48 protein-coding genes (2 of these 48 only partly in view) are annotated in these 57,671 nt (G+C 57.1%); 20 read left to right on the forward strand and 28 right to left on the reverse strand.

What is annotated here, in order from left to right; translation table 11 throughout:
- On the reverse strand, nucleotides 1–176 hold the 5' portion of the coding sequence (locus PUP35_RS20185; protein ID WP_274241088.1) for a cytosine deaminase. It extends 1,126 nt beyond the left edge of the window; only the first 176 of its 1,302 coding nucleotides appear in the window; the start codon lies at nucleotides 174–176; its stop codon lies off the left edge, out of view.
- A 240-nt stretch (nucleotides 177–416) separates the two neighbouring features.
- Between PUP35_RS20185 and nirB the strand changes: the two genes are divergently transcribed.
- From nirB to PUP35_RS20205, 4 genes are all read left to right on the forward strand, one after another.
- Complete coding sequence (nirB, locus tag PUP35_RS20190; protein ID WP_274241089.1) at nucleotides 417–2,960, forward strand: nitrite reductase large subunit NirB; 2,544 nt, start codon at nucleotides 417–419, stop codon at nucleotides 2,958–2,960.
- Nucleotides 2,957–3,283: a nitrite reductase small subunit NirD gene (nirD, locus tag PUP35_RS20195; protein ID WP_274241090.1), complete on the forward strand. Its 327-nt coding sequence runs from the start codon at nucleotides 2,957–2,959 to the stop codon at nucleotides 3,281–3,283. Before nirB ends, nirD begins: the two co-directional genes overlap by 4 nt.
- Nucleotides 3,284–3,417: 134 nt before the next feature.
- Nucleotides 3,418–4,791: a siroheme synthase CysG gene (gene cysG / locus PUP35_RS20200; RefSeq protein ID WP_274241092.1), complete on the forward strand. Its 1,374-nt coding sequence runs from the start codon at nucleotides 3,418–3,420 to the stop codon at nucleotides 4,789–4,791.
- Between the two features lie 143 nt (nucleotides 4,792–4,934).
- A complete protein-coding gene (locus PUP35_RS20205) occupies nucleotides 4,935–5,105 on the forward strand; it encodes a YhfL family protein (protein ID WP_008503029.1) in 171 nt (56 codons plus the stop codon).
- A 144-nt stretch (nucleotides 5,106–5,249) separates the two neighbouring features.
- On the opposite strand, the gene trpS is transcribed toward PUP35_RS20205, so the two are convergent.
- The 12 genes from trpS to pilM all read right to left on the reverse strand — a co-directional run bounded on the left by trpS (nucleotide 5,250) and on the right by pilM (nucleotide 15,233).
- Complete coding sequence (trpS, locus tag PUP35_RS20210) at nucleotides 5,250–6,254, reverse strand: tryptophan--tRNA ligase (protein WP_115876864.1); 1,005 nt, start codon at nucleotides 6,252–6,254, stop codon at nucleotides 5,250–5,252.
- Nucleotides 6,247–7,008, reverse strand: coding sequence for a phosphoglycolate phosphatase (gph, locus tag PUP35_RS20215; RefSeq protein WP_111963775.1), 762 nt, complete (start codon nucleotides 7,006–7,008; stop codon nucleotides 6,247–6,249). Before gph ends, trpS begins: the two co-directional genes overlap by 8 nt.
- A complete protein-coding gene (rpe, locus tag PUP35_RS20220; RefSeq protein ID WP_008503032.1) occupies nucleotides 7,001–7,678 on the reverse strand; it encodes a ribulose-phosphate 3-epimerase in 678 nt (225 codons plus the stop codon). The genes gph and rpe overlap by 8 nt, the downstream gene beginning before the upstream one ends.
- Before the next feature lie 41 nt (nucleotides 7,679–7,719).
- The gene (gene dam, locus PUP35_RS20225) at nucleotides 7,720–8,532 is read right to left on the reverse strand and encodes an adenine-specific DNA-methyltransferase (RefSeq protein WP_111963774.1); all 813 of its coding nucleotides are present in this window, start codon (nucleotides 8,530–8,532) and stop codon (nucleotides 7,720–7,722) included.
- Nucleotides 8,533–8,599: 67 nt separating this feature from the next.
- Complete coding sequence (gene damX, locus PUP35_RS20230; RefSeq protein ID WP_115876861.1) at nucleotides 8,600–9,916, reverse strand: cell division protein DamX; 1,317 nt, start codon at nucleotides 9,914–9,916, stop codon at nucleotides 8,600–8,602.
- A 92-nt stretch (nucleotides 9,917–10,008) separates the two neighbouring features.
- The gene (aroB, locus tag PUP35_RS20235; RefSeq protein ID WP_111963772.1) at nucleotides 10,009–11,097 is read right to left on the reverse strand and encodes a 3-dehydroquinate synthase; all 1,089 of its coding nucleotides are present in this window, start codon (nucleotides 11,095–11,097) and stop codon (nucleotides 10,009–10,011) included.
- A gap of 57 nt (nucleotides 11,098–11,154) precedes the next feature.
- Nucleotides 11,155–11,676: a shikimate kinase AroK gene (gene aroK / locus PUP35_RS20240; RefSeq protein ID WP_003861630.1), complete on the reverse strand. Its 522-nt coding sequence runs from the start codon at nucleotides 11,674–11,676 to the stop codon at nucleotides 11,155–11,157.
- Nucleotides 11,677–11,962: 286 nt separating this feature from the next.
- Nucleotides 11,963–13,201, reverse strand: a complete 1,239-nt coding sequence (hofQ, locus tag PUP35_RS20245) for a DNA uptake porin HofQ (RefSeq protein ID WP_111963771.1) — start codon at nucleotides 13,199–13,201, stop codon at nucleotides 11,963–11,965.
- Complete coding sequence (locus PUP35_RS20250; RefSeq protein WP_274241099.1) at nucleotides 13,113–13,517, reverse strand: HofP DNA utilization family protein; 405 nt, start codon at nucleotides 13,515–13,517, stop codon at nucleotides 13,113–13,115. Before PUP35_RS20250 ends, hofQ begins: the two co-directional genes overlap by 89 nt.
- On the reverse strand, nucleotides 13,507–13,914 hold the full coding sequence (locus PUP35_RS20255; protein WP_274241102.1) for a HofO family protein: 408 nt from the start codon (nucleotides 13,912–13,914) through the stop codon (nucleotides 13,507–13,509). Before PUP35_RS20255 ends, PUP35_RS20250 begins: the two co-directional genes overlap by 11 nt.
- A 51-nt stretch (nucleotides 13,915–13,965) precedes the next feature.
- A complete protein-coding gene (locus tag PUP35_RS20260) occupies nucleotides 13,966–14,460 on the reverse strand; it encodes a PilN domain-containing protein (RefSeq protein ID WP_274241104.1) in 495 nt (164 codons plus the stop codon).
- Nucleotides 14,457–15,233: a pilus assembly protein PilM gene (gene pilM, locus PUP35_RS20265; RefSeq protein ID WP_127732488.1), complete on the reverse strand. Its 777-nt coding sequence runs from the start codon at nucleotides 15,231–15,233 to the stop codon at nucleotides 14,457–14,459. The genes PUP35_RS20260 and pilM overlap by 4 nt, the downstream gene beginning before the upstream one ends.
- Nucleotides 15,234–15,353: 120 nt before the next feature.
- Between pilM and mrcA the strand changes: the two genes are divergently transcribed.
- Nucleotides 15,354–17,906 (forward strand): peptidoglycan glycosyltransferase/peptidoglycan DD-transpeptidase MrcA, encoded by a 2,553-nt coding sequence (mrcA, locus tag PUP35_RS20270; protein ID WP_111963766.1) that lies wholly within the window; start codon nucleotides 15,354–15,356, stop codon nucleotides 17,904–17,906.
- An 80-nt stretch (nucleotides 17,907–17,986) separates the two neighbouring features.
- Here the strand turns inward: mrcA and nudE are convergent, their stop codons facing one another.
- Nucleotides 17,987–18,547: an ADP compounds hydrolase NudE gene (gene nudE, locus PUP35_RS20275; RefSeq protein WP_008503041.1), complete on the reverse strand. Its 561-nt coding sequence runs from the start codon at nucleotides 18,545–18,547 to the stop codon at nucleotides 17,987–17,989.
- A gap of 324 nt (nucleotides 18,548–18,871) precedes the next feature.
- Here nudE and PUP35_RS20280 point away from each other — a divergent pair, with 324 nt between their 5' ends.
- The 5 genes from PUP35_RS20280 (at nucleotide 18,872) to pckA (ending at nucleotide 25,023) form a co-directional block, all read left to right on the forward strand.
- A complete protein-coding gene (locus PUP35_RS20280; protein WP_274241106.1) occupies nucleotides 18,872–21,007 on the forward strand; it encodes an intracellular growth attenuator family protein in 2,136 nt (711 codons plus the stop codon).
- 66 nt (nucleotides 21,008–21,073) lie between these two features.
- A complete protein-coding gene (gene yrfG / locus PUP35_RS20285) occupies nucleotides 21,074–21,757 on the forward strand; it encodes a GMP/IMP nucleotidase (RefSeq protein ID WP_127732494.1) in 684 nt (227 codons plus the stop codon).
- Entirely contained in the window at nucleotides 21,754–22,155 is a 402-nt protein-coding gene (hslR, locus tag PUP35_RS20290; RefSeq protein ID WP_115876852.1) for a ribosome-associated heat shock protein Hsp15, read from the forward strand. Before yrfG ends, hslR begins: the two co-directional genes overlap by 4 nt.
- A 17-nt stretch (nucleotides 22,156–22,172) precedes the next feature.
- Nucleotides 22,173–23,057, forward strand: a complete 885-nt coding sequence (gene hslO, locus PUP35_RS20295; RefSeq protein WP_161495995.1) for an Hsp33 family molecular chaperone HslO — start codon at nucleotides 22,173–22,175, stop codon at nucleotides 23,055–23,057.
- A 346-nt stretch (nucleotides 23,058–23,403) separates the two neighbouring features.
- Complete coding sequence (pckA, locus tag PUP35_RS20300; RefSeq protein WP_274241111.1) at nucleotides 23,404–25,023, forward strand: phosphoenolpyruvate carboxykinase (ATP); 1,620 nt, start codon at nucleotides 23,404–23,406, stop codon at nucleotides 25,021–25,023.
- 66 nt (nucleotides 25,024–25,089) lie between these two features.
- Here the strand turns inward: pckA and envZ are convergent, their stop codons facing one another.
- Together envZ and ompR are read right to left on the reverse strand one after the other, a co-directional pair.
- Nucleotides 25,090–26,436 (reverse strand): two-component system sensor histidine kinase EnvZ, encoded by a 1,347-nt coding sequence (gene envZ / locus PUP35_RS20305; RefSeq protein ID WP_023309494.1) that lies wholly within the window; start codon nucleotides 26,434–26,436, stop codon nucleotides 25,090–25,092.
- The gene (ompR, locus tag PUP35_RS20310; RefSeq protein ID WP_001157751.1) at nucleotides 26,433–27,152 is read right to left on the reverse strand and encodes an osmolarity response regulator transcription factor OmpR; all 720 of its coding nucleotides are present in this window, start codon (nucleotides 27,150–27,152) and stop codon (nucleotides 26,433–26,435) included. The genes envZ and ompR overlap by 4 nt, the downstream gene beginning before the upstream one ends.
- Nucleotides 27,153–27,384: 232 nt before the next feature.
- Between ompR and greB the strand changes: the two genes are divergently transcribed.
- The 5 genes from greB to feoC all read left to right on the forward strand — a co-directional run bounded on the left by greB (nucleotide 27,385) and on the right by feoC (nucleotide 33,404).
- Nucleotides 27,385–27,858, forward strand: coding sequence for a transcription elongation factor GreB (gene greB / locus PUP35_RS20315; protein ID WP_111963763.1), 474 nt, complete (start codon nucleotides 27,385–27,387; stop codon nucleotides 27,856–27,858).
- 88 nt (nucleotides 27,859–27,946) lie between these two features.
- Complete coding sequence (locus PUP35_RS20320) at nucleotides 27,947–30,277, forward strand: Tex family protein (protein ID WP_115876851.1); 2,331 nt, start codon at nucleotides 27,947–27,949, stop codon at nucleotides 30,275–30,277.
- A gap of 303 nt (nucleotides 30,278–30,580) precedes the next feature.
- Nucleotides 30,581–30,808: a ferrous iron transporter A gene (feoA, locus tag PUP35_RS20325; protein WP_008503050.1), complete on the forward strand. Its 228-nt coding sequence runs from the start codon at nucleotides 30,581–30,583 to the stop codon at nucleotides 30,806–30,808.
- Between the two features lie 30 nt (nucleotides 30,809–30,838).
- The gene (feoB, locus tag PUP35_RS20330; protein WP_127732501.1) at nucleotides 30,839–33,157 is read left to right on the forward strand and encodes a Fe(2+) transporter permease subunit FeoB; all 2,319 of its coding nucleotides are present in this window, start codon (nucleotides 30,839–30,841) and stop codon (nucleotides 33,155–33,157) included.
- Between the two features lie 10 nt (nucleotides 33,158–33,167).
- Nucleotides 33,168–33,404, forward strand: a complete 237-nt coding sequence (feoC, locus tag PUP35_RS20335; RefSeq protein ID WP_274241118.1) for a [Fe-S]-dependent transcriptional repressor FeoC — start codon at nucleotides 33,168–33,170, stop codon at nucleotides 33,402–33,404.
- 33 nt (nucleotides 33,405–33,437) lie between these two features.
- Here the strand turns inward: feoC and PUP35_RS20340 are convergent, their stop codons facing one another.
- Complete coding sequence (locus PUP35_RS20340) at nucleotides 33,438–33,707, reverse strand: YdgH/BhsA/McbA-like domain containing protein (RefSeq protein WP_048976276.1); 270 nt, start codon at nucleotides 33,705–33,707, stop codon at nucleotides 33,438–33,440.
- A gap of 111 nt (nucleotides 33,708–33,818) precedes the next feature.
- Nucleotides 33,819–34,592: a pimeloyl-ACP methyl ester esterase BioH gene (bioH, locus tag PUP35_RS20345; RefSeq protein WP_274241123.1), complete on the reverse strand. Its 774-nt coding sequence runs from the start codon at nucleotides 34,590–34,592 to the stop codon at nucleotides 33,819–33,821.
- A 36-nt stretch (nucleotides 34,593–34,628) separates the two neighbouring features.
- Here bioH and gntX point away from each other — a divergent pair, with 36 nt between their 5' ends.
- The 3 genes from gntX (at nucleotide 34,629) to gntT (ending at nucleotide 37,648) form a co-directional block, all read left to right on the forward strand.
- Nucleotides 34,629–35,312 (forward strand): DNA utilization protein GntX, encoded by a 684-nt coding sequence (gene gntX / locus PUP35_RS20350; RefSeq protein WP_127732505.1) that lies wholly within the window; start codon nucleotides 34,629–34,631, stop codon nucleotides 35,310–35,312.
- Nucleotides 35,313–35,373: 61 nt separating this feature from the next.
- Nucleotides 35,374–35,949 (forward strand): Fe-S biogenesis protein NfuA, encoded by a 576-nt coding sequence (gene nfuA, locus PUP35_RS20355; RefSeq protein ID WP_008503055.1) that lies wholly within the window; start codon nucleotides 35,374–35,376, stop codon nucleotides 35,947–35,949.
- Nucleotides 35,950–36,331: 382 nt separating this feature from the next.
- A complete protein-coding gene (gene gntT, locus PUP35_RS20360) occupies nucleotides 36,332–37,648 on the forward strand; it encodes a gluconate transporter (RefSeq protein WP_024907902.1) in 1,317 nt (438 codons plus the stop codon).
- A gap of 87 nt (nucleotides 37,649–37,735) precedes the next feature.
- Here gntT and malQ read toward each other — a convergent pair whose 3' ends face one another.
- Both malQ and malP read right to left on the reverse strand, forming a co-directional pair.
- Nucleotides 37,736–39,814, reverse strand: coding sequence for a 4-alpha-glucanotransferase (gene malQ, locus PUP35_RS20365; RefSeq protein WP_274241128.1), 2,079 nt, complete (start codon nucleotides 39,812–39,814; stop codon nucleotides 37,736–37,738).
- A gap of 9 nt (nucleotides 39,815–39,823) precedes the next feature.
- Complete coding sequence (gene malP / locus PUP35_RS20370; protein ID WP_274241129.1) at nucleotides 39,824–42,217, reverse strand: maltodextrin phosphorylase; 2,394 nt, start codon at nucleotides 42,215–42,217, stop codon at nucleotides 39,824–39,826.
- 585 nt (nucleotides 42,218–42,802) lie between these two features.
- Between malP and malT the strand changes: the two genes are divergently transcribed.
- Nucleotides 42,803–45,508, forward strand: coding sequence for an HTH-type transcriptional regulator MalT (gene malT, locus PUP35_RS20375; protein ID WP_127732510.1), 2,706 nt, complete (start codon nucleotides 42,803–42,805; stop codon nucleotides 45,506–45,508).
- Nucleotides 45,509–45,569: 61 nt separating this feature from the next.
- Here malT and PUP35_RS20380 read toward each other — a convergent pair whose 3' ends face one another.
- The 3 genes from PUP35_RS20380 to glpE are packed head-to-tail and all read right to left on the reverse strand — an operon-like array spanning nucleotide 45,570 to nucleotide 47,555.
- Complete coding sequence (locus PUP35_RS20380; RefSeq protein WP_008503060.1) at nucleotides 45,570–46,328, reverse strand: DeoR/GlpR family transcriptional regulator; 759 nt, start codon at nucleotides 46,326–46,328, stop codon at nucleotides 45,570–45,572.
- Nucleotides 46,329–46,344: 16 nt separating this feature from the next.
- Nucleotides 46,345–47,175, reverse strand: a complete 831-nt coding sequence (gene glpG, locus PUP35_RS20385) for a rhomboid family intramembrane serine protease GlpG (protein ID WP_028015659.1) — start codon at nucleotides 47,173–47,175, stop codon at nucleotides 46,345–46,347.
- Between the two features lie 47 nt (nucleotides 47,176–47,222).
- Complete coding sequence (gene glpE, locus PUP35_RS20390; protein ID WP_008503062.1) at nucleotides 47,223–47,555, reverse strand: thiosulfate sulfurtransferase GlpE; 333 nt, start codon at nucleotides 47,553–47,555, stop codon at nucleotides 47,223–47,225.
- A gap of 188 nt (nucleotides 47,556–47,743) precedes the next feature.
- On the opposite strand from glpE, the gene glpD reads away from it, so the two are divergent.
- Nucleotides 47,744–49,252 (forward strand): glycerol-3-phosphate dehydrogenase, encoded by a 1,509-nt coding sequence (gene glpD / locus PUP35_RS20395; protein WP_115876842.1) that lies wholly within the window; start codon nucleotides 47,744–47,746, stop codon nucleotides 49,250–49,252.
- Nucleotides 49,253–49,347: 95 nt separating this feature from the next.
- On the opposite strand, the gene glgP is transcribed toward glpD, so the two are convergent.
- The 5 genes in view from glgP to glgB are tightly spaced (at most 18 nt apart) and all read right to left on the reverse strand, a layout consistent with a single transcriptional unit that may run on beyond the window.
- Entirely contained in the window at nucleotides 49,348–51,795 is a 2,448-nt protein-coding gene (gene glgP / locus PUP35_RS20400; protein ID WP_008503064.1) for a glycogen phosphorylase, read from the reverse strand.
- A gap of 18 nt (nucleotides 51,796–51,813) precedes the next feature.
- Nucleotides 51,814–53,247 (reverse strand): glycogen synthase GlgA, encoded by a 1,434-nt coding sequence (glgA, locus tag PUP35_RS20405; protein ID WP_008503065.1) that lies wholly within the window; start codon nucleotides 53,245–53,247, stop codon nucleotides 51,814–51,816.
- Nucleotides 53,247–54,542, reverse strand: a complete 1,296-nt coding sequence (glgC, locus tag PUP35_RS20410) for a glucose-1-phosphate adenylyltransferase (RefSeq protein ID WP_008503066.1) — start codon at nucleotides 54,540–54,542, stop codon at nucleotides 53,247–53,249. Before glgC ends, glgA begins: the two co-directional genes overlap by 1 nt.
- Nucleotides 54,543–54,559: 17 nt before the next feature.
- Complete coding sequence (glgX, locus tag PUP35_RS20415; protein ID WP_115876841.1) at nucleotides 54,560–56,533, reverse strand: glycogen debranching protein GlgX; 1,974 nt, start codon at nucleotides 56,531–56,533, stop codon at nucleotides 54,560–54,562.
- Nucleotides 56,530–57,671 carry the 3' portion of a 1,4-alpha-glucan branching enzyme gene (gene glgB / locus PUP35_RS20420; protein ID WP_111963793.1) on the reverse strand. It continues 1,045 nt past the right edge of the window, so only the last 1,142 of its 2,187 coding nucleotides appear in the window; its start codon lies beyond the right edge, outside the window; the stop codon is at nucleotides 56,530–56,532. The genes glgX and glgB overlap by 4 nt, the downstream gene beginning before the upstream one ends.

Raw genomic sequence — 57,671 nt, forward strand, 5'->3', positions numbered from 1 at the left:
ATGAACGGCGGGATAGCCAGCCCACCGCGCGCATTCAATACTTCATAACTTTCGGCGTGGGTGTCGTCCATCGGGGTGATGTCACCAAATCGCCCGTTCTCAATGGCGAGCTGCCACAGCCCTTCCCGACCCGGTAAACGAACATTCTGAACAAGCCATAACGGTGTTGTAGACATACCCTTCCCCTAAAAAACGCCGCTGATTTTCAGGCGTATCGATTTTGGCAAAACCATCTCCTGATTTGTACACAAATTCAACGAGCACGAAAAGCCTGCGATTTCCGCCACTTATAAAAATCCTGACAAATCAGTCGCATACCACCTAAGGAGTAGGCTAAGACGTATTTGATTTGCATCAATAAGCGCCCCTGCTGAATCGTTAAGGTAGGCAATAATAGAAAAGAAATCGAGGCAATAATGAGCAAACTCAGACTCGCTATCATCGGTAACGGCATGGTCGGCCACCGCTTTATTGAGGATCTTCTCGATAAGGCCGATGCTGAGCAGTTCGATATTACCGTGTTCTGTGAAGAACCCCGCAAGGCGTACGACCGTGTGCACCTGTCTTCCTACTTCTCCCATCATACCGCCGAAGAGCTCTCTCTGGTGCGTGAAGGTTTCTACGAGAAGCATGGCGTAAAAGTGCTGGTGGGCGAACGCGCTATCACCATCAACCGTCAGGAAAAAGTGATCCACTCCAGCGCCGGGCGTACGGTTTTTTACGACAAGCTGATCATGGCGACGGGCTCCTATCCGTGGATCCCGCCAATTAAAGGCTCGGAGACTCAGGATTGCTTCGTCTACCGTACCATTGAAGACCTTAACGCCATCGAATCCTGCGCGCGTCGAAGCAAACGCGGCGCGGTGGTGGGGGGCGGCCTGCTGGGTCTGGAAGCGGCAGGCGCGCTGAAAAACCTCGGCGTTGAAACCCATGTCATCGAATTTGCCCCGATGCTGATGGCAGAACAGCTCGACCACATGGGCGGTGACCAGCTGCGTCGTAAAATCGAAAGCATGGGCGTGAAGGTTCACACCAGCAAGAACACCAAAGAGATCGTTCAGGAAGGGACTGAAGCGCGAAAAACCATGCGCTTTGCCGACGGCAGCGAGCTGGAAGTGGACTTCATCGTCTTCTCCACCGGTATTCGTCCGCGCGACAAGCTGGCGACCCAGTGCGGTCTTGCCGTGGCGCAGCGCGGCGGGATCATGATTAACGACACCTGCCAGACCTCCGATCCGGATATCTACGCGATTGGCGAATGCGCCAGCTGGAACAACCGCGTATACGGTCTGGTGGCGCCCGGCTACAAAATGGCACAGGTCGCAGTGGACCATATCCTCGGCAGCGAAAACGCCTTTACCGGCGCAGACTTGAGCGCCAAGCTGAAGCTGCTGGGCGTAGATGTCGGCGGTATTGGCGATGCGCATGGCCGCACCCCGAATTCCCGCAGCTATGTCTATCTCGACGAAAGCAAAGAGGTCTACAAACGACTCATCGTCAGCCAGGACAACAAAACCCTGCTCGGCGCGGTGCTGGTGGGCGACACCAGTGACTTCGGCAATCTGCTCCAGCTGGTGCTCAACGCCATCGAACTGCCGGAAAACCCGGACGCGCTGATCCTTCCGGCTCATGCCTCCAGCGGCAAGCCGTCAATCGGCGTGGATAAACTGCCGGACAGCGCGCAGATTTGCTCCTGCTTCGACGTCACCAAAGGCATGCTGATCTCCGCCATCAACAAAGGCTGCCACACCGTTGCGGCCCTGAAAGCCGAAACCAAAGCCGGTACCGGCTGCGGCGGCTGTATTCCGCTGGTCACTCAGGTGCTGAACGCCGAACTGGCGAAACAGGGCATCGAGGTGAACAACAACCTGTGCGAGCACTTCGCGTATTCTCGCCAGGAGCTGTATCACCTGATCCGCGTGGAGGGCATCAAATCCTTCGACGAACTGCTGGCGAAGCACGGCCAGGGCTACGGCTGCGAAGTCTGTAAACCGACCGTCGGCTCCCTGCTGGCCTCCTGCTGGAACGAGTACGTGCTCAAGCCCGAGCATACGCCGCTGCAGGACACCAACGACAATTTCCTGGCCAACATCCAGAAAGACGGCACCTACTCCGTGATTCCACGTTCCGCCGGCGGCGAAATCACGCCGGAAGGGCTGGTCGCGGTGGGCCGTATCGCGCGTGAATTTAACCTCTACACCAAAATCACCGGTTCCCAGCGTATCGGCCTGTTTGGCGCGCAGAAGGACGATCTGCCGGAAATCTGGCGTCAGCTGATTGAAGCCGGCTTCGAAACCGGCCACGCGTACGCCAAAGCGCTGCGTATGGCGAAAACCTGCGTGGGCAGCACCTGGTGCCGCTACGGCGTCGGCGACAGCGTGGGCTTCGGCGTTGAGCTGGAAAACCGCTACAAAGGCATCCGTACCCCGCACAAAATGAAGTTCGGCGTCTCCGGCTGCACCCGCGAATGTGCGGAAGCGCAGGGTAAAGACGTGGGGATCATCGCCACCGAAAAAGGCTGGAACCTGTATGTGTGCGGCAACGGCGGCATGAAACCGCGTCATGCGGACCTGCTGGCTGCGGATCTCGATCGCGACACGCTGATTCAGTATCTCGACCGCTTCATGATGTTCTATATCCGCACCGCCGATAAGCTGACCCGTACCGCTTCCTGGCTCGATAACCTGGAAGGCGGCATCGCCTACCTTAAATCAGTCATTATCGACGACAAGCTGGGCCTGAACGAGCATCTGGAAGCCGAGATGGCCCGCCTGCGCGAGGCGGTGATCTGCGAATGGACGGAAACCGTCAACACCCCGGCGGCGCAGACGCGCTTCAAACACTTCATAAATAGCACCCAGCGCGACCCGAACGTGCAGGTAGTGCCGGAGCGCGAACAGCATCGTCCGGCCACGCCGTATGAACGTATTCCGGTCACGCTGGTGGAGGAAAACGCATGAGCCAGTGGGTAAACATCTGCAATATTAACGACATTCTCCCCGCCACCGGCGTCTGTGCGCTGCTGGGCAACGAGCAGGTGGCGATTTTTCGCCCTCGCCACGATGAACAGGTTTTTGCCATCAGCAATATCGACCCGTTCTTCGAGGCCAGCGTGCTCTCCCGCGGACTGATTGCCGAGCATCAGGGTGAACTGTGGGTCGCCAGCCCGTTGAAAAAGCAGCGTTTCCGCTTAACCGACGGATTCTGCATGGAAGATGAAAGCTTCTCGGTCAAACACTACGACGTCCGCGTGAAGGACGGCGAGGTGCAGCTGAAAGCGTAACCCCTCGCCTTTTCAATAGGAAAGGCTTATGACCCCTTATGGGTAACGGCAGGAAAAACCGTATGTTCTGTAAGATTCCTGCTGTTATCCTGACGTCAATTCTTCCCCCGCCATGAATGCTGTGAGGTAACGTCGTGGATCACCTGCCGATTTTTTGTCAATTACGCAACCGCGACTGCCTGCTCGTGGGCGGCGGCGACGTAGCTGAACGTAAAGCGCGCCTGCTGTTAGAGGCTGGCGCCCGACTGACCGTTAACGCCATTGCCTTCGCCCCACAGTTTGAGGTCTGGGCTCAGGAAGGGATGCTCACGCTGGAACAGGGAGAGTTTGATGAGTCCCTGCTGGATACCTGCTGGCTGACTATTGCAGCGACGGATGACGATGAAGTGAACCAGCGCGTGAGCGATGCCTGCGAAGCGCGCAGAATTTTCTGCAACGTGGTGGATGCGCCGAAAGAGGCCAGCTTCATCATGCCGTCGATTATCGACCGCTCGCCGCTGATGATAGCCGTATCGTCCGGCGGACGCTCCCCGGTTCTCGCCCGCCTGCTGCGGGAAAAGCTGGAAGCCCTGTTGCCCCAGCATCTTGGTCAGATTGCGCATTACGCCGGGCAGCTCCGCTCCCGCGTGAAGCAAACCTTTTCGACCGTGGGCGAGCGTCGTCGCTTCTGGGAAAAATTCTTTGTGAACGACAGGCTGGCGCAGTCGCTGGCGAATCAGGACACCAAAGCCGTTGAAGAGACCACCGAACAACTGCTGAGTGAGCCGTTGGATCACCGCGGTGAAGTGGTGCTGGTGGGCGCAGGCCCCGGCGATGCAGGCTTGCTGACGCTGAAAGGGCTACAGCAGATCCAGCAGGCGGATATCGTGGTGTACGACCGTCTGGTCTCCGATGACATCATGAACCTGGTGCGCCGCGATGCCGACCGCGTCTTCGTGGGCAAACGGGCGGGCTACCACTGCGTGCCGCAGGAGGAGATTAACCAGATCCTGCTGCGCGAAGCGCAAAAGGGAAAACGCGTGGTGCGCCTTAAGGGTGGCGATCCGTTTATCTTTGGACGCGGCGGTGAAGAGCTGGAAACCCTGTGCGACGCGGGTATTCCGTTCTCCGTGGTGCCCGGCATTACGGCGGCGTCCGGCTGTTCAGCGTACTCTGGCATTCCGCTGACCCACCGCGACTACGCCCAAAGCGTGCGTCTGGTGACGGGGCATCTTAAAACCGGCAGCGAGCTGGACTGGCATAACCTGGCCGCCGAAAAGCAGACGCTGGTGTTCTACATGGGGCTCAATCAGGCCGCCACGATTCAGGCGAAGCTGCTGGAGCACGGTATGAATGCGGATATGCCCGTCGCGCTGGTCGAAAACGGCACCGCCATTACGCAGCGCGTAGTGGATGGCGTTCTGACGCAGCTGGGCGAGCTGGCGCAGCAGGTCGAAAGCCCGGCGCTGATCGTGGTGGGCCGCGTGGTTGAGCTGCGCGATAAGCTGAACTGGTTTTCGAATCACTAACGCATATTCTTCCTTTCCGGAGTAGTCCCTATACGGACTACTCCCCTCTTACCGCTGTCGATAACATACTGCCCCGAAGTGGAACTTTCCCCTTTATTCCCTTGATAAACATCTAACTTTCGTTTTTAAGACAAGGAATGCGTATGTTCAAACTGGCAAAGGCCGCCGTTTTGGTTGGCCTGTTATCGACTCTGACTGCCTGTACCGGTCATGTACAGAACACCAAAAATAACTGCAGCTACGATTACCTGCTGCACCCGGCGATCTCCATTTCGAAGATCATCGGTGGTTGCGGTCCGGCGGCACAGCAGTAAGCGTTTTACAGGCGTAAAAAAACCGGGATGTCCCGGTTTTTTTAGTTTTGGAGAGTGTGTTTTTTTTCGGGTGGCGGCTTTGCCTTACCCGACCTACACGATCCTGTAGGCCGGGTAAGCGTTAGCGACACCCGGCAAGCAGACTCAAGGCTTCGCAACAAACCCAATCGCGTTGTACACCGCTTTCAGGGTTTCGGACGCGCGCGCGCTGGCTTTTTCCGCGCCCTCTTTCATCACTTTCTGCAGGAAAGCTTCGTCGTTACGGTAGCGGTGATAACGCTCCTGCAGCTCAGTAAGCATGCCGGAAACGGCATCTGCCACTTCGCCTTTCAGGTGGCCGTACATCTTGCCTTCGAAGTGTTTTTCCAGCTCAGGGATGCTCTGACCGGTGACGCCGGAGAGGATATCCAGCAGGTTGGAGACGCCCGCTTTGTTCTGCACGTCGTAGCGCACAACAGGCGGCTCGTCGGAGTCCGTGACCGCGCGCTTGAGTTTTTTCACCACCGATTTTGGATCTTCCAGCAGGCCGATAACGTTATTGCGGTTATCGTCAGACTTGGACATCTTCTTGGTCGGCTCAAGCAGCGACATGACGCGCGCGCCGGACTTCGGAATGAATGGCTCAGGTACTTTAAACACATCGCCATAGATCGCGTTAAAGCGCTGGGCGATGTCACGGCTCAGCTCCAGGTGCTGCTTCTGGTCTTCACCCACCGGCACCTGGTTGGTTTGATACAGCAGGATGTCTGCCGCCATCAGCACCGGATAGTCGAACAGTCCGGCGTTGATGTTTTCAGAGTAGCGGGCAGATTTATCCTTGAACTGGGTCATGCGGCTCAGCTCGCCGAAATAGGTGTAGCAGTTCAGCGCCCAGCCCAGCTGCGCGTGCTCCGGCACGTGGGACTGAACGAAAATGGTGCTCTTCTCAGGATCGATGCCGCAGGCCAGGTACAGCGCCAGGGTGTCCAGCGTGGCTTTGCGCAGCTTCTCAGGATCCTGACGCGCGGTAATCGCATGGAGATCGACGATGCAGTAAATGCAATGGTACTCATCCTGCATGCTGACCCACTGACGTAGCGCACCCATGTAGTTACCAATGGTCAATTCACCTGAAGGCTGTGCGCCACTAAAAACGATGGGCTTAGTCATTGTTCAATTCCTGATTTTCACTGTGCGAAAGCCCGAGAGCGGGCAACAAATCTTTGAAGTGGTCGAAAACAACGTCCGGCTCACTCAGCGTGATGGCTTCACCGTAGTTGTAGCCATAGGTTAACCCCACGGAAGGACATCCAGCCGCGCGGGCAGCCAGAATATCATTGCGTGAATCGCCGACAAAGAGCAGCTCCGCAGGCGTTAAGGATAATTTTCCTGCCACCAGCAGCAGCGGTTCCGGATGGGGCTTTTTGTTTTGCACGTCGTCGCCGCCCACAATCACGGAGAAATACTTCGCGATATCGAGCGCTTCCAGCAGCGGTGCAACAAACGGCGTCGGTTTGTTGGTCACCAGTCCCAGCGGGATGCCCTTCGCGGACAGCGCGCTCAGCGTTTCCTGAACGTCCGGGAACAGGAAGCTGCCCTCTTCGACCGTCTCTTCATAGAAACGATCGAACAGTTTGCGCAGAATACGCAGCTGCTCTTCCTGCGGGATATCCGCGTGATCGACGCTCGGTTTACCCTGGGCGGAACGCTGTGACGCACGCTCCTGACGCGCCCACGTCAACGCGCGCTCCATCAGAACATCGGCCCCGTTGCCAATCCACGTGACGACACGCTCTTCACCCGCAACGGGGAGTTCAAGCGCGTACAGCGCCTGGTCTACGGCGCTCGTTAAGCCCGGCGCGCTGTCGACCAGCGTGCCGTCGAGGTCAAATGCGATACCCCGAATTGCCTGCAATTTATCCATGACTTACCTTCGCCAGCTCGCGGCGCATTTCATCAATGACTTTTTTGTAATCCGGTTGGTCGAAAATGGCTGAACCGGCAACGAACATATCCGCACCTGCCGCCGCAATTTCACCAATGTTATTCACTTTCACACCGCCGTCCACTTCCAGACGAATATCGTAACCTGATTCATCAATGCGACGGCGTACTTCACGCAGCTTATCCAGCGTGTGGGGGATAAACGACTGACCGCCAAAGCCCGGGTTAACGGACATCAGCAAAATCACGTCCAGTTTATCCATGACATAATCGAGATAGCTCAGCGGCGTGGCCGGGTTAAACACCAGGCCCGCTTTACAACCGTTCTCTTTGATCAGCTGCAGCGTGCGATCCACATGTTCAGAGGCTTCCGGATGGAAGGTGATGATGCTGGCACCCGCCGCGGCGAAGTCAGGCACGATGCGGTCAACCGGTTTCACCATCAGGTGAACGTCGATCGGGGCGGTAATGCCATAGTTGCGCAGCGCCTTGAGCACCATCGGACCGATGGTCAGGTTTGGAACGTAGTGGTTATCCATCACGTCGAAATGGACGACATCCGCGCCAGCCGCCAGTGCGTTGGCAGTGTCTTCACCCAGGCGGGCAAAATCGGCCGACAGAATTGAGGGAGCAATCAAAAACTGTTTCATCCGCTTCTCCTTGAAATGTGTTTACCGGCGGGCAAAACGGCTCAGGGGCGATAAAGAGCCAGAAGTTCGTCCACCTTTTTACGCGTGCCGCCGTTGCTGCTAATGCTACGCCGCACCTTAACCTGAAAATGCTTCGCGGCTTTGTACCATTCGCGCGTATCAGGCGTGTCGTGATTTGAAATTAACACCGGAATTCTTTTGCTGACCAGCTTTTCCGCCATCTCAGCCAGACGAGCCTGTTCGGCCGGGCTGAAGCTGTTGGTGTGATAAGCGGTGAAATTCGCCGTTGCAGACAATGGTGCGTAAGGCGGATCACAGTAAACCACCGAGTTTACGCCTGCCAGCTCCATACACTCTTCATAGGAGAGGCAATGAAACTCAGCGTTCTGCGCTTTTTCGGCAAAGTGATACAGCTCGTCCTGCGGGAAATACGGGCGCTTATAGCGACCAAACGGCACGTTAAATTCCCCACGAAGATTATACCGGCACAGGCCGTTGTAACCATGACGGTTGAGATAGAGGAATAGCAGCGCTCTGCGGAATGGATCCTGGCTCTGATTAAACTCCGCGCGGAACTGATAGTAGACGTCAGGGGTGTTGTTCTCTGGCGTAAACAGCTTGCGCGCCTCTGCGACATACTCTTCGGTACGCAGCTTAACGATGTTATAGAGGCTGATAAGATCGTTGTTGATATCCGCCAGGATATAACGAGAAAAATCGGTGTTGAGGAACACCGATCCTGCACCCACGAAAGGCTCGATTAGACACTCGCCTTCAGGCAGGTGTTTTTTAATATCATCGAGCAGGGGGTATTTCCCCCCTGCCCATTTCAGAAAAGCGCGATTTTTTTTCATGCTGACTAACTGATTACACCTTCTCCGGCTGTGGAGAAAGCTCCGACAGCATCCTGCGCTTTAAACATTACTTCAGATCGGCCTGAACCTGATGAATCGGCTTCGCCCAGGGGTTTTTCGCCTGAACATCCGCTGGCAGTGCCGCAACGGCACGTTTTGCTTCATCTTTGGACGAATAAACACCGCTCACCAGCACATACCAGGGCTGACCGTTACGGGTCGTCTGATAAACAACATAGTTTTTCAGATTTGATTTCTTCGCCCAGCTGTTGAGGTTGTCATAGTTAGACGAACTGCTCAGTTGCAGCGTGTAGTTGCTGGATGGCGCAGACTTCAGCGAACCAACGTTACCTGCCGTTTTGCCTGCGGCGCTGCTGGAGGCTGTTGCCGTGGCTGCTGGAGCCGTTGCTGCAGGCGCAGCTGTGGCAGCCGGTGCTGTTGTGGTCGCCGTTGCTTTCGGCGCCGTCTGCGTGACTGGCGCTTTCGCAGGCTCGCTCACCGCCGCCGTTTCAGTATGTTTCGGCTGTGCCGGTACGGCTTTCACTTCAGGCGCTTTGACTACTGACTGAGGTTTGGTTTCACGCTTAGGCTCAATCACCGCCTGCTTACGTTCAGGACGCGTCGCAGTTTGCGTCTGGCGCGGTTTAGTTTCCGTCGCGGCCGTTTGCGGCTGTGCGTTACCACCGCGAATCGGGGCAACGGTTGCCGGCTCGGTTGGCAGCGTGGAGTTAACCACGACGTTATCAACCTGCTGCTGGTTCTGCGACTGCGTCAGCGCATTGTTCAGGTCTCCCTGAACTTCTACGCGCTGCTGGCCTTCAGGCGTAGCAGGTGCCTGACCCTGAGCAGGGGTTGAAGAAACGGGCGGCAGAGAAACATCCTGCGGCGCTGTGGTGTTGCCTGCGGTCTGCTCTGCGGAAGTCGCTCCCGGTGCAGGCTGTGCACCATTCGCCTGATTGGACGCATCGTTACCGGACAGGTTGATGCTCTTCTCAGCGGAAGCAGTTTGCTCGGTTGAGTTCGTTGACGGTGCTTTAAGCGCGGAGCCAATGCCGACAATCAACAGCACAAGCACCAGAACGCCAAGGCCCATCATAATGTACTGGCGGGAAGCCGGTTTCGGCGCAGCGGCTTTTTTACGTTTACGCGGGCGACGCTCTACAGGCTGTTCGTCCATTGAATCTTCTTCGGACTCATAATCCTCTTCTGCTCGCTCTTCGTGCGCGTTGCGGCTGCGCGAAGGGCGACGATCGTCTGCATCCAGATCAACATCGTCAAAGTTGATCTGCGGCTCGTTATCACGTTCTGAAGATTGACGAGAACGACCAGTACGACGATCGCTGGGATCGGGTTTCAGCTCGTCTTCTGGTTTGAATTCATCCATTTAACACCCCACTCAAAGGCTTATGCCAACGACTTTGCATTTCACCTGAAGCTAAACGACCACCTGCGACAGTGGCCTGACCTTTCTAGTTGTTACGCCTGCTGACAATCAGCGATAGCGCCAAGAACGACATCGTGCGGCACTCCGCCGCGCACTTCACTCTTCCCTATTGCAAGCGGGAGTACAAGACGCATCTCACCTGCCAATACTTTTTTATCGCGCATCATGTGGGGTAAATACGCTTGCGCCGACATCTCCTGAGGCCCGGTCACCGGCAAACCTGCACGTTCAAGCAGCGCAATGATACGTGCCGTCTCTTCCGGTTTGAACTGTCCGAGGCGTTCAGAGGTGCGGGCTGCCATGACCATTCCGGCCGCGACGGCTTCACCGTGCAGCCAGTTGCCGTAACCCATTTCGGCTTCAATCGCGTGACCAAACGTATGCCCAAGATTCAGTAAAGCACGTAAGCCCGTTTCACGCTCGTCTGCAGCGACAACTTCTGCTTTCAGCTCACAGCAACGACGAATGCAGTATGCCAGTTTAGCCTCATCCAGGCCCAGCAACGCATCCATATTCTCTTCAAGCCAGACAAAGAACTCGCCATCCAGAATAATGCCGTATTTGATCACTTCCGCCAGACCCGAAGCCAGTTCGCGCTTCGGCAGGGTTTTCAGACAGTCGAGATCCACCACCACCGATGCAGGCTGGTAGAACGCGCCAATCATGTTTTTGCCGAGCGGATGGTTGACTGCCGTTTTGCCACCCACAGAGGAGTCGACCTGGGACAGCAACGTGGTTGGGATTTGAATAAAACGGACGCCGCGCTGATAGCTTGCGGCCGCAAAGCCGGTCAGATCGCCCACAACACCGCCGCCCAGGGCAAGCAGTGTTGTATCGCGACCGTGCGGTTTTTGCAGCAATGCGGTAAAGACGGTATCCAGTACCGTCAGGCTTTTATACTGCTCGCCATCGGGGAGAATCACACTGTCGACTTTTACGCCCGCCTGCTCAAGCAGATGGCGTACGCGGTCGAGATAAAGCGGAGCCAGCGTCTCATTGGTGACCAGCATCGCCTGATCACCCGCTTTCAGTGGTAAAAAGGAAGCTGGGTCGTTAAACAAACCAGCCGCGATGGTGATAGGGTAACTACGTTCCCCGAGAGTAACTGTAATCCTCTCCATGACGCGACATCCACCTTTAATGCTTTTACCCGCAGGCGAGTGTATATAAAGCCAGAATCAGTTGCTTTCCAGCATATGAATAATCTGGTTTGCAACCACTTTAGCGCTCTGGTCGTCAGTACGAATGGTCACATCGGCAATCTCTTCATACAGCGGATTGCGTTCATCGGCCAATGCTTCCAGAACTTCGCGTGGTGGCGTTTCAACCTGCAGCAGCGGGCGCTTTTTATCGCGCTGCGTACGTGCCAGCTGTTTCTCGATAGTCGTCTCAAGATAGACCACTACGCCACGGGCGGAGAGACGGTTACGGGTTTCGCGAGATTTCACAGAACCGCCGCCTGTTGCCAGAACGATGCCCTGTTTTTCCGTGAGTTCGTTGATCACTTTTTCTTCTCGGTCACGGAAACCTTCTTCGCCTTCTACATCGAAAACCCAGCCCACATCAGCTCCGGTTCGTTTCTCAATCTCTTGATCAGAATCGTAAAATTCCATATTGAGTTGTTGAGCTAACTGACGCCCAATAGTGCTTTTGCCGGCACCCATAGGCCCAACCAGAAAGATATTGCGTTTCTCTGCCATTTTATCGGTACTACTAAGACTATTCGTTAATGGTAATCCCCGCTTCGCAGACACCCAGCGTAGCAGGACATGAACTGAAACCTCATATGCAATAGAGCGAGAGTCAGACTAAAAATTATCTCAATACTCCGGCTTGTTTGGCAACTGATTAAATCACCGCGTCGGGCGCATAAGGTAATAAGACGTAAGTCCAACTCAAATCGGTACTCCTTGTATGCTAATTCATGCCCCACGTCAAACATCTGCAACAAACTGAATGCAAAATCATTGCGGGGATCGTTACCCGTCAGCGAATACCGACCAGACGTGGCGTAATAAACACCACTAACTCGCGCCGTTCATTATCCTTACCATCGTGACGAAAAAGCTGCCCAAGCCAGGGGATTTTCCCGAGCCCGGGCACACTGTCACTGCCGGTTTTGTTCTTCTGGGAAAATATTCCGCCCAACGCCAGCGTTTCTCCACTTTTTACCTCCACCTGGGTTTCTATCTCCTGCTTGTCGATAGCCAGCGTTTCGCCATCGGCCTGCTGCAGAACCTGTCCCGGCATATTTTCGCTGATGTGTAATTTCAGGCGCACGCGTCCCCCCGGCAACACCACCGGCGTGACCTCCATGCCTAATACCGCCTCCTTAAACTCAACTGAGGTCGCCCCGCTTTCACCGCTTGAGACCTGATACGGGATCTCACTCCCCTGCTTGATGCTGGCTGGTTGCATATGCGAGGCCAGAAGCCTCGGGCTGGCGATAATATCGACCTGCTGTTTTTGCTCCAGCGCAGAGAGTTCCAGATCAAGCAGCCGACCATTGATCCGTCCGATGTTAAAACCCACGTGGCTGGTGGCGCTGGCAACGGAAAGATCGCTGCCAAGCGTGGTGAGCTGTCCAACTTTGCCCGCGTCGGTGGCGTCGGCGAGATTCCACTTCACCCCTAGCTCGCGCAGGCTTTTTTCATTAATGGTCACAATGTGCGCCGCCAGCTCGACCTGTTCGACGGGAATATCCATCTGGGCGGCCCAGCGCTGTAGAGTCTCCACCACCGTCTGGTTATCCCGAATCAGCAGCCGGTTGGTACGCGTGTCGACGGATAAACTCCCCTTTGGACTCAGGAGTTTTTCCGCGGCTTTCTGCAGCTCTCCGGCATCGGCATAGGAAAAAGCGATGCTGTGAGACACCAGCGGCGCATCAAGCTGTCTTCGGGCCCGCTCCTGTTCCGAGCGTTCCTGCTGTTCACGCTGCCAGGCCGCGGTATACACATAAAAAATGCCGCCCTCCTCTCGCAAAACGAGGCCAGCGCTGGCGACAACCGTCTGTAATGCCTGTCGCCAGGGGACGCGCTTCAGATTGAGCGAAAGCGTGCCGCCGACATCAGGCGATATCACCAGATTTCTATTCTCCTGGGCAACCAGACTCTGTAGTACCTGGGCTACAGGAACGTCATCCACCACCAGCGTGACCGGTTTTGGCGCGGCGGCCCACAGCGGATGGCTGAACGCCAGCAGCCACAGCATTATCCGTAAATTCATTCTTATCCGTTCCTTCTCGTTGCCACGTCCATTTTCCTGGTTCACATGTGTCACCCACATCAACAACCAGTTCCGTTTCATTGATGGTTGTTATCGTCCAGCCTTCCGGAAAGCGCTCATGCGTTTTCAGCCGATACCAGCGCTTTTGCCCATCCTGTAAAATGCCGATAGCCTGCTGTCCTCCCACCATGCCGCGATAGTGCCACTGCGCCAGCTCGGCAATGGCGCAGGGATCGTCCGACGGGTGAAAGGGATCGCGCATACCGGTCAGTAGCAGCGCAGAGCAAACCAGCAAACATCGCGTGCTATTTCGCATGTTCTAGCTCCAGCCGCAGGCGCAATGCTGTGCCATGTGGTGTAATCGCGAAAGCGGCGATCTGCACATCCCGCTGCGCCAGCCGGGAAAAAAGCGCCGGGATAGCCTGCCACTCTACCTCCAGCATCAGTTCTCCTCCGTTCTGTAGCGGCTTCCAGTGAACGAGCGTCGCGTCATCGCCCTGAAAATCGAGCGGGGAGAACGGCGTCTTCTCCAGTACTTCCGTTATTTTCGGACGAAACGGCGTCTTTCTGACGGCAGACCATAACGCTGCGTTCGTCCTCACGTCCTGAATCAGCTGGCGTTGTCGTTCGGCACTCTGCCCGTCTACCGGTCTGAGCATGGTGCCCCACGCTGCCAGTCCAGCCAGGAGGCTCGCCAGAAACCAGAAGAGCACCCGATTCCAGGGACGGCTTTCGCACCAGCGTTCTAACAGGGTATCCACGCGTTACCCCTCGCTTTTAAGATGAAGGGTGAACATCCAGCGCCCCTGGCTGTCCTGCCGAAGCTCACCCGTCGTCCCGGGCGTAAAATCCGCTATGAGGCCAAGCGCATCGCGCAGAGCAGACAGGGCCGGCAGGTTTATGGCATACCCGCTCAGCATCAGAGCAGGGGGCTGATAGCGCAACTCCGTCAGCCAGACCTGTGCCGGAACGGCGCGGGAAAGGGATTCCAGCACCGGTTGCCATGCCCGTTGTTGCAGGGTCTGCACGGGCATCTGCGCCTGTGCGGTCAGTCTTTGCCGGGCGACAAGCGCGTGCTGCACGGCCTGCATTCCCGTCAGATCCGTTTGCAGTGCGCGCAGCTTCACGAGATGGTTGATCCGCAGACAGAAAATGGTCACGAACAGCAACAGCACTGTGCCGACACACATTGCGCCCCAGAAGCGCAGGCATCGCGAGCGCCGCTGCTGTCGCCACGGCAGAAAGTTCATGATGCTCATGCGGGTACCTCGCTCATGGCCAAAGCCAGCGCAACGGTATAATCAGCGCCGCAGTCCGGTAATGGAGCATGGTAACGTTCCAGGATTTCCCACGGGTCACGTCGGCTATCAAACAGCGCGATGTCATCCGGCCCAAGAGCCAGCAGCGCCGCCAGCTCAGCCATGCTTTCTGCTTCGGTAGTTAAGCGGCGTCCCCACTGGTGGCGCATAGCCCAGAGCCACTGACGATCGTCCCGCCAGGCGATGCATTTCGCTGGTGCCACCGCAGGAAGAAGATTCGCCAGCGCGCTGGCATCCGGAGTAATGGTTACCAGCCGCAAACGCAGCGTTTTCGCCAGCGCCAGTAAGGTGTCGACCTCGTTATTTTGCGCGGCAGTCACGTGAAAGGTATTGCTGAAGGTATCCTGCGCGTAATCGAAACAGAGCGTTTCGGCAGACATCTCCAGTTCTCGCGCAAGCGCCGCACCGAGCCATGTGAGCTGCTCGCTGTCGCGCAGCGCAGCGGCCGGAAGGGGAAGCGACCGCTGCAGGGTGCGTGCTGCCGGGAAAGAGAGGAACACGCGGTGGTAGTGGGGCAGCGTTTTTCGCCAGTCGCGTAACGCATCAACCATCTGTTCTGGCTGACAAATTTTGCCGTCACGAATGATACCTTCGGCCAGAGGTATCGCCCACCAGCGGCGTAAGCACCAGCCAGACCTCTCCCGGGCCAACGAGACGATTCGCACCCTATCCTGTTGAATATGAACGCCCGTTTGCCATATTTTGAAAGCCATGCTTCACGATCTCCTTATCGCCCGTCGTCTTGACGGCTATATCAATGAATCAGGCTTGCCTTTATACTACCGCGCGATTGTTTAGAAACTGCCCAAGTGAAACCAAATGGGAAATCTCCGGTGAAGTTCGTAAAGTATTTATTCATCCTTGCAGTCTGTTGCATTCTGCTGGGAGCAGGCTCGATTTACGGTTTGTACAAATATATTGAGCCACAGCTGCCTGATGTCGCCACGCTTCGCGATGTGCGCCTCCAGATCCCGATGCAAGTCTATAGCGCCGATGGCGAGCTGATGGCGCAGTATGGCGAGAAGCGCCGTATTCCGCTGACCTTAAACCAAATTCCACCCGTGATGGTGAAAGCCTTTATCGCCACGGAGGACAGCCGTTTTTACGAGCACCACGGTGTCGATCCGGTGGGAATTTTCCGTGCCGCGAGCATTGCGTTGTTCTCTGGTCACGCCTCTCAGGGGGCGAGCACCATTACGCAGCAGCTGGCGCGTAACTTCTTCCTCAGCCCTGAAAAAACGCTAATACGTAAGATCAAAGAGGTGTTTCTTGCGATCCGTATTGAGCAGCTGCTGAGCAAAGACGAAATCCTTGAGCTGTACCTCAACAAAATCTACCTGGGCTACCGCGCCTATGGCGTGGGGGCTGCCGCACAGGTGTACTTCGGCAAGCCTGTTGAGCAACTCACCTTAAGCGAAATGGCCACCATAGCCGGGCTGCCAAAAGCACCATCCACGTTTAACCCGCTTTACTCGCTCGATCGCGCCACCGCGCGTCGCAACGTCGTCCTGTCACGTATGCTGAGCGAAGGCTACATCAGCCAGAGCGAATACGACCAGGCGCGTAACGATGTCATTGACGCTAACTACCACGCCCCTGAGATCGCCTTTGCATCTCCTTACCTGACCGAAATGGTTCGCCAGGAGATGGTGAATCGCTATGGTGACAAGGCCTATGAAGATGGCTATCGCGTGTACACCACCGTCACCCGCAAAGTCCAGCAGGCGGCTCAGGAAGCGGTACGGAACAACGTGATGGATTACGATATGCGTCACGGCTATCGCGGCCCGTCAAACGTGCTCTGGAAAGTGGGCGAAAGCGCGTGGGACAGCAAAAAAATCACCAGTACGCTGAAGGCGCTGCCAACCTATGGTCCGCTCCTGCCTGCCGTGGTGACGCAGGCCGATCCTCAGGAAGCCGTTGCGACGCTCGCGGACGGCACCTCCGTCTCTCTGCGCATGGACGGTGTCCGCTGGGCGCGTCCGTACCGCTCGGATACCCTACAGGGCGCAACGCCGCGTAAAGTGACCGATGCAGTTCAGACCGGGCAGCAAATCTGGGTGCGCAAAGTAGGCGAAGCCTGGTGGCTGGCACAGGTGCCGGACGTCAACTCGGCCCTGGTCTCTATCAATCCACAGAACGGTGCGATCCTGGCCCTGGTCGGCGGATTTGATTTCAACCAGAGCAAATTTAACCGCGCCACGCAGGCGCTACGTCAGGTCGGTTCCAATATCAAACCGTTCCTCTACACGGCCGCGATGGATAAGGGACTGACCCTCGCCAGCATCCTCAACGACGTGCCAATCTCCCGCTGGGATGCCGGTGCGGGTTCCGACTGGCAGCCGAAGAACTCCCCTGCGGAGTATGCCGGTCCTATTCGTCTCCGTCAGGGTCTGGGGCAGTCGAAAAACGTGGTGATGGTGCGCGCCATGCGCGCGATGGGCGTCGACTATGCCGCAGAATATCTGCAGCGCTTTGGTTTCCCGGCACAGAACATCGTTCGCACCGAGTCGCTGGCGTTAGGCTCAGCCTCCTTTACGCCGCTTCAGGTCGCCCGCGGGTACTCGGTGATGGCTAACGGCGGCTTCCTGGTTGACCCGTACTTCATCAGTAAAATCGAGAACGATCAGGGCGGCGTACTGTTCGAAGCGAAGCCGAAAATTGCCTGCCCTGACTGCGATATTCCGGTCATTTACGGCAATACGCCGAAATCCGAGGTGCTTGAGAATAAGGACATGGAAGACCCTGCCGTGTCGCAGGAGCAGCAGAACGGCGTTGTGCCACAGCCGCAGCTCGAGCAGGCGAACCAGGCGCTGGTGGCGCAGACCGGCGCGCAGGAGTACGCACCGCATGTGATCAACACGCCGCTGTCGTTCCTGATTAAGAGCGCGCTGAACACCAACATCTTCGGTGAACCGGGCTGGCAGGGTACCGGCTGGCGCGCAGGTCGTGATTTGCAGCGCCATGATATCGGCGGTAAAACGGGGACAACCAACAGCTCGAAAGATGCGTGGTTCTCCGGCTACGGCCCGGGCGTGGTGACATCAGTCTGGATCGGCTTCGACGATCACCGCCGTGATTTAGGTCGTACCACGGCATCCGGCGCGATTAAGGATCAGATTTCCGGCTACGAAGGCGGAGCGAAGAGCGCGCAGCCGGCCTGGGATGCCTACATGAAGTCCGTTCTTGAAGGTGTGCCGGAGCAGCCGTTAACGCCGCCGCCAGGCGTGGTGACGGTCAATATCGACCGCAGCACCGGTCAGCTTGCCAACGGCGGTAATAGTCGCGAAGAGTATTTCATTGAGGGCACCCAGCCAACCACACAGGCGGTGCACGAGGTGGGTACAGAGATTATCGATAACGGCGAAACGCACGAGCTGTTCTAAAAATAAGAATGCCCGGTAAAAACCGGGCAAAGCATCGTAGGCCGGATAAGGCGAAGTCGCCACCCGGCTTTTTTTATGGCCTACAGTCGCCCCTGCCCCTTCAACCACTCCCGTACCAGGAACAGCGCGCTCACGTTGCGGGCCTCATTAAAGTCAGGGTCTTCCAGCAGATCCATCAGGTGGGCTAACGGCCAGCGAACCTGCGGCAACGGCTCCGGCTCATCCCCTTCCAGCGATTCAGGATAGAGATCTTCAGCCACCACAATATTCATTTTGCTGGAAAAATAGGACGGTGCCATGCTCAGCTTTTTCAGGAATGAAAGCTCATTAGCCCCGAACCCCACCTCTTCTTTCAGCTCGCGGTTTGCCGCTTCAAAGACGGTTTCACCCGGGTCGATAAGCCCTTTCGAGAACCCGAGCTCGTAAGATTCCGTTCCCACAGCGTATTCGCGGATCAAAATCAGATGATCGTCGACAATGGGAACAATCATCACCGCTTCGCGCGAAGAAGGGCGCATACGTTCATAAACGCGACGCACACCGTTGCTGAACTCCAGATCCACACTTTCGACATTAAACAGGCGCGATTTGGCGACAGTTTCAACATTCAGAATGGTGGGTTTTTGTAGTGGTTTGCTCATCTTGATGGGTCTTAGCAGTGAGAACTGGCGTTATTGTGCGATACGCTGCACGGTTTCGGCAATGTCAATTGTTCTTTATTTACATTTATGCAACGTATTTGGGATCAATCCTCAATTCAAAACAAATGTCAAGAGGTTGAAATGTTTCCAGGAATTTGCTGATATCGCGCCATAACAGGCTTTGCTATCATCACCGGTCACTGGGATGCGCTTCAGAATGCTCAAGTTCGACTCCATACTTGCCGATAGCCAACCACAGACTCTCATTCAATGTAAAGGTGCTACTGACTACACCTGTAAGAAGATAAGTAAGATGGGGAAAGCATGAGCACCATTTTGATTGTTCTCGCTGCTATGCTGGCCGGTGCGTTGGTTGCAGGGTGGTTGTACAGGCGCCGCGTACAGCGCCGTTATCGCCTGCCCTTTTTAAATGCATTTGCGGGTGCGAGCACGCGTAAACTTACGCAAGACGAGCGCGATGCGGTTGAAAACTATCTCGAAATCCTGAACCGTACTCAGTTAACGCCTGGGCCAACGGGAGCCACCGCTGCGCCCGTCGCGCTAAATCTTAATGCACAAAGTGATACCGTGCTCTGCGTGACGCGCTCCATCACGCGCTATGGCATCACTACTGATGACCCTAACAAATGGCGCTATTACCTTGATTCCGTCGAAGTGCATCTGCCCCCGTCCTGGGAGCAATACATTAACGACGAAAACAGCGTTGAGCTGATTCACACCGACTCGTTGCCCCTGGTTATCTCGCTTAACGGCCATACGCTGAATGAATACCTTCAGGAAGCCCCTCGTTTTGCGCTGGAACGCGCCAGTTCAACGCAGGCCTCCATTCGTGGCGAAGAGACTGAGCAGATTGAACTGCTGAATATTCGCCAGGAAACCCATGAAGAGTACGCTCTGAGCCGCCCGGACGGCATCCGCGAAGCCATTCTGATCGTTGCTGCCTTCCTGCTCTTTTTTATCTGCCTCCTCACGCCGGATGTGTTTGTCCCCTGGCTGGCTGGCGGTGCGGTTCTGCTGCTGGCGGGCGGGCTTTGGGGGCTCTTTGCCCCACCGGCCAAAACGTCGTTGCGCGAAATCCACTGCCTGCGCGGAACGCCAAAGCGCTGGGGCCTCTTCGGTGAAAACGATCAGGAACATCTCAACAATATCTCGCTCGGTATTATCGACCTGATCTACCCGCGCCACTGGCAACCGTGGATCGCGCAGGACCTGGGGCAGAAAACCGATATTGATATCTACCTTGACCGCCACGTTGTGCGTCAGGGGCGCTTCTTATCCCTGCATGATGAAGTGAAAAATTTTCCGCTTCAGCACTGGCTTCGCAGCACGGTCATTGCCGGCGGCGCCGCGCTGGTCTTAGTCATGCTGCTGCTTTTCGTGCCGCTGGATATGCCCATTAAATTCACCCTGTCGTGGATCAAAGGGGCGCAAACCATTGAAGCGACCAGCGTCAACAAACTGGATGAAGCCGGTGTGCGCGTGGGGGACACGCTGCGCCTGAAGGGAACCGGGATGTGTAATATTCACACCCCGGGGGCGTGGAACATGCGCCAGAACTCACCGTTTATGCCGTTCGATTGCTCACAAATTATCTGGAACGACGCACCGCCGCTGCCGCTGCCGGAATCCGAAGTCGTGAATAAAGCCACGGCTCTTACCCAGACGGTTAACCGCCAGCTGCACCCGAAACCGGACGATGATTCACGCGTTAGTCCCGCACTGCGTTCGGCCATTCAAAAATCAGGCATGGTTCTGCTGGATGATTTTGGTGACATCGTCCTGAAAACGCAGGATCTTTGTTCCTCTCAGGATGAGTGCATACGTCTTAAAAATGCCCTGGTAAACCTCGGGAACAGTAAAGACTGGGACTCGCTGGTGAAACGCGCCGAAGCGGGACGGCTGGATGGCGTCAACGTGCTGCTGCGGCCGGTTAGCGCTGAATCTCTTGATAACCTGGTCGCCACCTCGACGTCACCGTTCATGATGCGCGAGACCACCCGTGCGGCTCAGGCGCTGAACAGCCCGGCACCGGGCGGCTTTGTAATTGCAAGCGATGAGGGCAGCGACCTGGTCGATCAGCCTTATCCGCAGGTGGCGCTTTATGATTATCCGGCGCAGGAGCAGTGGAGCCAATTCCTGCGCCTGGCGCAGATGCTGATGCAAACGCCGTTCAGCGCAGAAGGGATTGTCACGAGTATTTATACCGACGCCAACGGCACTCGCCATATCGGCCTGCACCGGATGCCGGATAGCGCTGGGCTGTGGCGCTACATCGGCACCTCGCTGCTGATGACCGCGATGCTGATCGCCATTTTCTGGAACGGTTTTATGGCCCTGCGCCGCTACCAGCGCTCGCGCACGCGGCTTGCCGACATCCAGCAATATTACGAAAACTGCCTCAATCCTAAGCTGATCCCCTCGTCTGAGAGCCTGATCTGATAACGTCGTTGCGCGACAAGATGTGCTACCCTGTCGCGCACGTTTCTTCTGGCTGGAGTTCCCCTAATGCATCTTGATATCGCCTGGCAGGAGGTTGATACCGTTCTGCTGGATATGGACGGCACGCTGCTCGATCTCGCCTTTGATAACTATTTCTGGCAAACGCTGGTTCCAGAAACCTATGGCGAACAGCAGGGGATCTCCCCGGCAGAAGCGCAGGCATTCATTCGTTCACAATATAGCGCCGTGCAACATACGCTAAACTGGTACTGTCTTGACTACTGGAGCGAGCGCCTCGGTCTGGATATTTGTGCCATGACTACCGCCCAGGGCCCGCGCGCCGTTCTGCGCGAAGATACATTGCCCTTTCTGGATGCGCTGAAAGCAAGCGGCAAGCGTCGTATCTTGCTGACCAACGCGCATCCACATAATCTGGCGGTGAAGCTGGAACATACGGGTCTGGCGTCGCACCTTGATTTATTACTTTCCACCCACACATTTGGTTATCCGAAAGAGGATCAGCGGTTGTGGCATGCGGTGAAGGAAGAGACGGGTTTGCAGCCGGAACGTACGTTGTTCATTGATGACAGCGAGCCCATTCTGGATTCTGCCGCAAGGTTTGGCATTCGCTACTGTCTGGGCGTCACCAATCCTGACTCTGGCCTGGCTGAAAAAAGCTATCTGCGCCACCCGGGACTGAACGACTATCGCCAGATGATCCCCTCACTGACCGTGAAGGAGACGCCATGAAAGAAAAACCCTCAGACGGGGTAAGACTGGATAAATGGCTGTGGGCAGCGCGTTTTTATAAAACGCGCGCCCTTGCCCGCGAGATGGTAGACGGCGGAAAAGTGCATTACAACGGCCAGCGCAGCAAGCCGAGCAAGATGGTTGAGCTGAATGCCACCTTAACGCTGCGTCAGGGCAACGATGAACGTACGGTGGTGGTTAAAGCCATTACCGAACAACGTCGACCCGCAGCGGAAGCCGTAATGCTTTATGAAGAGACGGCGGAGAGCATTGAAAAGCGCGAGAAGACCGCGCTGGCGCGCAAAATGAACGCGCTGACGATGCCACACCCGGACCGGCGGCCGGACAAAAAAGAGCGCCGCGATCTGATGAAATTTAAACACGGTGAGACTGATTAACCTCACCCGCACGAGAGATGAAAATGGCCCAACACGACCAATTACACCGCTATCTGTTTGAACAATTCGCCGTGCGCGGCGAGCTGGTCACCGTATCCGAAACCTGGAAACAGATTCTGGAAAACCACAATTACCCGCTGCCGGTGAAGACCCTGTTGGGCGAACTGCTGGTTGCCACCAGCCTGCTTACCGCAACGCTGAAGTTTGCCGGGGATATCACCGTGCAGCTGCAGGGCGACGGCCCGATGACGCTGGCGGTCATCAACGGCAATAACCAGCAGCAGATGCGCGGCGTGGCGCGCGTTCAGGGCGACGTGCCAGAAAATGCTGACCTCAAAACGCTGGTAGGTAACGGCTACCTGGTGATCACCATCTCCCCAGAGGAAGGTGAGCGCTATCAGGGCGTGGTCGGTCTGGAAGGCGATACCCTGGCAGCCTGCCTGGAAGATTACTTCATGCGCTCCGAGCAGCTGCCGACGCGTCTGTTCATCCGCACCGGTGAAGTGGACGGCCAGCCTGCTGCGGGCGGTATGCTGCTGCAGGTTCTGCCTGCCCAGGACGCTCAGACCAATGATTTTGAGCACCTGGCGACGCTGACCGAAACCATCAAGGCGGAAGAGCTGTTCAACCTGTCGGCGACCGACGTGCTGTGGCGTCTGTACCACGAAGAAGAAGTGACCGTCTACGACCCGCAGTCCGTGGAGTTCAAGTGCACGTGCTCACGCGAGCGTTGCGCTGGCGCACTGAAAACCCTGCCGGATGAAGAGATCGACAGCATCATGGCGGAAGACGGCGAAATTGATATGCACTGTGACTACTGCGGTACGCACTATGTATTCAATTCGATGGATATCGCTGAGATCCGCAACAACGCCTCCCCGGCGGATCCGCAGGTTCACTAAACCTCTTCCCCCTCACCCTCTCCCCAAAGGGGAGAGGGTGAGGGGGAAAAACGCCACCCAAGCTGAATCGTTTTCCCAATGTAACTCTTACGTAATTTTCTTACGTGTATGCGATTACATTCACATTCTTTCCGATAAAATCACCAGCCTTTAACCTTTTCGGAACATTTTCCCCACCCAAAAAGCGATTCCTGCGATAATCCGCCTGCGCCGTGACTGGAGTCGCAGCGTTTTCCGTTAGTAAGGGTTTTGTCCAGATGCGTGAATCTATGAGCCCCGTCGCGGTAAACAACCTCAGAAAAACCCTACAATTTCAGGCAGTACATATTGGCTAAGGAGCAGTGATATGCGTGTTACTGGTTTAACCCCGCAAGATCTCAAGGCTTATGGTATTCACGACGTCCAGGAAATCGTCTACAACCCCGACTACGATACGCTGTATCAGGAAGAGCTCAATCCAGCACTGGAAGGATACGAGCGTGGTGTGTTGACAAATCTTGGTGCTATCGCCGTCGATACCGGTATTTTTACCGGTCGTTCGCCGAAAGATAAGTATATCGTCCGAGACGAAACCACCCGCGATACGCTGTGGTGGGCTGACAAGGGCAAAGGGAAGAACGACAACAAACCGCTCTCCCCGGAAACCTGGCAGCACCTGAAAGGGCTCGTCACCCATCAACTTTCCGGCAAGCGTTTGTTTATTGTCGACGCTTTCTGCGGCGCTAACGCCGATACCCGTCTCTCCGTGCGTTTTATCACCGAAGTGGCCTGGCAGGCGCATTTCGTGAAAAATATGTTTATTCGTCCAACCGACGAAGAGCTGCAGGACTTCGCCCCTGATTTCATCGTGATGAACGGTGCGAAATGCACCAACCCACAGTGGAAAGAGCAGGGTCTGAACTCCGAAAACTTTGTGGCCTTCAACCTGACCGAGCGTATCCAGCTGATCGGCGGTACCTGGTACGGCGGCGAAATGAAGAAAGGGATGTTCTCGGTCATGAACTACCTGCTGCCGCTGCGCGGTATCGCCTCCATGCACTGCTCGGCTAACGTCGGTGAAAAAGGCGACGTGGCGGTATTCTTCGGCCTGTCCGGCACCGGGAAAACCACCCTGTCCACCGATCCAAAACGTCGCCTGATTGGCGATGACGAACACGGCTGGGATGACGACGGCGTATTCAACTTTGAAGGCGGCTGCTACGCGAAGACCATTCGCCTGTCTGAAGAGGCCGAGCCGGATATCTTCCACGCGATCCGTCGCGATGCGCTGCTGGAAAACGTCACCGTGCGTGCCGACGGCTCCATCGACTTCGACGATGCGTCGAAAACGGAAAACACCCGCGTCTCATACCCGATCTATCACATCGACAATATCGTGAAGCCGGTGTCAAAAGCGGGTCATGCCACGAAGGTTATTTTCCTGACGGCGGATGCGTTCGGCGTTCTGCCTCCGGTGTCTCGCCTGACGGCCAGCCAAACGCAGTACCACTTCCTTTCCGGTTTCACCGCCAAGCTGGCGGGTACCGAGCGCGGCGTGACGGAGCCAACCCCAACCTTCTCCGCCTGCTTCGGCGCGGCCTTCCTGTCGCTGCACCCGACGCAGTATGCTGAAGTGCTGGTGAAACGCATGCAGGCATCCGGCGCGCAGGCATACCTGGTGAACACCGGCTGGAACGGCACCGGCAAACGTATCTCTATCAAAGATACCCGCGCCATTATCGACGCCATTCTGGATGGTTCTCTGGACGACGCCGAAACCTTCACGCTGCCAATGTTTGACCTGGCGATCCCAACGTCGCTGCCGGGTGTGGATACGCATATCCTCGACCCGCGCAACACGTACGGTTCTCCGGAGCAGTGGCGCGAGAAGGCGGAATCGCTGGCGAAGCTGTTTATTGAGAACTTCGAGAAGTATACCGATACCCCGGCGGGTGCTGCGCTGGTGAGCGCGGGTCCAAAACTGTAGTCCATGTCGGGTGGCGGCTTCGCCTTACCCGACCTACAAAAAAGGGTGGCTCGTGCCACCCTTTTTTCAACTCTCTTTCACCTGCCCCCGCGTCACCGGTACCGGCAGCCAGGCGCGAATGCTCAACCCACCCCGCTCGCTGGTGCCAATCTCCAGCAGCCCGTTATGGTTATCAATAATACGCTGCACTATCGCCAGGCCTAAGCCCGTACCGCTGGTGCTGCGCGCGCTGTCGCCGCGCACAAACGGCTGGAACAGATGCTTACGCTGCTCGGGCTTGATGCCTGGACCGTCGTCTTCCACCTGGAACCAGGCGCGGTTGAGCTCAGACCCGCTGCTGACCTTAATCCAGCCGTTGCCGTAGCGCGCCGCGTTGACCACCATGTTGGCGACCGCACGTTTAATGGAGAGCGGGTGCATACGAACCTGAATTTCACCGGCCTGAAGGTCGGTATCAATCTCGCGCTCGTAGCCGCTTTCCGCCGCCACGACTTCGCCCAGCACCGCGTTCAGATCCGCCATCTCCATTGGCATCTCCTGCCCGGTGCGCAGGTAGTCGATGAACTGCTCAATGATGGCGTTACACTCTTCAATGTCCTTATTGATGGACTCGGCAAGGTAACCGTCCTCTTCTCCCATCATCTCCGTCGCCAGACGAATACGCGTTAGCGGCGTGCGCAGGTCATGGCTGACGCCCGCCATCAGCAGCGTACGGTCATCCGCCAGCTGCTTCACGCCTGCCGCCATATGGTTAAAGGCACGCGTCACTGAACGGACTTCCGAGGCGCCATACTCGCGCAGCGGAGGAGGAATAATCCCTTTACCGACCTGCAGCGCAGCGTGCTCCAGGTCGACCAGAGGTCGGTTCTGTATACGGATAAATAGCCACGCGCCGCCTATCGCCAGCAGCATAATCGCCAGGGTATAGCGGAACAGCGGTGAGAAATCGCCCTGATGGATTTCGGTCAGCGGAACGCGAACCCAAATATTGGGTGACAGCCAGGTTTTCAGCCAGACGACGGGCGAGCTTTTGTTGACCTCAACGCGCACTTCCGTTGGACCGCCCAGCTGCTGCGCCATCTGCTGGCTGAGGAATTCGTAGTGCTGCGCCCAGCGCAGGCCAGCGTCTTCCGCCGCTTCGTTGGAATAGAGCGAAATGCCCAGTTCACGATAGATTTCACGGCGAAACGCCGGGGGAACGACGAGCTGCGTGCCGTCCTCCAGCTGCAGTTTATCGGTCATCAGCATACGGACCTCGTAGGCCAGGACCTTATTGAACTGCTGGAGGCTCGGCAGGATCGCAAAGTTCAACACCACCAGGTAGGTCGTCACCAGGCTGACGAACAGCAGGGTGACGATCAGTAACAGGGTGCGGGCAAACGAGCTTCGCGGCGAGAAGCGCATTCGCCTCATGCTTTAGAGCCGTCCGGGACGAACACGTAGCCCAGACCCCATACGGTCTGAATATAACGAGGATGCGCCGGATCTTCTTCCACCATGCGGCGCAGACGGGAGATCTGCACGTCGATAGAGCGTTCCATTGCGGAGTATTCGCGACCGCGCGCCAGGTTCATCAGCTTGTCACGGGAAAGCGGTTCACGCGGGTGGCTGACCAGCGCTTTCAGGACCGCAAACTCGCCGCTGGTGAGCGGCATCGGCTCGTCTTCACGGAACATTTCGCGCGTGCCGAGGTTCAGCTTGAACTTGCCGAAGGCAATAACGGCTTCTTCCTGCGACGGCGCGCCCGGCAGCTCGTTCGCCTGACGGCGCAGCACGGCGCGAATACGTGCCAGCAGTTCACGCGGGTTAAACGGTTTTGGAATGTAGTCGTCCGCGCCGATTTCGAGGCCCACGATACGGTCAACTTCTTCGCCCTTCGCCGTCACCATGATAATCGGCATCGGGTTGCTCTGGCTGCGCAGACGGCGGCAAATAGAAAGCCCGTCTTCGCCAGGCAGCATCAGGTCGAGAACCATCAGGTGGAAAGATTCACGGGTCAGCAGACGGTCCATCTGCTCAGCGTTCGCGACGCTACGAACCTGGAAGCCCTGCTCGGTCAGATAACGCTCCAGCAGCGCACGCAGGCGCATGTCGTCATCCACGACCAGAATTTTGTAGTTCTCTTGCATTGTGTGTACTCCCAAAGGTTCGGATAGTCTTTGTAACAGCGTATTCTAAAAAAGTGCACGTATTCGACCAGTTAATTCTGGTATAAATTCTAGTCGAAATTGTTACAAAGCATATTTAACAGCAGCTTATCTGCTCATTTCATCACATAAATCATTATTAATCCTGTCTGTTACACTGTGTGGTACGTATTGTGCGAAAGACAGTTAACCGGCAGGCAGCAAAGGCTTTACCATGAAAACGCCCCTGATCACCCGCGAAGGGTACGAAAAGCTCAAAAAAGAGATGGATTACCTCTGGCGCGAAGAGCGTCCTGAAGTAACCAAAAAGGTGACCTGGGCGGCAAGCCTGGGCGATCGCAGCGAAAACGCTGACTACCAGTACAACAAAAAGCGGCTACGCGAAATTGACCGCCGGGTTCGCTATCTGACGAAGTGCCTCGAGAATCTTAAAATTGTCGATTACTCTCCGCAGCAGGAGGGCAAAGTGTTCTTCGGCGCGTGGGTGGAGATTGAAAACGACGATGGTGACACCCTGCGTTTTCGCATTGTCGGCTACGACGAAATTTTTGGTCGTAAGGATTACATCTCCATCGACTCCCCGATGGCCCGCGCGCTGCTGAAAAAGGAAGTGGGCGATCTGGCCATCGTTCAGACTCCAGCTGGTGAAGCCAGCTGGTACGTCAATGAGATCGTCTACGTAAAATAGTCCGAGAGCGCCCTCCCCGGCTGGCATTTTGCCGTGTCAGCCCGTATAACTATCCCCTGATTTTTTCGACTCAACAGATGATAAAGCCATGATGAATGATTCGCTCTGCCGCATTATTGCGGGTGATATTCAGGCCAGAGCCGAACAGGTAGAAGCTGCCGTTCGCCTGCTTGATGAAGGGAACACCGTGCCGTTTATTGCACGCTATCGTAAGGAAGTCACCGGCGGTCTGGATGACACGCAGCTGCGTAACCTGGAGACCCGTCTCGGTTATCTGCGCGAACTGGAAGAACGTCGTCAGGCGATCCTCAAATCCATCGGCGAACAGGGCAAACTGACCAGCGATCTGGAAAGCGCCATTAACGGCACCCTGAGCAAAACCGAATTAGAAGATCTCTATCTGCCGTACAAACCGAAGCGCCGCACGCGCGGGCAGATTGCGATTGAAGCGGGCCTTGAGCCGCTGGCCGACCTGCTGTGGAACGAGCCGTCGCACGATCCGGAAACCGAAGCGGCGAAATTTATCGACGCTGACAAAGGCGTGGCGGACACCAAGGCCGCCCTCGACGGCGCACGCTACATTCTGATGGAGCGCTTCGCCGAAGACGCCGCGCTGCTCGCTAAAGTGCGTGATTACCTGTGGAAGAATGCCCACATCGTCTCTACCGTCGTCGCGGGTAAAGAGGAAGAAGGCGCGAAATTCCGCGACTATTTCGATCACCACGAACCGATTTCCACCACCCCTTCCCACCGCGCGCTGGCAATGTTCCGCGGCCGCAACGAAGGCGTGCTCCAGCTCTCCCTGAACGCCGACCCGCAGTTTGACGAGCCGCCGAAAGAGAGCCACTGCGAGCAGATCATTATCGACCATCTCGGCCTGCGTCTGAACAACGCGCCGGCGGACAGCTGGCGTAAAGGCGTAGTAAGCTGGACCTGGCGCATCAAGGTGCTGATGCACCTCGAAACCGAGCTGATGGGCACCGTGCGCGAACGCGCCGAAGATGAAGCGATTAACGTCTTCGCCCGTAACCTGCACGACCTGCTGATGGCCGCCCCTGCCGGCCTGCGCGCGACAATGGGTCTCGACCCGGGTCTGCGTACCGGCGTGAAGGTCGCTGTGGTTGACGGCACCGGCAAGCTGGTGGCGACCGATACCATTTATCCGCACACCGGCCAGGCAGCGAAAGCGGCCGTCGTGGTGGCGGCGCTGTGCGAAAAATACAACGTCGAGCTGGTTGCCATCGGCAACGGTACGGCCTCTCGTGAAACCGAGCGTTTCTACCTCGACGTGCAGAAGCAGTTCCCGAAAGTGACGGCACAGAAAGTGATCGTCAGCGAGGCCGGGGCGTCCGTCTATTCCGCGTCCGAGCTGGCGGCCCAGGAATTCCCGGACCTGGACGTTTCCCTGCGCGGGGCGGTTTCTATCGCTCGCCGCCTGCAGGATCCGCTGGCGGAGCTGGTGAAGATCGATCCGAAATCCATCGGCGTGGGCCAGTATCAGCATGACGTGAGCCAGACTCAGCTGGCGCGCAAGCTGGATGCGGTGGTGGAAGACTGCGTAAACGCCGTTGGCGTTGACCTGAATACCGCCTCCGTTCCCCTGCTGACCCGCGTGGCGGGCTTAACCCGCATGATGGCGCAGAACATCGTCGCCTGGCGTGATGAGAACGGCCAGTTCCAGAACCGTCAGCAGCTGCTGAAGGTGAGCCGTCTGGGGCCAAAAGCCTTTGAGCAGTGTGCGGGCTTCCTGCGCATCAACCACGGCGATAACCCGCTGGATGCCTCCACCGTGCACCCGGAGGCGTACCCTGTGGTGGAACGCATCCTGGCCGCCACCCAGCAGGCGCTGAAAGATCTCATGGGTGACAGTAGCGCCCTGCGCAACCTGCAAGCCGTTGATTTCACCGACGACAAATTTGGTGTGCCAACCGTCACCGACATTATTAAAGAGCTGGAAAAGCCGGGCCGCGATCCGCGTCCTGAGTTCAAAACGGCGACCTTTGCCGACGGCGTGGAAACCATGAACGACCTGCTGCCCGGCATGGTGCTGGAAGGCGCGGTGACCAACGTCACCAACTTTGGCGCGTTCGTGGATATCGGCGTGCATCAGGATGGTCTGGTGCATATCTCATCCCTTGCCGACAAGTTCGTTGAAGACCCGCACACCGTGGTCAAAGCGGGCGACATCGTGAAGGTCAAAGTGCTGGAAGTGGATCTGCAGCGCAAGCGTATCGCGCTGACCATGCGTCTGGACGAGCAGCCGGGCGACACCAACGCGCGCCGCGGCGGCAATGGCGGAGGCCGCGAACAGCAGCGTCCCGCCGCGAAAGCGGCAAAACCGCGCGGACGTGATACTCAGCCTGCAGGCAACAGCGCGATGATGGATGCGCTGGCGGCTGCGATGGGTAAAAAACGCTAAGGTTGTAAATGCCCCTCACCCTAACCCTCTCCCCAGAAGGGAGAGGGCCGGGATGAGGGGAATAATCATATCGAAATATATGAAACCGATTGCATAGCCATATTTAAACCACTAATTATCACCCCGTTAACAAATACTCCCCTTTTCGTTTTCCAGGCAATTCAGCAAATATTGAGCAAGGTCAAACAGGCCGTAAATTAATACCGCAAACAACATTCCGTCACAGTTTTAATATTGCTGATAAAAACTATTCTCATTATCATCCCATAGTAGATAATTTAACCTTTCGTGGAATCAGGCGTTATGCAATTCACTCCAGACAGTGCATGGAAGATTACCGGTTTTACCCGCGAAATTAGCCCAGCCTATCGGCAAAAGCTGCTGTCGCTGGGCATGCTGCCCGGCTCGTCATTTCAGGTCGTGCGCGTGGCGCCGCTGGGCGACCCGGTTCATATCGAAACCCGCCGCGTGAATCTGGTCCTGCGTAAGAAAGACCTCGCATTAATAGAAGTCGAAGCCTTATCCCGATAACAAGCCAGCGGTTTCAGTGAGTCTAAAAAAATGAAAAAGTTAACTATTGGCTTAATTGGCAATCCTAATTCCGGCAAGACCACGCTTTTTAACCAGCTGACCGGGGCACGCCAGCGCGTAGGCAACTGGGCGGGCGTGACGGTTGAGCGTAAAGAGGGCCAGTTCACGACGACAGACAACCAGGTGACGCTGGTTGACCTTCCCGGCACCTACTCCTTAACCACCATTTCGTCACAAACCTCGCTCGATGAGCAAATCGCCTGTCACTATATTCTTGGCGGCGACGCGGATCTGCTGATCAACGTGGTCGATGCCTCAAACCTCGAGCGTAACCTCTATCTGACGCTGCAGCTGCTGGAGCTGGGTATCCCCTGCATCGTGGCGCTCAACATGCTCGACATCGCAGAGAAACAAAAGCTGCGCATCGACGTCGATGCCCTCTCCGCGCGCCTGGGATGCCCGGTCGTTCCGCTGGTTTCGACGCGGGCTCGCGGTATTGATGCGCTGAAGCTGGCCATTGACCGTCACGCGGGAAATCGCGACGTTGAGCTGGTGCATTACGCCCAGCCTCTCCTGCGCGAAGCCAACGTGCTGGCGCAGGAGATGGACACCGGTATGCCAGCAAAACAGCGCCTGTGGCTTGGCCTGCAGATGCTGGAAGGGGATATCTACAGCCGCGCTTACGCCGGGCATGCGGCCGATAAGCTGGACGCGACGGTAGCCCGTCTTAGCGACGAGCTGGACGACCCGGCGCTGCATATCGCCGATGCGCGTTACCAGGCCATAGCCTCGATTTGCGACGTTGTCAGTAACGCCCTGACGGCAGAGCCCAGCCGCTTTACGGCGGCGGTGGATAAGGTCGTGCTTAACCGCTTCCTCGGTTTGCCCATCTTCCTGCTGGTGATGTACGTGATGTTCCTGCTCGCCATTAACATCGGCGGCGCACTCCAGCCTATTTTCGACGCCGGTTCCGTCGCGGTCTTCGTGCACGGCATTCAGTGGGTGGGATACACCCTTCACTTCCCGGAATGGTTAACCATCTTCCTCGCGCAGGGGATCGGCGGCGGTATCAACACCGTTCTGCCTCTGGTGCCGCAGATCGGCATGATGTATCTGTTCCTCTCGTTCCTGGAAGATTCCGGCTACATGGCGCGCGCCGCGTTCGTGATGGATCGTCTGATGCAGGCGCTGGGTCTGCCGGGTAAATCCTTCGTCCCGCTGATTGTCGGCTTCGGCTGTAACGTACCGTCGGTGATGGGCGCACGCACCCTGGATGCGCCGCGTGAACGTCTGATGACCATCATGATGGCGCCGTTTATGTCCTGCGGTGCCCGTCTGGCCATCTTTGCGGTCTTTGCCGCAGCCTTCTTTGGTCAGCAGGGCGCGCTGGCGGTCTTCTCGCTGTATGTGCTGGGCATCGTGATGGCGATCCTCACCGGTCTGATGCTGAAGCACACCATCATGCGCGGTGAAGCGTCACCGTTTGTAATGGAGCTGCCGGTGTATCACGTGCCGCATCTGAAAAGCCTGGCGATCCAGACCTGGCAGCGCCTGAAGGGCTTTGTGCTGCGCGCCGGTAAGGTGATTGTCATCGTCAGCATTTTCCTGAGCGCGCTGAACAGCTTCACCCTCAGCGGACAGGCGGCAGATAACATTAACGACTCTGCCCTCGCCTCCGTCAGCCGCGTCATCACGCCGGTCTTTAAACCGATTGGCGTGCATGAGGATAACTGGCAGGCAACCGTCGGGCTGTTCACCGGCGCGATGGCGAAAGAGGTGGTTGTCGGCACCCTGAACACGCTTTACACCGCAGAGAACATTCAGGAACAGGAATTTAATCCGGCAGAGTTTCATCTCGGTCATGAACTGCTGGGTGCCGTAGAGGAGACCTGGCAGAGCCTGAAAGACACCTTCAGCCTGAGCGTGCTGGCGAACCCTATTGAGGCCAGCAAAGGCGACGGCGAAATGGCGACGGGAGCCATGGGCGTGATGGGCGAGAAATTTGGCAGCGCGTCCGCGGCCTACAGCTACCTCATCTTTGTCCTGCTCTACATTCCGTGCATCTCCGTGATGGGGGCGATTGCCCGCGAGTCCAGCCGCGGCTGGATGGGCTTCTCCATCCTGTGGGGGTTAAACATTGCGTACTCGCTTTCGACGCTCTTTTATCAAACCGTTAATTTCAGCCAGCATCCGCGCTACAGCCTGGTCTGCATTCTCGCGGTTGTGCTGTTTAACGTGATAGTGCTCGGTTTGCTGCGGCGTGCGCGCAGCCGCGTCGACATCGACCTGCTGGCAAACCGTAAAACCGCCGCGACCTGCTGCAGCAGCCCGGCGGGCGACTGTCACTAAGGAGTAAACCATGGCATCGTTGATTCAGGTTCGTGACCTGCTGGCACTGCAGGGGCGAATGGAGGCGAAACAGCTGAGCCTCAGCCTGCATACGCCGCAGCCGATGATCGATGCCATGCTGGAAAGACTGGAAGCCATGGGGAAAGCCGTGCGGATTCAGGAAGACGCGGAAGGCTGTCTCTCCGGCAGTTGTAAAAGCTGTCCGGAAGGAAAGGCCTGCCTCAGGGAGTGGTGGACGCTGCGTTAACAAAGCCGGGCATCGCTGCCCGGCTTTATCGTATTACTTGTAGACGTCCGCCGTTGCGCGTACGTTTTTGGTCTGTTTTTCTGCACTGGTGACGACGTAGTACGTTCCGCCCAGCTCATCCGCTTTCTTCGACAGCTCTCTGCGAGCATCCATCGGCGCGGTGGTGTCAGACGTAGAAATCTCACCAATTTTCGTCAGATTCATGCTGGCAACTTTATCTTTTTCCAGCTCTTTTGCCGCAAAGACGCCAAATGACAGTGACCCAATAACCAGAGAAGTGACAATACCTGTAACAAGTTTCATAGCCTGACTCTCCATAGGATTGTTGTTTTGATTATCGTAGGCAGAACAACCGCAACGACATCTGGAGTATGGTTGCGGTGTGTTACTTTTTCCAGGCAGGATAGAAAATAATCAGTCGAAACGTTGACTTAACGCAATCAGCGCTGAACAAAATTCCGTCGGATGAGAGATAAACGGGGCATGTGCAGCTTTGGCAACGATCTGCGATTCGCTGTCCGGCCAGAGCGAATCCAGCAGCGGAGCCACTTTGCGCGGCACAATTCCGTCGAGGTAGCCATAGATACGCAGGTGCGGCATCGTCAGGGCGGCCAGCGGCTCGCGCAGATCAACCGTTTTCAGGAGTTCCAGCCCGCCGTTTAGAACCTCAACCTCCGGCATCGGCAGCGACAGCACGGTCTGCTTCAGCGTACGGGCATCCTGACGCGCGGTTTCAGTACCCATCGTCTGCAGCGCGAGGAACCGCTCTACGGTCCGCTGGAAATCTTCGCACAGCTGCTGCTGAAAGCCCGCCAGTACCTCGGGTTTTATCCCTGGCCACGCGTCCTGCGCGCTAAAACAGGGCGACGACGCCACCGTCACCAGCGCTTTTACGCGGTCAGGTCTCGACAGCGCAATCTGGCTCGCCACCAGCCCGCCCAGGCTCCAGCCCAGCCAGATGGCATTTTGCGGAGCAGCGTTCAGAACCTGCTCCGCCATCTCATCAAGCGACATGGCCCCAAAACCGCGGCTGCGGCCATAACCTGGCAAATCCACCAGATGCAGCGTGAAATGCGAGGCGAGTTCCTCGCTTACGCAACGCCATACTTCAGCATTCAGTCCCCATCCGTGCAGCAGCACAAGATGGCAATTTCCTGTCCCGACGGTCTGCCACCACAGCGTCTTCATCAGTTACTGTTCTCTTTTTTCACATGGAGGTTGCACATGCTAACAGTACCTGGGTTGTGCTGGCTATGCCGAATGCCGCTGGCACTAGGCGGGTGGGGCATCTGCTCCGTCTGTACGCGATCGCTGCAATGGCGTATCGGGATCTGCCCACAATGTGGTTTACCGGCCACGAATCCCGCTTTGCCCTGTGGCCGTTGCCTGAAAAAGTCCCCGCCGTGGAGCGCGATGGTGGCGGTGGATGATTATGTTCCGCCGCTGAACAGGCTGATCCACGCGCTGAAGTTTTCCGGGCAGAGCTCGCTGGCACAGCCCCTTGCTCGCCTGCTGTTGCTGGCGGTTTTGCAGGCGCGACGTCAGCGGGCTCTGCCAAAAATCGACATGGTGGTGAGTGTCCCCCTATACCGGCGTCGTCACTGGCGGCGCGGCTATAACCAGAGTGACCTGCTCTGCCGTCCCCTCGCACGGTGGCTCGGCTGTCGGTATGATGCCCGCGCGCTGACACGTGTTCATGCCACCGCCATCCAGCATCAGCTCAGCGCCCGGCTTCGCAAAAGAAACCTCAAAAACGCCTTTCGCCTTGAATTGCCGGTCGACGGGCTCCATATCGCGATTGTGGATGATGTTGTCACCACAGGCAGTACCGTTGCTGAACTTTCCCGACTGCTTTTGCAAAGCGGCGCCGCGTCGGTTCAGGTATGGTGTCTGTGCCGTACCTTGTAGCCCTTCTTCAATGGGCGTATGATTATACCCAGGTAATTTAGTCAACTATTAGGCCAAAGCTATGATCCGTATTTCCGATTCTGCACAAGCGCACTTTGCCAAACTGCTGGCAAATCAGGAAGAAGGGACGCAGATCCGTGTGTTTGTGATCAATCCAGGCACGCCGAATGCAGAATGTGGTGTTTCTTATTGTCCTCCGGACGCTGTGGAAGCTACTGACACTGCCCTTAAGTTTGAACAGCTCACCGCCTATGTTGATGAGCTGAGCGCACCGTATCTTGAAGATGCGGAGATCGACTTCGTCACCGATCAGCTGGGTTCTCAGCTGACCCTGAAAGCGCCGAACGCGAAAATGCGTAAAGTGTCTGACGATGCCCCTCTGATGGAGCGCGTTGAGTATCTGCTGCAATCCCAGATCAACCCACAGCTGGCGGGCCACGGCGGCCGTGTTTCCCTGATGGAAATCACCGACGAAGGTTTTGCCATCCTGCAGTTTGGCGGCGGTTGTAACGGTTGTTCAATGGTCGATGTCACCCTGAAAGAAGGGATCGAGAAGCAGCTGCTGAACGAGTTCCCGGAACTGAAAGGCGTGCGTGACCTGACCGAACACCAGCGCGGCGAGCACTCTTACTACTAATTCAGCGCCCGTCTGTATTGCCCGGTGGCGCTGCGCTTACCGGGCCTACAGAAACAGTGCGGTCTGATGCCCTCTCCCTCGTGCGAGGGTGAAAACATCAAAAACGGTAACCTCGTGGTTACCGTTTTGCGTTTACCTCTCCCTCTATATGTTGACCTGCGTCTCATAATTCACATTTTGCCTGCCAGGGTGATTCTCAATCACGTCATGTTACCCGTATCATTCTCATGGGCACTAAGCACACCCATAACAGCCGACTAAACTTAATCGTTTAAAAGGCATCAGTATTAGTGCCGTTACTTCTCTGTTCCCAGTTGGGACAATCGGAATTTGTCGTTGAAACAATGACGTTACCCATAACAATTCAAAGGCCAGGTAAATCATGCCATTAGTCATCGTTGCTATCGGTGTTGTGTTATTACTGCTCTTGATGATCCGTTTCAAAATGAACGGATTTATCGCTCTGGTTCTGGTGGCACTTGCAGTCGGTCTGATGCAGGGGATGCCGCTGGTGAAAGTTATCAGCTCGATTAAAGCCGGTGTCGGCGGCACGCTCGGCAGCCTGGCATTGATCATGGGCTTCGGCGCCATGCTCGGTAAAATGCTGGCGGACTGCGGGGGCGCGCAGCGTATTGCCACCACGCTTATCGACAAATTCGGTAAGAAGAACATTCAGTGGGCAGTGGTGTTAACCGGCTTTACCGTTGGTTTCGCGCTGTTCTATGAAGTGGGCTTCGTATTGATGCTGCCGCTGGTGTTCACCATTGCGGCTGCCGCGAGCATCCCGCTGCTCTATGTCGGCGTGCCAATGGCTGCGGCGCTGTCCGTGACCCACGGCTTCCTGCCGCCGCACCCGGGTCCAACCGCTATCGCGACCATCTTCCACGCGGATATGGGTAAAACTCTGCTGTTCGGTACGATTCTGGCGATCCCGACGGTGATTCTGGCCGGCCCGGTTTATGCCCGCTTCCTGAAAGGCATTGATAAGCCGATTCCGGAAGGTCTGTACAGCGCCAAAACCTTCACCGAAGAAGAGATGCCGGGCTTTGGCGTCAGCGTCTGGACCTCCCTGGTACCGGTGATCCTGATGGCGATGCGCGCCGTGGCGGAGATGATCCTGCCTAAAGGTCATGCGTTCCTGTCCGTGGCGGAATTCCTGGGTGACCCGGTGATGGCAACGCTGATTGCCGTGCTGATCGCGATGTTCACCTTCGGTTTGAACCGTGGCCGCTCCATGGATCAGATCAACGACACGCTGACCTCTTCAATCAAAATCATTGCCATGATGCTCCTGATCATCGGCGGTGGCGGTGCATTCAAGCAGGTTCTGGTCGACAGCGGCGTGGACAAATACATCGCCGCCATGATGCATGAAACCAACGTATCGCCGCTCCTGATGGCCTGGTCTATTGCCGCGGTTCTGCGTATTGCGCTGGGTTCAGCGACCGTTGCGGCGATCACCGCAGGCGGTATCGTTGCCCCGCTGATTGCGACCACGGGCGTAAGCCCTGAGCTGATGGTTATCGCCGTCGGTTCCGGTAGCGTGATTTTCTCTCACGTTAACGACCCTGGCTTCTGGCTGTTCAAGGAGTACTTCAACCTGACGATCGGTGAAACCATCAAGTCCTGGTCCGCGCTGGAAACCATTATTTCGGTGTGTGGTCTGGTCGGGGTGCTGCTGCTCAACATGGTGGTCTGATGCCCTAAGTCGGGTGGCGGCTACGCCTTACCCGACCTGCATGAGCACTGCCTGATAATAAAAAACCCGCCACTGGCGGGTTTTTTATTACTTCTTACCAGCAGCTTTTCGCCGCTTATCCAAATCCTTGATCAGCCTGTTCACCCCATCATCGGCAAACATCGCCTCAAGCGTGGTGGACAGCTTGCGACGCCAGTTCTTGTACTGATAGCTGGTGCCCGGGATGTTCACCGGCTCAGCCATATCAATCCAGTCTTCCGGCTGCAGCCCCAGCAGCGCGCTGTTGCTGTCGGCAATATAGCGCTGCAAACCGCGATTGAGGGTCGCGGTCATCGACATCAATGACGCTTTATGTCCCGCACGTTTCGGCAGACAGCCCTGCTTGTGCAGAGCATCCAGTAGCCCCTGTTTGGAAAGCTCGCGATCCTGATACAGGCCGCGTAACACCTCCTCATCAGGATACAGGCCCAGCGTTTTGCCGAGCGTCAGATCGCCGCTTTCCCAATAGCCACGAAGCGTAGGAAGGTCATGCGTCGTCGCGACTGCCATTGACTGTTCAGGGTACGCTTGCGGCGCGCGGAAGGTTTTCTCATGGTCGTTTTCAAAATAGAGCACTTTATAGGAATAGACGCCGCTGTCGCGGAGCTTGCTGACAATTTCCACCGGCACGGTACCGAGATCTTCACCGATCACCATGCACTGATGGCGCTTGCTTTCCAGGGCCAGGATCGACAGCAGATCGTCAACCGGATACTGCACATACGCCCCGTGATCGGCTGTTTCACCGTACGGGATCCACCACAGACGCAGCACGGACATTACGTGGTCAATACGCAGCGCGCCGCAGTTCTGCATGTTAGCGCGCAGCAGGTCGATAAACGGCTCGTAAGCGCGCTCCGCCATGACGTGCGGATCCATAGGCGGCAATCCCCAGTTCTGGCCCAGCGGGCCAAGGATATCCGGCGGCGCGCCGACGGAGGCTTTCAGACAGTAAAGCTCACGGTCACACCAGGTTTCCGCGCCGCCTTCCGCCACGCCCACGGCCAGATCGCGGTACAGGCCAATCGGCATTTTATAGCCCTGGCTCACCTGCCAGCAGGCGGCAAACTGGCTATAAGCCAGCCACTGCAGCCACAGGTAGAAGTCCACTTCATCGGCATTTTTTTTACAGAACGCTTTCACTTCAGGCGTGTCGACGCTCTGATACGCTTCGGGCCAGACCGGCCAGCCCCAGCGCATTTCGTCCTCTTTTACCTGATATGCGTGCAGCGCATCGAACGCCGCCTGCCAGTACAGGCTCTCGCCCTCCTGCGTCACAAACTGGCGGAACGCGGCCATCTGCTCGTCATCGCGCTGCGAAAAGCCTTTCCACGCCAGGCGCAGCGCGGCCATTTTCAGCGCCGTGACGGTGGAATAGTCCACCCAGTCAGCTTCGCGCGCCTGCTTCAGCGCCTGCTGTGTGGTGCTGAGTTTCCACCACGCCTGCGCCTCCTGGCTGTTTTTGAAATCATCTAAGGCGTTAACGTCGATATAAATAACGTTCAGCCAGCGACGGGACGACGGACTATACGGGCTGGCGCTCTCCGGGTTGGCCGGATAGAGCGCGTGGATCGGGTTGAGACCGATAAACGCGCCGCCGCGCTCGCCCACGGATGCCAGCATCTTTTTCAGATCGCCAAAATCACCGATGCCCCAGTTGCTGTCGGAACGCAGAGTGTAGAGCTGCACGCAGGCGCCCCACAGCTTTTTGCCTTCAAGCAGCGCCTGCGGCTCGTAGCAGCGTTTTGGCGCGACGATCACCCGGCAGTGGAAACGCAGATCGTCCTGGGTGAGCGTTAAGGTGTGATACCCCTCCGGCAGCTTTGCCGGAAGGTTTAACGTTTTGCCGCCGGTGGCGTGACCTTTATGCTGATGCCCCTCTTCGGTGGTAAGAAGCCAGCTAAACTCGCCGCGCCCCTCCACCGCCAGCGGCATCTTTTTGCCTGCGGTGAATACCTTCACGTTCGGCACCGGCGCAGCCGACGCTTTCGCGTCGGTTTTGTGCATGGCATCCAGCAAACGTCTTTTGGTGTCCGCACCAATAGACTGCGGTTTGCCGTGAGCATTAATGTAACTGAGGCTAATTCCCGCCGCCTGCGCGGCATTGTCCAGACGTTTACTCTCCATCGCGCTTCCTTAGCGTTTTGCCTGCCAGATACGGGCCTGATAATCACGGATTGAGCGGTCAGAGCTGAACATACCGCAGCGGGCGGTATTCAGGATGCACGCGCGGGTCCACGCTTCCTGGTCGCGATACAGCACGTCGACCTGCCTTTGCGCTTCAACGTAGGCCGTGAAGTCCGCCATTACCAGATACGGGTCACCGCCGTGTTTGTCCATGCTGTGCAGCATCTGGTCAAACGCGTGCTTATCGCCGTCGCTGTATTTACCGCTCTCCAGCTCCTTCAGCACCGCATCGAGGACTTTGTCTTTCTTACGCCATTTCACCGGGTCATAGCCTTTGGCCTTGATGGCTTTCACCTCTTCCACGGTATGGCCGAAGATAAAGATGTTATCTTCGCCCACCTTCTCGGCGATTTCGACGTTCGCCCCGTCGAGCGTGCCGACGGTCAGCGCGCCGTTCAGCGCCAGCTTCATGTTGCCGGTACCGGAGGCTTCTTTTCCTGCGGTTGAGATCTGCTCGGAGATATCCGCCGCCGGGATCAGCATTTCCGCCGCCGAGACGCAGTAGTCCGGCAGGAACACTACCTTCAGCTTGTCGCCCACTTTCGGATCGCTGTTGATCGCCGCCGCCACTTTATTGATGGCGAGGATAATGTTTTTCGCCAGGTAGTAGCCCGGCGCCGCTTTCGCACCGAACAGGAACACGCGCGGCACGCGGTCGGCCTGCGGGTTCTCGCGGATCTCTTTGTACAGCGCCAGAATGTGCAGCAGGTTCAGATGCTGGCGTTTGTACTCGTGCAGACGTTTGATCTGGATATCGAATATGGCGTTCGGGTTGATCTCAATCCCGGTACGCACTTTCACAAACTCCGCCAGGCGAACCTTGTTCTCAAGCTTGATCGCCCGGTACTGCTCGCGGAATTTCGCGTCGTCAGCGTATTTTTCCAGGTTGATGAGCTGGTCCAGATCGTTGGCCCACTCTTTCTTCAGGGTCTTATCCAGCAGGCCGGCCAGCAGCGGGTTGCACTGCTTGATCCAGCGACGCGGCGTGATGCCGTTGGTCACGTTGTGGAATTTGGTTGGCCACAGCTGGTGGTATTCCGGGAAGAGATCTTTGACCACCAGATCCGAGTGCAGCGCCGCCACGCCGTTCACCGCAAAGCCGCTGACCACGCACATATTCGCCATGCGCACCTGCTTATCGTGAACCACCGCCAGCTTCGCCCAGACCGACTTGTTGCCCGGCCAGGTTTTATCCACGAGCTTTTTAAACTGGTCGTTAATTTTGTTGATGATCTGCATGTGGCGCGGCAGCAGCGTTTTCACCAGCTTCTCATCCCAGCACTCAAGCGCTTCTGGCATCAGGGTGTGGTTGGTGTAGGCAAAGGTACGGCTGGTGATGGCCCAGGCGTCATCCCAGCTCAGCTGGTGCTCGTCGATCAGCACGCGCAGCAGCTCCGGGATGGCAATGGTCGGGTGCGTGTCGTTGAGCTGAATCACTTCAAAGTCCGGCAGCTGCGCCAGCTTGCGGCCCGCCAGGTGATGGCGACGCAGAATGTCCGCCACGGAGCAGGCGCACTGGAAGTACTGCTGCATCAGGCGCAGCTTTTTACCGGCCAGGTGGTTGTCGTTCGGATAGAGGACTTTGGTCAGCTTCTCGGCGTCGATGCCCTGCTGCTCGGCGCGCAGGAAATCGCCGTCGTTGAATTTGGTCAGGTTAAACGGATGCGCGTGCTTCGCCTGCCACAGACGCAGCGGCTGCGCCACGCCGTTACGGTAGCCAAGCACCGGCAGATCCCAGGCTTCGCCGGTGATGGTGAACGCCGGTTCCCAGAGACCCTGCTTTGTCACTTTCCCGCCAATGCCAACCTGTACGTCCAGCTGCGCGTTGTGGCGGAACCACGGATAGGTATTGCGATGCCAGTCGTCCGGCGCTTCCATCTGATGCCCGTCGGCAAACGACTGACGGAACAGGCCGTACTGATAGTTCAGACCATAGCCAATCGCGGACTGGCCGACGGTCGCCATGGAGTCCAGGAAGCAGGCCGCCAGGCGTCCCAGGCCGCCGTTGCCCAGCGCCGGGTCAATCTCTTCTTCCAGCAGGTCGGTCAGGTTAATGTCGTGTTCTTTGAGGACGTCACCGACCTCCTGATACCAGCCAAGGTTCAACAGGTTGTTGCCCGTCAGACGGCCAATCAGGAATTCCATTGAAATGTAGTTTACATGGCGCTGGCCTTTTACCGGTTTTGCCAGGGGCTGAGCATCCAGCTGCTCTGCGAGCGCACCGCTCACTGCCTGCCACCACTGGTGAGGCGTCATTTCGTTTGCAGCATGAAGGCCAAAACGCTGCCACTGACGCGTCAGGGCAGCCTGGAATTGAGCTTTGTTGAAAGTAGGCTGTGACATAGGGGATCGGCATCCTTTAGAAAGAAAACACAAGTTGGCGCTAGTGTGCCTGGCTCATTTCCCCTCTTCCTCCTCCTGTGGGGGATTAGACAGGGAGGAGTAACGGGGATGAGCATAAAAGTGTGATCGAGGCCACTCTCAGAGCATAGTTCGAGTGTGCCCGGAAGATAAAAAAGTAACCGAGGAGAATGTCAAAGAAATGAAATGCGGTTTCGGGTGAAATTAAACCCCGCCGAAATAATTACTTACGTAGAATAATATTTCGGCAATCGGGAAATCGCTAAGGAGATTATTAATCTCCCTTAACTTTACCAGAAGTATATTAAATTCGACGTCACTATCCCTTTCTGAAACCAGTTTCAGCGCAGCCGCAGCACAGCCATACAAGCCAGCATTGACGGGGCATCAAAGACCTTTTCAGAAAGTTCCCTCCTCTGCCTGAATGTTTTGTGACAGAGTGCAAATTCACAGCCACCAAATCCAGACATAACTTGCAATAGTTAACTTATTGGCCGACCTTATATCCATTAATTACGAAGCGCAAAAAAAATAAAATCTCTCGTTCCCCACAGTGAAGTGAAACCTATGTTGATTCCGTCTAAATTAAGTCGCCCGGTTCGCCTTGACCATACAGTGGTCCGCGAGCGTCTGTTGGCTAAACTTTCCGGCGCGCATAATTTCCGACTGGCGCTGGTTACGAGCCCTGCAGGTTATGGAAAAACAACGCTCATTTCGCAATGGGCCGCGGGTAAGAGCGATCTTGGCTGGTACTCTCTCGACGAGGGCGATAACCAGCAGGAGCGTTTTGCCAGCTATCTGATTGCCGCCATACAGCAAGCAACCCATGGACACTGTGTCGCCAGTGAGGTGATGGTGCAAAAGCGCCAGTACGCAAGCCTGTCCTCCCTTTTCTCTCAGCTGTTTATCGAACTGGCCGAATGGCATCGCCCGCTTTACGTGGTGATTGATGATTACCATCTCATCACTAACCCGGTAATTCATGAATCGATGCGTTTCTTCCTGCGCCATCAGCCGGAAAACCTGACCTTAGTCGTGCTGTCACGCAACCTGCCGCAGCTGGGTATTGCCAACCTGCGCGTGCGCGATCAGCTCCTGGAAGTGGGCAGCCAGCAGCTGGCCTTTACCCACCAGGAAGCGAAACAGTTCTTTGACTGCCGCCTGAACTCACCGATTGAGGCCGCCGAAAGCAGCCGCCTGTGTGATGACGTTGCCGGCTGGGCAACGGCGCTGCAGCTGATTGCCCTCTCAGCCCGGCAAAATAACAGTCCGGCACATCAGTCTGCGCGGCGCCTGGCGGGCATCAACGCCAGCCACCTTTCTGACTATCTCGTGGATGAGGTGCTGGACAGCGTCGATCCCTCAACGCGTAATTTCCTGCTGAAAAGCTCTCTGCTGCGCTCCATGAACGATGCGCTCATCGTGCGGGTGACGGGCTGTGAAAACGGCCAGCTGCAGCTCGAAGAGATTGAACGTCAAGGCCTTTTCCTGACGCGCATGGACGATCCGGGGGAGTGGTTTAGCTATCATCCGCTGTTTGGCAGCTTCCTGCGCCAGCGCTGTCAGTGGGAGCTGGCGGTTGAACTGCCGGAGATCCACCGCGCCGCTGCCGAAAGCTGGATGGCGCAAGGCTTCCCAAGCGAAGCCATCCACCACGCGCTGGCCGCCGGTGATGCCAGCATGCTGCGCGATATCCTCCTCAATCATGCGTGGGGCCTGTTTAACCACAGCGAGCTGACGCTGCTGGAAGAATCCCTCAAAGCCCTGCCGTGGGAAAGCCTGCTTGAGAATCCGCGTCTGGTGCTGCTGCAGGCCTGGCTGATGCAGAGCCAGCATCGCTACAGCGAAGTGAACACCCTGCTGGCGCGCGCCGAGCAGGAGATGGAAAGCGAAATGGATACCACCCTGCACGGCGAGTTCAACGCGCTGCGCGCTCAGGTGGCGATTAACGATGGCGACCCGGACGAAGCTGAACGGCTGGCGATGGTCGCGCTGGATGAACTGCCGCTGGCCAACTTCTACAGCCGCATCGTGGCGACCTCCGTGCACGGCGAAGTGCTGCACTGCAAAGGCGACCTCACGCGTTCGCTTTCACTGATGCAGCAAACCGAACAGATGGCGCGTCGTCATGATGTCTGGCATTACGCGCTGTGGAGCCTGATCCAACAGAGCGAGATTTTATTCGCGCAGGGGTTCCTGCAGGCTGCCTGGGAAAACCAGGAAAAAGCGTTCCAGCTGATTCGTGAACAGCATCTGGAACAGCTGCCGATGCACGAGTTCCTGTTGCGTATTCGCGCCCAGCTGCTGTGGGCATGGTCGCGTCTGGATGAAGCGGAAAGCTGCGCCCGTCAGGGTGTGGATGTTCTTTCCAGCTTCCAGCCTCAGCAGCAGCTGCAGTGCCTGGCGCTGCTGGTGCAGTGCTCGCTGGCGCGCGGCGATCTCGACAACGCCCGCAACCATCTTAACCGCCTGGAAAACCTGCTCGGCAACGGCCAGTATCATAGCGACTGGGTGTCAAACGCCGACAAGGTCCGGGTGATTTACTGGCAGATGACCGGCGATAAAAAATCCGCCGCCAACTGGCTGCGCCAGACGCCAAAACCGGAATTTGCCAACAACCACTTCCTGCAGAGCCAGTGGCGCAACATTGCCCGCGCGCAGATCCTGCTCGGTGAATTAGAGCCCGCTGAGATTGTGCTGGAGGAGCTGAACGAGAACGCGCGCAGCCTGCGCCTGATGAGCGACCTGAACCGCAACCTGCTGCTGCAAAACCAGCTTTACTGGCAGGCGGGTCGTAAAAACGAAGCCCAGCGCGTGCTGCTGGAGGCGCTGCAGCTGGCAAACCGCACCGGGTTTATCAGCCACTTTGTAATTGAAGGGGAAGTGATGGCGCAGCAGCTGCGCCAGCTGATTCAGCTCAACACGCTGCCGGAACTGGATCAGCATCGCGCCCAGCGCATTCTGCGCGAGATTAACCAGCATCATCGGCACAAGTTCGCGCATTTCGATGAGAACTTTGTTGAACGTCTGCTGAACCACCCGGAAGTGCCGGAACTTATCCGCACCAGCCCGCTCACCCAGCGCGAATGGCAGGTTCTGGGGCTGATTTATTCAGGCTACAGCAACGAGCAGATTGCCGGTGAGCTTGCGGTGGCGGCGACCACCATCAAAACGCATATCCGCAATCTGTACCAGAAGCTGGGCGTGGCGCATCGTCAGGATGCGGTACAGCATGCGCAGCAGCTGTTGAAGATGATGGGATACGGCGTTTAGGTTTGTAAGGCCTGACGCCCTCACCCCGGCCCTCTCCCACAGGGAGAGGGAGAACGGCTTTTCAACACAACTCTAACTGCAAATTATTATCTTTAATTACCTGCATCACGCCCGCCGGCGGCATCACGTCGGTATAGACCGCATCCACCATGCTAATGCTGCCCATGTTCACCATCGCATTTCGGCCAAACTTCGAATGGTCCACCACCAGCATCACGTGGCGTGAATTTTCAATAATCGCGCGCTTGGTGCGCACCTCGTGGTAATCAAACTCCAGCAGCGAGCCGTCGCTGTCGATACCGCTGATCCCCAGAATGCCGAAGTCGAGACGGAACTGCGAGATAAAGTCGAGGGTCGCTTCGCCGATAATCCCGCCGTCGCGGCTGCGCAGCTCGCCGCCCGCGAGGATGATGCGGAAGTCGTCTTTCTGCATCAGGGTATTGGCCACGTTCAGGTTGTTGGTGACCACGCGCAGGTTCTCGTGATCCAGCAGCGCATGGGCGACCGCTTCCGGCGTGGTGCCGATATCAATAAACAGCGTCGCGCCGTTCGGGATCTGGCTGGCGACCTTGCGGGCGATGCGCTCTTTCTCTGCCGTCTGCGTGGCTTTACGGTCATGCCAGGAGGTGTTGACCGAGCTGGACGGCAGCGCCGCGCCGCCGTGGTGGCGAAGGATGCGGTTCTGATCGGCCAGATCGTTCAGGTCACGACGGATGGTTTGTGGGCTGACGGCAAACTGCTCCACCAGCTCTTCGGTGCTGACGTATCCCTGTTTTTTTACCAGTTCGATAATGGCGTCATGACGTTGTGTTTGTTTCATCAATTATCCCTGAGAATTATGTTCGTTTTCGCGCATGGAGCGTGTCGGCAAAGGCCATCGCCAGCCCCACGGCCAGCCCGGCGACGTGCGCTCCGTTGGCGATAGACATACCAAACAGATCAAACCACCCGGCAATTAGCCATATTAACGCAAAGGTTATTAATCCGCGTTGCAGATAGATGCCGCTTTCCGGATCGCGCTCCCCGCGAAGCCAGACGTAGCCCATCAGGGCATATACGACACCCGACAGCCCGCCGAACCATGGCCCGCTGAACTTGTGCTGCACGTAGCCGCTTAACAGGGCGCTGATGATGGTGATAACGATCAGCTTGCCGCTGCCCAGACGCTTTTCAACGGCACCGCCGAGATACCACCACCAGAGCAGGTTAAAGAGGATATGCATCACCGAGAAATGCATCAGCGCGTGGCTAAAGTAGCGCCAGACGTCAAACTCAAGAGACGGGTCATAGGGCCACGCCAGGGCGATCATTACGCTCTGGTCGCCGACCACGTTCATGATAATGAAGACGATGATGCAGGCCGCCATCAGCAGCAGCGTAAACGGGCCCGCGCGCTCGCGAATGGTGGCGAGGAAAGGAAAGCGGCTGTAGTGCAATCCGCTGCCGGTCTGGCCGGACTGCCAGCTGGCTGCCAGATAGCGCGGGTCGCCAGGGTTCTCAAGAAAACGCGCCAGCTCCTCGTTTACCCGTCCGGCCTGGCTTTCATCGGCCAGCCAGACGTCGGTCTGCGTATGTTGTTGAATAGTCAGAATAACACCCTGCGTCGCCATATAGTCGACAAACGCCTGGGCGACGCGCGGGTTAGTAAAAGAGGTGATCATCAACATGGGCAGCGGTCGCTTATTTCCACACAAAAGGGGACAGTATAGCGGGATCAGCGCTCAAAAGCGTATTCCACTTCCGCCGGGAAATGACGATGCCAGGCATCGAAACCGCCGTCGACGCTGTAAACCGCGTCGTAACCCTGCTGAAGCAGATACTGCGCCGCGCCTTTGCTGCTGTTGCCGTGGTAGCACATGACCATCACCGGCGTGTCGAAGTCGTTATCGCGCATAAACGCGCCCAGCGTGTCGTTGGTGAGATGGAACGCGCCCGGCGTATGGCCCATCGCAAAACTCTGCGGATCGCGGATGTCCACCAGCACCGCTTTTCCTTGGTGCATCTTCTGGTGGGCTTCTTCTACGTTAATACATTCAAACTGATCCATGGAATTCTCTTTACAGTGGTCAACGACAAGATTTTACCCCGTAGTGTACGTCCTGGCGGCGGGTAAACGCCATTATGTTATCCGTATCACTCTAAATTGTTTTTTTGATGTTACCAAAAGCGCGTTCCTTTGCTATTATGAGCGATATCGAACATTTCTGAGCTTTAACGAAAGTGCATGAGGGTGTTATGGAAACCAAAGATCTGATTGTGATAGGCGGTGGCATCAACGGTGCCGGTATTGCGGTCGATGCCGCAGGACGCGGTTTGTCCGTACTGATGCTGGAAGCTAACGATCTCGCCTGCGCGACGTCGTCCGCCAGCTCCAAACTGATTCACGGTGGCCTGCGCTACCTGGAACACTACGAATTCCGCCTGGTCAGTGAAGCACTGGCCGAACGTGAAGTGCTGCTGAAAATGGCCCCGCATCTGGCGATTCCGATGCGCTTCCGGCTGCCCCATCGCCCGCATCTGCGTCCGGCGTGGATGATCCGAATCGGTCTGTTTATGTACGATCATCTGGGGAAACGCACCAGCCTCCCGGGTTCGAAAGGGTTGCGTTTTGGCTCAGAATCGGTCCTTAAGCCGGAAATCGTGCGCGGATTCGAATATTCCGACTGCTGGGTGGACGATGCCCGCCTGGTACTGGCGAATGCGCAGATGGTTGAGAAGAAAGGTGGCGAGGTGAAAACCCGCACCCGCGCAACCGCTGCCCGTCGTGAAAATGGCCTGTGGATTGTAGAAGCGGAAGACATTGATACCGGCGAGAAATTCAGCTGGAAAGCGCGCGGCCTGGTGAACGCTACCGGCCCGTGGGTGAAGCAGTTCTTCGACGACGGCATGCATCTGCCTTCTCCATACGGCATTCGCCTGATCAAGGGCAGCCACATTGTGGTGCCGCGCGTGCATACCCAGAAGCAGGCTTACATCCTGCAGAACGAAGACAAGCGCATCGTGTTTGTGATCCCGTGGATGGACGAATTCTCGATCATCGGTACTACCGACGTGGAGTACAAAGGCGATCCGAAAAACGTCGAGATCGACGAGAGCGAAGTGAACTACCTGCTCAAAGTGTATAACGCGCACTTTAAGAAACAGCTGTCGCGCGACGACGTTGTCTGGACCTACTCCGGCGTGCGTCCGCTGTGCGATGACGAATCTGACTCACCGCAGGCCATTACCCGCGACTATACGCTCGATATTCACGACGTTGACGGTCAGGCGCCGCTGCTTTCCGTTTTTGGCGGTAAGCTCACTACCTACCGCAAGCTGGCCGAGCACGCGCTGGAAAAACTGGCGCCGTACTATAAAGGCATTGGCCCGGCATGGACCAAGGGCGCGGTATTGCCCGGCGGTGATATCGGCGATAACCGCGATGATTACGCCGCGAAGCTGCGCCGTCGGTTCCCGTTCATCACCGAAGGAATGGCGCGCCACTATGCCCGCACCTACGGCAGCAATACCGAGCTGATTCTGGGCGATGCGAAGGACATTGCGGATCTGGGCGAGCATTTCGGCCACGAGCTGTACGAAGCCGAGCTGCGTTACCTGGTTGAGCACGAGTGGGTGCGTCGTCTGGACGATGCTATCTGGCGCCGTACCAAAGAAGGGATGTGGCTCAACGCCGAGCAGCAGTCTCGCGTGGCGCAGTGGTTACTGCAACATGCGGGAAAGCGTGAGCTGTCGCTGGCGTCGTAATACGACCGGTGCGGACTGATGCCCTCACCCTGCCCCTCTCCCACAGGGAGAGGGAACAAACACTAAAAACGGCAACCGAGGTTGCCGTTTTGCTTTTATAGCCTCACCGGATCAATATGCCAGATCGTCTCGGCATACTCCTTGATGGTCCTGTCTGACGAGAAATAGCCCATATTGGCGATGTTGTACATCGCGGCGCTGGTCCACTTCTCCGGTTGGCGATAAAGTTCGTCCACCTTGTCCTGACAGTCCACGTAGCTGCGATAATCCGCCAGCACCTGGTAGTGATCGCCAAAGTTAATCAGCGAATCCACCAGATCGCGATAGCGGCTCGGTTCATCCGGGCTAAACACGCCGGTCGCGATCTGCGTCAGCACCTGACGCAACTCTTCATCCTCTTCGTAATATTGACGCGGCGAGTAGCCTTTCCTGCGCAGCGCCTCCACCTCTTCCGTCGTATTACCGAAGATAAAGATATTCTCTTCGCCCACGTGCTCCAGCATCTCGACGTTCGCCCCGTCAAGCGTGCCGATGGTCAGCGCGCCGTTAAGGGCAAACTTCATGTTACTGGTGCCGGATGCCTCCGTCCCCGCCGTGGAAATCTGTTCAGAGAGATCCGCCGCCGGGATGATCAGCTGCGCCAGGCTGACGCTGTAGTTCGGAATGAACACCACCTTCAGCTTGTCGCCAATGTCCGGATCCTGGTTAACCACCTTCGCCACGTCGTTGATGAGATGAATAATGTGCTTCGCCATGTAGTAGGCGGAAGCCGCCTTACCGGCGAAGATCTTCACGCGCGGCACCCATTCGGCCGTTGGATCGGCCTTGATGCGGTTGTAATGGGTGATCACGTGCAGCACGTTCATCAGCTGACGCTTGTATTCGTGGATGCGTTTGATCTGCACGTCGAACAGCGCTTTCGGGTTAGCGACCACGTTGAGGTGCATCGCCAGCCAGACCGCCAGACGCTTTTTGTTCAGCAGCTTTGCTTCCCGTACGGCTTTGTTCACCGTCGGGAAATCAATATGCTGTTCCAGCTCGCTCAGCTGGCTCAAATCGGTACGCCAGGTGCGGCCGATATTCTCGTCCAGCACCTCAGAGAGCGGCTGGTTGGCCAGCGCCAGCCAGCGGCGCGGCGTGACGCCGTTGGTCACGTTGCAGAACCGCGTCGGGAAGATCTTCGCGAAGTCCGCAAACAGCGACTGCACCATCAGGTTCGAGTGGAGCTCGGACACGCCGTTGACCTTGTGGCTGATGACAACCGCCAGCCAGGCCATACGCACGCGACGACCGTTCGACTCATCAATGATGGACGCGCGGCTCAGCAGGCCGGTATCGTTCGGATACTGCTCCTGCAGCGTCTTGAGGAAGTAGTCGTTGATCTCAAAGATAATCTGCAGGTGGCGCGGCAGGATTTTGCCGAGCATGTCCACCGGCCACGTCTCCAGCGCTTCGCTCATCAGCGTGTGGTTAGTGTAGGAGAACACCTGGCAGGTCACCTCAAAGGCGTCATCCCAGCTGAACTTATGCTCGTCGATCAGCAGGCGCATCAGCTCCGGAATAGAGAGCACCGGGTGGGTGTCGTTAAGGTGGATCGCGGTTTTCTCCGCCAGGTTGGCGTAGGTTTTATGCAGCTGATGGTGGCGGCTGAGGATGTCCTGAATGGTCGCCGAAACGAGGAAATACTCCTGACGCAGGCGCAGCTCGCGACCCGAGTAGGTCGAGTCATCCGGGTACAGCACGCGGGACACGTTCTCGGAGTGGTTTTTATCCTCCACCGCCGCGAAGTAGTCACCCTGATTAAATTTCCCGAGGTTGATTTCGCTACTGGCCTGAGCGCTCCACAGGCGCAGCGTGTTGGTGGCGTCGGTATCGTAGCCGGGGATAATCTGGTCGTAGGCCACGGCCAGGATCTCTTCCGTTTCCACCCAGCGGGATTTTTTCCCTTCCTGCTGAATACGTCCGCCAAAGCGCACCTTGTAGCGCGTGTTGTGGCGCTTGAACTCCCACGGGTTGCCGTACTCCAGCCAGTAGTCCGGCGACTCTTTCTGACGCCCGTCGACGATGTTCTGTTTGAACATACCGTAGTCGTAGCGAATACCGTAGCCGCGGCCAGGCAGCGCCAGCGTCGCCAGCGAGTCGAGGAAGCAGGCGGCGAGACGCCCCAGACCACCGTTGCCGAGGCCCGGGTCGTTCTCTTCGTCGATCAGCTCTTCTAAATCTAACCCCATCTCTTCGAGTGCGGTTTTGACATCGTCATAAATACCGAGCGACAGCAGCGCGTTGGACAGCGTGCGGCCAATCAAAAATTCCATCGACAGGTAGTAAACCTGACGCGTCTCCTGCGAGAGCTGGGCGCGGTTTGAGCGCAGCCAGCGTTCAACTAAGCGGTCACGCACGGCAAACAGGGTGGCGTTCAGCCACTCGTGCTTGTTGGCAATAACCGGATCTTTCCCGATGGTGAACATCAGCTTGTAGGCGATGGAGTGCTTTAACGCCTCAACGCTGAGCGTGGGTGAAGAGTAGCTAAATGGAGCGTTCATATCAGTAACTTCGCCTCGTTACATCAAGCGTTGATAGAGATCGCGGTATGACTGCGCCGCGACGTGCCAGCTAAAGTCCATGGACATCGCCTGACGCTGAACGTAACGCCAGAGTGATGGACGGGACCACAAGACGAAAGCACGCCGAATCGCCCGAAGCAGCGACCAGGCATTACTGTCCTCAAAGACAAATCCGCTGGCGATACCGTCCGCCAGATTTTCCAGAGAGCTGTCGGATACGGTATCCGCCAGTCCGCCCGTGCGGCGCACCAGCGGCAGCGTGCCGTATTTCAGACCATAAAGCTGCGTCAGGCCGCAGGGTTCGAAACGGCTTGGCACCAGAATGACGTCCGCGCCGCCCATAATTCGGTGAGAGAACGCCTCGTGGTAGCCAATCTGCACGCCTACCTGTCCCGGGTGTTCCGCGGCGGCGGCAAGGAAACCTTCCTGCAGCACCGGGTCGCCCGCGCCGAGCAGCGCCAGCTGTCCGCCCTGCTCCAGTAAACCGGGCAGCGCCTCCAGCACCAGATCCAGCCCTTTCTGGCTGGTCAGGCGGCTCACGACGGCGAACAGCGGCACTTTATCGTTAACCTTCAGGCCCATCGCAATCTGCAGCTGGCGTTTGTTTTCCGCTTTGTCTTCAACGGAATCACGGCCATAGCGCGCCGCCAGCAGGAGATCGGTTTCCGGGCTCCAGATCTGTTCATCCACGCCGTTCAGAATGCCCGACAGGCGGCCTTCGCGATGGCGCTGCTGCAGCAACCCTTCCATGCCATAGCCAAACGCCGGCTGGGTGATCTCACGCGCGTAGGTTGGGCTCACCGCCGTGATGTGATCGGCGTAGTACAGCCCCGCCTTCAGGAACGAGATCTGCCCGTTAAACTCCAGACCGTGCATGTTAAAGAACGACCATGGCAGATCGATGTCATTCATGTGATGGGCGTAGTACATCCCCTGATATGCCAGGTTATGCACGGTAAAGACCGATTTCGCCGGGTGGCCGCGCGCGGCGAGATACGCCGGGGCAAGCCCGGCGTGCCAGTCGTGCGCGTGCACCACATCCGGACGCCAGAATGGATCCAGCCCCGTCGCCATTTCTGCTCCAACCCAGCCGAGCAGCGCAAAGCGCAGCACGTTGTCGGTGTAGGCGAACAGGTTCGTATCGTGATACGGGCTGCCCGGTCGATCGTATAAGTGCGGCGCGTCGATCAGGTAAATCCCTACGCCATTGTAATGTCCAAACAGTAGGGTAATGCGTCCGGCAAACGTTTCACGGCGGGTCACCACTTTTGCATCGGGTATACCGCGCCGGATATCCGGAAAGGCGGGCAGCAGGACTCGGGTATCCACGCCTCCGGCGATTTGCGCCGCCGGTAATGCGCCAAGCACATCTGCCAGACCGCCCGTTTTTAATAACGGGAACATCTCAGAACATACGTGTAAAACCTGCATCATCGCTCCTGTTTGATTTGCAGCTTCCGCAACATTTCCCGTGTGACTAACACGATCCCCTCTTCCGAACGGTAGAAACGACGCGCGTCTTCTTCCGCATTCTCCCCAATGACCATCCCTTCAGGGATGACGCAGGCACGGTCGATCACGCAACGACGCAGACGACACGAGCGCCCTACCCAGACATCCGGCAACAAGACTGCCGAATCGATATTACAGAATGAATTTATCCGCACGCGCGGGAACAGCACCGACTGCACCACGACCGAACCGGAGATAATGCACCCGCCGGACACCAGCGAGTTCAGCGTCATACCGTGGCTGCCGGAGCGGTCCTGGACGAACTTGGCCGGCGGCAGCGACTCCATATGGGTACGAATCGGCCAGTTCTGGTCGTACATATCCAGTTCAGGCGTGACCGATGCCAGGTCGAGGTTCGCTTTCCAGTAGGCTTCCAGCGTACCCACATCGCGCCAGTAGGGTTCCGCATTCGGATCGGACTGTACGCAGGACAGCGGGAATGGATGTGCATACGCCATGCCAGCTTTCGTGATTTTCGGAATGATGTCTTTACCGAAGTCGTGGCTGGAGTTTTCGTCTTTGTCGTCTTCTTCCAGCAGCTCATAAAGATAATCTGCGTCAAAGACATAGATCCCCATGCTGGCGAGCGATTTGGTGTCATCGCCCGGCATGGTTGGCGGGTTCGCCGGTTTTTCAACGAAGTCGATAATTTTGTCGTCGGCATCCACGTGCATGACGCCAAACGCCGTCGCTTCGGCAACGGGCACAGGCAGACACGCCACGGTGCAGCGCGCCCCTTTTTCGACGTGGTCGATCAGCATGTGGGAGTAATCTTGCTTGTAGATGTGGTCCCCGGCGAGGATCACGATGTATTCCGCGTTATAGCGACGAATAATGTCGAGGTTCTGGGTCACCGCATCCGCCGTACCGCGGTACCAGTTCTCGCCGTGAACGCGCTGCTGAGCAGGAAGGAGATCGACAAACTCGTTCATCTCTTCGCTGAAGAATGACCAGCCGCGCTGGATATGCTGAACCAGCGTGTGCGACTGATACTGCGTAATGACGCCGATGCGGCGAATGCCCGAGTTCAGGCAGTTGGAGAGCGCAAAGTCGATGATGCGGAACTTACCACCAAAGTGAACAGCCGGTTTGGCGCGCTTGATGGTCAAATCTTTCAGACGGGTACCACGCCCACCCGCAAGGATCAGGGCAACCGTTTTTAATGGTAGCTGGCGTGCCAACATTAAGGGATCGTTCTTCTCTAATCTAACCATGACTAACTCCTTTTTTATCATCTTTGGAATACGCACACTCCGTGCGCAGGCCCGTGCCAGACAGCCATTACTACCGGATTATCCGCTCCGGCAAAGGGGGGAACGGCGCGCCACTCCCCGTCAGGTAAAACAATCTCTGCGACGTCATCCGTCGCGTTCAGCGTGACCAGCCATTTATCCGACAGCAGGATTTGCAGGCGTGGTACGCCGTGTTGCCACTCTTGCGCGCTTAACGGTTGCGCGTCTTTATTCAGCCAGCGAACGTTGCCGTCACCCTCTTCCCACCAGCTGTTGGCGGTCAGCGCGGGGATCTGCTGGCGAAGATGGATCAGCGCAGCGGTGAAGTGAATCAGCCCGCTGTTGGCTTCCCCCCAGTCGAGCCAGGTTAAGGTGTTGTCCTGGCAATACGCATTGTTATTACCGTGCTGGCTGTGACCATGCTCATCGCCTGCCAGCAGCATCGGCGTGCCCTGCGACAATAAAAGCGTTGTCAGCAGCGCATGAACGCTGGCGCGTCGCCGCTCGATGACGTCGAGGCTTCCGCCTAACCCTTCTATACCATGATTAAAGCTATGGTTATTGTTAGTGCCATCGCGATTCTCTTCGCCGTTTGCCTCATTGTGTTTCTGATTGAAACAAACGCAGTCCCTGAGCGTAAAACCGTCGTGCGCCGTCAACAGGTTGACGGTGGCCGACGGGCGTTTGCCGTCGCGCTTAAAGAGATCGCTCGACGCGGCAAAGCGTCCGGCAAATTCCCCCAGCGACAGATTGCGTTCCAGCCAGAAGCGGCGTACGGCGTCGCGGTAGTGATCGTTCCACTCGGCAAACAGCGGCGGGAAATTCCCGACCTGATAACCGCCTTCGCCAATGTCCCACGGCTCGGCAATGAGCTTCACCTGCGAGAGCACCGGACAGTTTTTTATCGCCTCGAACAGCGGCGCCTGCCGGCTGAACGCCGGCGTGCGCCCCATCACGGGCGCCAGGTCGAAACGAAAACCGTCGACGTGGAACGTCTCCACCCAGTATTTCAGGCATTCATACGCAAAATGCGTGACCGCCGGATGGCTGAGGTTGAGCGTGTTACCGCAGCCGGTCCAGTTCTCATAATCGCCATCCTGCCTGATCCAATAATAGCTACGGTTATCAATTCCGCGCATGGAGAGCGTCGGACCGTCGAGATCGCTTTCTGCACTGTGGTTGAGCACCACGTCCAGAATGACCTCAATGCCCGCCGCGTGGAGCGCCTTCACCGCATCGCGGAACTCGTCCCGCGCTTTTTCCGGATGGACGGCATAGCGCGGCTCGAGCGCGAACATCGCCAGCGGGTTGTAGCCCCAGTAGTTGCTGAGCCCCAGCCGCTGCAGGCGCGGCTCGCTGGCAAAATGGGCAACGGGAAGCAGTTCCAGGGCGGTGATACCGAGATGTTTCAGGTAGGCGATCATGGTGGGATGCCCGAGCGCCTTATAGGTGCCGCGCATCTCTTTGGGGATCGACGGGTGCAGGTACGTCAGCCCTTTAACGTGGGCTTCATAAATGACGGTATTGCCCCACGGCGTGTGCGGCGGGGCATCGTCTTCCCAGTCATAAAGATCGTTCACCACCACGCTTTTTGGCGCGACGGGCGCGCTGTCGCGGTGGTCGGGCTCGCCGTAGCCCACGTGGAAGAGCGGGTCATCTTTAAATTCGCCGTCCACGCGGTGCGCGCACGGGTCAATCAGCAGCTTCGCCGGGTTAAACCAGTGACCCTGCGCCGGATCCCACGGACCGTGTACGCGAAAGCCATAGTGCATGCCTGGCCGTCCTCCGGCCAGGTAGCCGTGCCAGGTATCCCCCGTGCGCGCGGGTAAATCGTAACGGTGCTCGTTACCTTCCCCGTCAAACACGCACAGTTCAACCCGCTCGGCGTGAGCGGAAAAGAGGGTGAAATTGACACCCTTTCCGTCAAAACGCGCCCCGAGCGGTTCGGGTTTACCTGCCGTAAGCTGCGTCATTCGCCCTCCCGCATCAGCCAGATGGTGCCAAGCGGCGGCAGCGTCAGGCTCAGGGAGTTGGGTCGCCCGTGGCTTTCTATGGCGTCACTCTGTACCAGCCCGCCGTTACCGGCGTTGCTGCCGTGGTAGTGCATCGAATCGGTATTCAGAATTTCACGCCATTTGCCCGGCTGGTTAATGCCGAAGCGGTAGTGTTCGCGCGGCACCGGGGTGAAGTTGCTGGCGACGATGATCTCGTTACCGGCCTTGTCACGACGCACAAAGACAAACACCGAGCGCTCATGGTCGTCCACCACCAGCCATTCAAAGCCGTACGGATCGAAGTCCAGCTCGTGCAGCGCTTTGTGGTGGCGATAGGTCAGGTTCAGATCGCGCACCAGACGCTGCACCCCGTGGTGCCAGTTGTCGCCGCCTTCCAGCAGATGCCAGTCGAGGCTGGCGTCATGGTTCCACTCGCGCCCCTGGGCGAACTCATTGCCCATGAACAGCAGTTTCTTACCCGGGAAGGCAAACATCCAGCCGTAATAGGCGCGCAGGTTGGCAAACTTCTGCCACGCGTCGCCCGGCATGCGGTCGAGAATGGATTTTTTGCCGTGCACCACCTCATCGTGCGACAGCGGCAGCATGAAGTTTTCGGTGTAGTTGTAGAGCATCCCGAACGTCAGCTTATCGTGATGATACTTACGGTGAACCGGGTCCAGCTTCATGTAGTCGAGCGTGTCGTGCATCCAGCCCAGGTTCCACTTATACCAGAACCCCAGGCCGCCCAATGACGGCGGACGGGAGACGCCCGCAAAGTCGGTCGACTCTTCCGCCATGGTCACGGCACCGTCCACCTGCTCGCCGATAATGCGGTTGGTATTGCGCAGGAACTCAATGGCTTCCAGGTTTTCACGACCGCCAAACTCGTTCGGGATCCACTCCCCCTCTTTGCGGCTGTAGTCTCGGTAGATCATCGACGCCACCGCATCGACGCGCAGGGCATCAATACCAAACCGCTCGATCCAGTACAGGGCATTCCCGACCAGATAGTTGGCGACCTCACGACGACCGTAGTTGTAGATCAGCGTGTTCCAGTCCTGGTGATAGCCTTCGCGCGGATCGCTGTGCTCGTAAAGCTTCGTGCCGTCAAACTCTG

This window comes from Enterobacter sp. S-33 (assembly GCF_028735835.1).
Lineage (GTDB): Bacteria > Pseudomonadota > Gammaproteobacteria > Enterobacterales > Enterobacteriaceae > Enterobacter > Enterobacter vonholyi.

Coding starts and splice junctions, on each gene's coding strand:
- nirB (WP_274241089.1), top strand. CDS start 417: ATGAGCAAACTCAGACTCGCTATCATCGGTAACGGCATGGTCGGCCAC.
- nirD (WP_274241090.1), top strand. CDS start 2,957: ATGAGCCAGTGGGTAAACATCTGCAATATTAACGACATTCTCCCCGCC.
- PUP35_RS20205 (WP_008503029.1), top strand. CDS start 4,935: ATGTTCAAACTGGCAAAGGCCGCCGTTTTGGTTGGCCTGTTATCGACT.
- trpS (WP_115876864.1), bottom strand. CDS start 6,254: ATGACTAAGCCCATCGTTTTTAGTGGCGCACAGCCTTCAGGTGAATTG.
- gph (WP_111963775.1), bottom strand. CDS start 7,008: ATGGATAAATTGCAGGCAATTCGGGGTATCGCATTTGACCTCGACGGC.
- rpe (WP_008503032.1), bottom strand. CDS start 7,678: ATGAAACAGTTTTTGATTGCTCCCTCAATTCTGTCGGCCGATTTTGCC.
- dam (WP_111963774.1), bottom strand. CDS start 8,532: ATGAAAAAAAATCGCGCTTTTCTGAAATGGGCAGGGGGGAAATACCCC.
- damX (WP_115876861.1), bottom strand. CDS start 9,916: ATGGATGAATTCAAACCAGAAGACGAGCTGAAACCCGATCCCAGCGAT.
- aroB (WP_111963772.1), bottom strand. CDS start 11,097: ATGGAGAGGATTACAGTTACTCTCGGGGAACGTAGTTACCCTATCACC.
- aroK (WP_003861630.1), bottom strand. CDS start 11,676: ATGGCAGAGAAACGCAATATCTTTCTGGTTGGGCCTATGGGTGCCGGC.
- hofQ (WP_111963771.1), bottom strand. CDS start 13,201: ATGAATTTACGGATAATGCTGTGGCTGCTGGCGTTCAGCCATCCGCTG.
- PUP35_RS20250 (WP_274241099.1), bottom strand. CDS start 13,517: ATGCGAAATAGCACGCGATGTTTGCTGGTTTGCTCTGCGCTGCTACTG.
- PUP35_RS20260 (WP_274241104.1), bottom strand. CDS start 14,460: ATGAGCATCATGAACTTTCTGCCGTGGCGACAGCAGCGGCGCTCGCGA.
- pilM (WP_127732488.1), bottom strand. CDS start 15,233: ATGGCTTTCAAAATATGGCAAACGGGCGTTCATATTCAACAGGATAGG.
- nudE (WP_008503041.1), bottom strand. CDS start 18,547: ATGAGCAAACCACTACAAAAACCCACCATTCTGAATGTTGAAACTGTC.
- PUP35_RS20280 (WP_274241106.1), top strand. CDS start 18,872: ATGAGCACCATTTTGATTGTTCTCGCTGCTATGCTGGCCGGTGCGTTG.
- yrfG (WP_127732494.1), top strand. CDS start 21,074: ATGCATCTTGATATCGCCTGGCAGGAGGTTGATACCGTTCTGCTGGAT.
- hslR (WP_115876852.1), top strand. CDS start 21,754: ATGAAAGAAAAACCCTCAGACGGGGTAAGACTGGATAAATGGCTGTGG.
- hslO (WP_161495995.1), top strand. CDS start 22,173: ATGAAAATGGCCCAACACGACCAATTACACCGCTATCTGTTTGAACAA.
- pckA (WP_274241111.1), top strand. CDS start 23,404: ATGCGTGTTACTGGTTTAACCCCGCAAGATCTCAAGGCTTATGGTATT.
- envZ (WP_023309494.1), bottom strand. CDS start 26,436: ATGAGGCGAATGCGCTTCTCGCCGCGAAGCTCGTTTGCCCGCACCCTG.
- ompR (WP_001157751.1), bottom strand. CDS start 27,152: ATGCAAGAGAACTACAAAATTCTGGTCGTGGATGACGACATGCGCCTG.
- greB (WP_111963763.1), top strand. CDS start 27,385: ATGAAAACGCCCCTGATCACCCGCGAAGGGTACGAAAAGCTCAAAAAA.
- PUP35_RS20320 (WP_115876851.1), top strand. CDS start 27,947: ATGATGAATGATTCGCTCTGCCGCATTATTGCGGGTGATATTCAGGCC.
- feoA (WP_008503050.1), top strand. CDS start 30,581: ATGCAATTCACTCCAGACAGTGCATGGAAGATTACCGGTTTTACCCGC.
- feoB (WP_127732501.1), top strand. CDS start 30,839: ATGAAAAAGTTAACTATTGGCTTAATTGGCAATCCTAATTCCGGCAAG.
- feoC (WP_274241118.1), top strand. CDS start 33,168: ATGGCATCGTTGATTCAGGTTCGTGACCTGCTGGCACTGCAGGGGCGA.
- PUP35_RS20340 (WP_048976276.1), bottom strand. CDS start 33,707: ATGAAACTTGTTACAGGTATTGTCACTTCTCTGGTTATTGGGTCACTG.
- bioH (WP_274241123.1), bottom strand. CDS start 34,592: ATGAAGACGCTGTGGTGGCAGACCGTCGGGACAGGAAATTGCCATCTT.
- gntX (WP_127732505.1), top strand. CDS start 34,629: ATGCTAACAGTACCTGGGTTGTGCTGGCTATGCCGAATGCCGCTGGCA.
- nfuA (WP_008503055.1), top strand. CDS start 35,374: ATGATCCGTATTTCCGATTCTGCACAAGCGCACTTTGCCAAACTGCTG.
- gntT (WP_024907902.1), top strand. CDS start 36,332: ATGCCATTAGTCATCGTTGCTATCGGTGTTGTGTTATTACTGCTCTTG.
- malQ (WP_274241128.1), bottom strand. CDS start 39,814: ATGGAGAGTAAACGTCTGGACAATGCCGCGCAGGCGGCGGGAATTAGC.
- malP (WP_274241129.1), bottom strand. CDS start 42,217: ATGTCACAGCCTACTTTCAACAAAGCTCAATTCCAGGCTGCCCTGACG.
- malT (WP_127732510.1), top strand. CDS start 42,803: ATGTTGATTCCGTCTAAATTAAGTCGCCCGGTTCGCCTTGACCATACA.
- PUP35_RS20380 (WP_008503060.1), bottom strand. CDS start 46,328: ATGAAACAAACACAACGTCATGACGCCATTATCGAACTGGTAAAAAAA.
- glpG (WP_028015659.1), bottom strand. CDS start 47,175: ATGTTGATGATCACCTCTTTTACTAACCCGCGCGTCGCCCAGGCGTTT.
- glpE (WP_008503062.1), bottom strand. CDS start 47,555: ATGGATCAGTTTGAATGTATTAACGTAGAAGAAGCCCACCAGAAGATG.
- glpD (WP_115876842.1), top strand. CDS start 47,744: ATGGAAACCAAAGATCTGATTGTGATAGGCGGTGGCATCAACGGTGCC.
- glgP (WP_008503064.1), bottom strand. CDS start 51,795: ATGAACGCTCCATTTAGCTACTCTTCACCCACGCTCAGCGTTGAGGCG.
- glgA (WP_008503065.1), bottom strand. CDS start 53,247: ATGCAGGTTTTACACGTATGTTCTGAGATGTTCCCGTTATTAAAAACG.
- glgC (WP_008503066.1), bottom strand. CDS start 54,542: ATGGTTAGATTAGAGAAGAACGATCCCTTAATGTTGGCACGCCAGCTA.
- glgX (WP_115876841.1), bottom strand. CDS start 56,533: ATGACGCAGCTTACGGCAGGTAAACCCGAACCGCTCGGGGCGCGTTTT.